Origin of the sequence: Streptomyces sp. NPDC058326 (assembly GCF_042879855.1) — a bacterium.
Lineage (GTDB): Bacteria > Actinomycetota > Actinomycetes > Streptomycetales > Streptomycetaceae > Streptomyces.
Genome location: NZ_JBHVZO010000002.1, coordinates 342,263 through 396,266 on the forward strand (window position 1 = coordinate 342,263; position 54,004 = coordinate 396,266).

A 54,004-nucleotide genomic window follows, 5' to 3' on the forward strand; every position below is an offset into this window, starting at 1 on the left:
CGCGTCGCGGCCGATCTCGGCGCGCACGCCGTGCACTGCTTCAGCGGCACCCTGCCCGTCGGCACCCCGTCCGACGAGGCCTGGAAACGGCTCGCCACCTCGCTCACCCCCGTCCTCGAGGCGGCCCGAGCCGCTCACATCCCCTTGGCCGTCGAACCCGAACCCGGCCACCTCCTCGCCACCCTCGACGACTTCCACCAGCTGCGTGGACTCCTCGGCGACCCCGACCCCGCCGTCCTCGGCATCACCCTCGACATCGGCCACTGCCAGTGCCTCGAACCCCTCCCTCCCGCCGACTGCGTACGCGCCGCCGCCCCCTGGGTGCACCACGTCCAGATCGAGGACATGCGCCGCGATGTCCACGAACACCTGCCGTTCGGCGACGGGGAGATCGACTTCCCGCCGGTACTCGCCGCCCTCGCCGAACTCACCGCCGCCGGCTATCCCGGACTGACCGTCGTCGAACTGCCCCGGCACTCCCACGCCGGACCCGAACTCGCCCGCACCTCCCTCTCCTTCCTCCGCCGGGAGACGCCGTCATGCTGACCGCCACCGCCCGCGCCTGGCTGGACTCCGCCCTCAGGGACGCCGCCGCCCGCGCCCCCGGGTGGGAGGAGCGCTTCGTCACCGCCGGACGGCACTGCGGCCGGACGGACACGGACGAGGCCCGCACCCTTCTCCTCCGCGCGGCCGCCGCCGGCCCCGACACGCTGACCCGCCTCTACCACCACGGCACCGCGGCCGAGCGTCGCGCCGTCCTCCTCTCCCTCCCCGCCCTCGTCACCGGCCCCGAGGCCCTGCCGCTCGTCGAGGACGCCCTCCGCACCCACGACACCACCCTGATCGCCGCCGCCCTCGGCCCCTACGCCGCCACCCATCTCACCCCCCACACCTGGCGGCACGCCCTCCTCAAATGTCTCTTCACCGGCGTCCCCGTCTCCGCCGTCGCCGGTCTCGCCGAGCGCGCCGCCGGTGACACCGAACTCGCCCGGATGCTCGCCGACCACGCCGCCGAACGCACCGCCGCCGGGCGCGCCGTCCCCGCCGATCTGGCCTTCGTCCTCGCCCTCACCGCCGCCGCCGAGGAGTCCTGATGCGCATCTTCGACCCGCACATCCATATGACCTCGCGCACCACGGACGACTACCGGGCGATGTACGACGCCGGTGTCCGCGCTGTCGTCGAGCCGTCGTTCTGGCTCGGCCAGCCGCGGACCTCGCCGGCCTCCTTCCTCGACTACTTCGACTCGCTCCTCGGCTGGGAGCCCTTCCGCGCGGCCCAGTACGGCATCGCCCATCACTGCACCCTCGCGCTCAACCCGAAGGAGGCCAACGACCCCCGCTGCGCCCCCGTCCTCGACGACCTGCCCCGCTATCTCGCCAAGGACGGTGTCGTCGCCGTCGGCGAGATCGGCTACGACTCTCTGACACCGGCCGAGGACACCGCTCTCGCCGCGCAGCTCCAGCTCGCCGCCGACCACGGACTGCCGGCGCTCGTGCACACCCCGCACCGCGACAAGCTCACCGGTCTGCGCCGCACGATCGACGTCGTCCGCGAGTCCGCGCTCGCCCCGGACCGGGTCCTCCTCGACCACCTCAACGAGACGACCGTCAAGGAGGCCGCCGACAGCGGCGCCTGGCTCGGCTTCTCCGTCTATCCCGACACCAAGATGGACGAGGACCGGACGGTCGCGATCCTCAAGGAGTACGGAACCGGGCGCGTCCTCGTGAACTCGGCCGCCGACTGGGGCAGGAGCGACCCTCTCAAGACCCGTGCGGTCGCCGAGGTCATGCTCGCCGCCGGATTCACGGACGACGACGTCGACCAGGTCCTCTGGCGCAACCCCGTCGCCTTCTACGGCCTCAGCGGACGCCTCCGCCTCGACGTCCCCGCCCCGCCGGAGCTCCACGAGGGCAACTCCGTGCGCCGTGGCGGGGAATGAGGCGCCCCGATGCGCTTCCGGCACCCCGACGGCTCCACCGTCCACCTGTCCTACTGCACCAACGTGCACCCGGCGGAGACCCTCGACGGCGTCCTCGCCCAGCTCCGCGACCACTGCGAGCCGGTCCGTCGCCGCCTCGGCCGCGACCGTCTCGGCATCGGGCTCTGGCTGGCCCGCGACGCCGCCCGCACCCTGACCACCGACCCCGCGTCGCTCCGCACCCTCCGCGCCGAACTCGACCGCCGCGGCCTCGAAGTCGTCACCCTGAACGGCTTCCCGTACGAAGGCTTCGGCGCCGACGAGGTCAAGTACCGCGTCTACCGGCCCGACTGGACCCGTCCCGAACGCCTCGCCCACACCACGGACCTGGCCCGGCTTCTCGCCGCGCTGCTCCCCGAGGACGTCACCGAAGGGTCCGTCTCCACCCTGCCCCTCGCCTGGCGGACCTCCTTCGACGCCGGGGCCGCCGCCCTCGCCCGTACCGCCCTGACCACCCTCGCCGGGCGTCTCGACGCCCTGGAGGACCTCACCGGGAGGAGCATCCGGATCGGGATCGAACCGGAGCCCGGCTGCACCGTCGAGACCGTCGCCGACGCCGTCACCGCGCTCGCCGCCGTACCGAGTCCCCGTATCGGCGTCTGCCTCGACACCTGTCATCTCGCGACCTCCTTCGAAGACCCCCGTACCGCCCTGGACGCCCTCGCCGCCGCCGGCATCCCGGTGCCCAAGGCCCAGCTCTCCGCCGCCCTCCACGCCGAGCGTCCGCACCGCCCCGAGGTCAGGGCGGCGCTCGCGGAGTTCGCCGAACCGCGCTTCCTCCACCAGACCCGCACCAGGACCGCCGCCGGCCTGCGCGGCACCGACGATCTCCCCGAGGCCCTCGGCAGCGCCGAACGCCCCGACCGGCCCGGCCTCCCCGACGCGACACCCTGGCGCGCCCACTTCCACGTACCGCTGCACGCTCCCCCCGCCCCTCCGCTCGCCTCCACGCTGCCCTTCCTCCAGGACGCCCTCGCCCTCCTCGTCGGCGGCCCGCACCCCCGCACCCACCACCTGGAGGTCGAGACGTACACCTGGCAGGCCCTTCCCGCCGACCGCCGGCCCCGCACCCGGGCGCGTCTCGCGGAGGGCATCGCCGCCGAACTGACCCTGGCCCGCGAACTGCTGACCGACCTCGGCCTCAAGGAACTGCCATGAGCGACACCACACCCGCACCCACCCCCCTCCTGGTCCTCGACGTCGTCGGCCTCACTCCGCGGCTCCTGCCGCACATGCCCCACCTCGCCGCTCTCGCCCGCAGCGGCTCCCAGGCCCCGCTCTCCACCGTCCTGCCCGCCGTCACCTGCACCGCCCAGACCACGTTCCTCACCGGCACCCTCCCCGCCGAGCACGGCATCGTCGGCAACGGCTGGTACTTCCGGGACCTCGGCGACGTGCTGCTGTGGCGCCAGCACAACGGCCTCGTCACCGGCGACCGCCTCTGGGACGCCGCCCGCCGCGCCCACCCCGGCTACACCGTCGCCAACATCTGCTGGTGGTACGCCATGGGCGCCGACACCGACATCACCGTCACCCCCCGCCCCGTGTACTACGCCGACGGACGCAAGGAACCCGACTGCTACACCCGGCCCCCCGCCCTGCACGACGAACTCACCGACAGACTCGGCACCTTCCCCCTCTTCCACTTCTGGGGCCCCGGCGCCGACCTTGTCTCCAGCCGCTGGATCGTCGACGCCACCCGTCACATCCTCCGCACCCGCCGCCCCGACCTCGCCCTCTGCTACGTCCCGCACCTCGACTACGACCTCCAGCGCCACGGCCCCGACGACCCGCGGTCCTTCCGCGCCGCGGCGGAGCTCGACACCGTCCTCGCCCCGCTCCTCGCCGAGGCGCGGGCCGAGGGCCGCACGGTCGTCGTCCTCTCCGAGTACGGCATCACCCGCGTCGACCGCCCCGTCGACATCAACCGCGCCCTGCGCCGGGCCGGCCTCCTGGAGGTCCACACCCAGGACGGCATGGAGTATCTGGACCCCATGACGTCGCGGGCCTTCGCCGTCGCCGACCACCAGATCGCCCACGTGTACGTGCGGCGCCCCGCGGATCTGCCCGCCGCCCGGGAAGCCCTCGCGGACCTGCCCGGTCTCGAACGGCTCCTCGACGACGACGGCAAGAGGGAGCACGGCCTCGACCATCCGCGCTCGGGGGAGCTGGTCGCCGTCGCCGAGCCCGACGCGTGGTTCACGTACTACTACTGGCTCGACGACGCCCGCGCCCCCGACTTCGCCCGGCTCGTCGAGATCCACCGCAAGCCCGGCTACGACCCCGCCGAACTCCTCATGGACCCGCTGGACCCCTACGTACGGGTCAAGGCAGCCAGGGAGATCGCCCGCAAGAAGCTGGGTATGCGGTACCGGCTCGCGGTCGTCCCTCTCGACCCCTCACCTCTTCGCGGCAGCCATGGCCGCCTCCCCACGAGCGACGACAGTGCCAACGGGCCGCTCATCCTGTGCTCCACCCCCCGCGCTCTGGACGGCCGCGTCGCGGCCACCGATGTGAAGAACCTGCTGCTGAGGCTGGCCGGAGTCGCCTGAGCTGCCCGACCGGATTCCAGTGAAGCAGGCCCCTACGACAGCCAAGGAGTTATCCACAGATGAGTCGTTCCCGTCGGACCGAATCCGCCACCGACCCTGAACTCGTCCACAGGCTCAGCAGGCGAAACATGCTGGGCGTCGCCGCCGGCGCGACCGCCGCCGCCCTCCTGGGATCGGCGGCCACCCCCGCCGCCGCGGCCGACGCCGCCGCGTCCCCCGAGACGCAGGGGCACGGGCACGGCCGCCCCGTCCTGCCGCCCGGCCGCCTCGGCATCCAGCTCTACTCGCTGCGGGACAAGGTCGCGACCCTCGGCTTCGCCGCCGTCTTCGCCGAACTGCAGAGGTACGGCTACGACGAGGTCGAGTACGCCGGCTACGGTCAGGGAGCCGCGGGCCCCCTCACCCTCCCCGAGCTCAGGCGCCTCACCCGTGACCACGGACTGCGCCCCATCGGCAGCCACGTCGGCTACTACTCGGACGACCCCACCGCGTACACCTTCGCCCAGAACCTCGACCGCGTCCTCGACGACGCCGCGGCGCTCGGCCTGCCCCACATCGGCACCGCCTCAGGGCCCTGGCGCTACGGTTCGACCGTCGACGGCTGGAAGCGCTGCGCCGAGGAGTTCAACCGGTTCGGCGCCGAGGCGAAGAAGCGCGGCATGAAGTTCTACCAGCACAACCACTCGGAGGAGTTCTCCTTCGCCTCCGACCGCCCCGACGTGCGCCTCTACGACGTCCTCCTCGCGGAGACCGACCCCGACCTGGTGTTCCTGGAGATGGACATCTTCTGGGCGTACGTCGGCCGGCACCGCTACTCCACGCGCCCGGACGGCACGCCCGCCCCCTTCGACCCCCTCGGCTACGTCCTCGCCCAGCCCCACCGGTTCCCGCTCTTCCACGTCAAGGACGGTGACCGCGACGACTCCGTCGTGCCCTACGGATACCGCATGACGGACGTGGGGGACGGTGACATCGACTACCGGCGCTTCATCTCGGCGGTCAACCGCACCCACCACGGCAGGCACGCCCACCACTGGCAGGCCGAGCGGGACAACCCCGTCGACTCCCTGAGCTTCGCCCGCAGGTCCAGCGCCCACCTGCACTCCCTGCGCGAGAAGGGCCGCTGAGTCACCGGCGCGGCGCGCACACGGTCCGCGACGGTCCGTGCACGGGGCGGGGCGGCTCGGACTTGATCAAGGAGAAGGAGGCCGCCCCACCCCACTGACCACGGAAAACGCTGGTGAAAGCCACCTCGAACCCCTGGTAGAGTTACATCTGTCGCCGCGAGGGAAACCCGAAGCGACAGACACCTTGTCCGGGTGGCGGAATGGCAGACGCGCTAGCTTGAGGTGCTAGTGCCCTTTATCGGGCGTGGGGGTTCAAGTCCCCCCTCGGACACCAGCGGAAATGCCGGTCGATCTTCGAATCGACCGGCATTTTCCGTTCTGCGCGGGGCTGCTTGCCAGGCCGGGACATGGCCCGCCGAGGGGTGCGGTGGACCCCTCGGCGTGGTCGCCGCTCAGCCCTAGGGTGGGCGGATGTGCGCACACCAAATTGACCGCCCCGTCGATCTCGATGTCGTCCGCGAGTCCTATGACCGGGTGGCTGACAACTACGCCGACATGGTGGTGACGACGGGCATCGGTGACATCCGTCGTCATCCCTGGCTCAAGGCGTCCATCGACGCGTTCGCCGACACCGTGGGCGAGCTCGGGCCCGTCCTCGACGTCGGCTGCGGGCCCGGGACGGTGACCGCGTACCTCGCCGAGCGCGGCCTCGACGTGTCCGGGGTCGATCTCTCGCCCCGCATGATCGAGAACGCGCGCCGTCTCCACCCGCAGTGCCGCTTCAGCGTCGGCTCCGCCACCGATCTCCGCCTGGCGGAGGCGTCCCTCGGCGGCGTCCTCGGGTGGTGGTCCCTCTTCAACCTCCCCCGCGAGGTCCTGCCTCAGGTCCTCGCCCTGTTCGCGCGGGCCCTCAAGCCGGGCGGGCAGTTCATCACCGCCACCCACGTCGGCGACGAGGACGCGGTGCGCACGGAGGCCTACGGAGGGGTACCGGTTCGCTGGACGACGCACCAGTGGCGGCCGGAACAGCTCGTGGCTCTGATCGAGGAGGCCGGACTGCGGCCGGTCGCCGAACTCCGGCTGCCTCCCGAGGAGTACAGCGGTCCGGGTGTGGTCGTCATGGCGGAGCGCCCGGCCTGAGGTCGGCGCGGGCGAGCGCGGTGCCGGCTTCTACGTCTTCCGTGCCCTCACCAGCCGGCACCGCGGGCTTCCGTCCTTCCTGCGCCCCAGGGTCTCGACCGGGACGAGGGACACCTCGAAGCCGGTGCTCTCCAGGCGGCTCCGGACGTCCGCGAGGCGGAAGGTGCGGTAGTACATCACGAACGGCGGCCGCCAGACGGCGTTGCGGACGCGCATCGCGGCGTCGAAGCCCCACAGGGTCCAGTAGAGGCGGGACCCGACCGGGGGCGGGGCCGGGAGCGGGAAGGCGAAGGTGCCGCCGGGGCGGAGGGCGGCGTGGACCTGCGCGAACAGGGTGCGCTGGGCGTCGGGGAGGAAGTGGCCGAAGGCGCCGAAGCTGACCGCCAGGTCGAAGACCGGGGCGAAGGGCAGGGCGAGCGCGTCGGCGCGGACCAGGTCGGCGGTGGGGTGGGCGGTGCGGGCCCGGTCCAGCATGCCCGTGCTGAAGTCGACGCCCGTGATCCGGCCCGTACAGAGGGAGCGGAGGACGCCGAGCCCGGCGCCGGTGCCGCAGCAGACGTCGAGGCCCGAGTCGAAGGGGCCGAAGGGCTCCAGCGTGCGGGTGACGGCGGCCAGGAGGCGGTCGGAGGTACGGAAGGGGGTGGCGTCGAAGGTGTCCGCGAGCAGGTCGTAGCCGTGCTCGACCGAGGACAGGGCCTGGACGGTCAGCTCGCGGAGGGTGGGACCCTGCGGGGTGAACATGTCCCCGACCCTATGCCGTCCGTGCCGTGCGCCAGAGACGCCCGTGCGAAAGAGACGCCCGTGTGCGCGAGAGACGCCCGTGCGAAAGAGACGCCCGTGTGCGCGAGAGACGCCCGTGCGCCAGAGACGCCCGTGTGCGCGAGAGACGCCCGTGCGAAAGAGACGCCCGTGTGCGCGAGAGACGCCCGTGCGCGCGAGCGAGCCGCGCACCGGGGGTACCAAGGCAGGGGTGCCCGCGGTCAGAGCGCGCTGCGTACGGGTGGTGCGGTCCAGGACGGTGCGATCCCCGTCAGCTGGCAGATCAGCAGGTAGAGGGGGATCGGCGGGGTGTACGGCGAGGTGCCGTCGGGGTGGTGGATGAGGCGCGGCCCGCGGTCCGGGATCTCGGCGCCCGGTGCGTAGCAGGCGGGCAGGGGCCAGGTCAGGTCGTGGTCGGAGCCGGCCGGGACGAGCCACCACCACCAGTCGGAGTCGGCGTAGACGCAGCCCTTGGCGGGGAGCCGGGAGAGGATCTTGAAGCCGAAGCGGGCGGGGACGCCGACGGCGTCGCAGCCGAGTCCGGTGTGCAGTCCGACGGGGACGGCGAGGCGGGTGGCGCGCAGCTCGCGGGGGCGGGCGGAGTCCGAGGTCCCGGGGCGGAGTCCGGTGGACACGCGGGGTTCCGGCGCACGGCCGGGGGACCTGCGGGTCCTGGGAAGCAGCGGGATCATGCGGGTGGCCATCGACCTCAGCACGGTTCCCCCATGCCGTGGGCCAGCTCCGCCCAGACGACCTGGGCCGTGCCGTGTCCGGTGCGGTCGGCGCCCCAGGCGGTGCACAGCGCGTCGACGATGAGGAGTCCGCGGCCGCGTTCCTCCTCGCCACAGTCGCGTATCCGCGGTCCCGCCGGGCCGCCCTCGTCGCGCACGGCTATCCGCAGTGTCTCCTCGTCCTCGCGGATCTCGCAGATCACCCGGTCGCTCGCGGTGTGCACCACGGCGTTGGTGACGAGTTCCGAGACGACGAGGGCGACCGTGTCACGTATGTCGGGGCCGCAGCCCCAGAGGATGAGCCGCTCCTCGGCGAGCCGGCGGGCCCGTGCGACGGACGCGGTGAGGGCCGGGAGCTCGAAGGCGAAGCGGCGGACGGTATCGGTGTGCGGCTGTGGGCGCTGGGCCATGACCCGAGGGGCTCGAGGGCTCATGAGACCTGAGGGCTGCGCGTTACCAGAAGCCACGACCGGTTCCTCACAACAGTGGGCAGGACTGCCGTACGGCGCTGTCGCCGTGGCGCGGGGGCGCACGGCGGCAGCGTGTACTGGTTCACCGGAACACTGTCCTCCTGAGTCGGACACTTGGCAAGTGGCACTCTGGAAATTGCAGAGTGCTGTGTTCTCTCTGGCCCGGCTTCGTGGCACACTCGTCGAAACAGTGCGTCGGGGAGGTCTGAGAGTGAGCGAGCCGCGGTCCGCCCCCACGGTGGGACAGGTCGTTCTCGGGAGGCGCCTGCAGGATCTGCGGGAGCGTGCCGGCCTGAAGAGGGAAGAGGCCGCGAAGATTCTCCGGGTGGCCCCGGCCACCGTCCGGCGGATGGAGACCGCCGAGGTCGCGCTGAAGATTCCGTACGTGCAGCTCCTGTTGAAGGAGTACGGGATCACGGACTCCGAGGCGGAGGGCTTCATCGCCCTCGCGGAGGAGGCCAACCTCCCCGGCTGGTGGCAGCGGTTCCATGATGTGCTGCCCGGCTGGTTCTCCATGTACGTGAGCCTGGAGGGGGCGGCGAGCCTCATCCGGGCGTACGAACCCCAGTTCATCCCCGGTCTGCTCCAGACCGCGGACTATGCCCGCGCCATTCTGCGCAGCGGGGCGGTCGGTGGCGGCAGCGATGCCGACAGGGATGAGGAGACCGAGCGGCATGTAGCCCTGCGGATGGAGCGCCAGTCCCTGTTGACCAGGGAGGACGCCCCGAAGTTCTGGGTGATCATGGACGAGACGGTGTTCCGCCGACCGGTCGGCGCCGGGCCCGAAGTGATGCGCGACCAGCTCGACCGGCTGCTCGAAGTGTCCGAGCTGCCGAACGTCACCCTGCAGATCGCGGAGTTCGCGTCCGGCCACCACCCCGGCACCTACGGACCGTTCGTCCTCTTCCGCTTCGCCATGCCGGAACTCCCGGACATGGTCTACAGCGAGTACCTGACCGGCGCCGTCTATCTCGACGCGCGCCCCGAGGTGGCGTCCCACCTGGAGGTCATGGACCGCATGGCGGCTCAGGCCGCGACTGCACAACGCACGAAGGAGATCCTTCGGGATCTCCGCAAGGAGCTGTGAATGGATCGCATATACAACGGCATGCCCGCCGCTGAGCTCGGTGCCGAGGGCTGGCACAAGCCGTGGAGCGGCGGGAACGGGGGCAACTGCGTGGAGGCCATGAAGCTGGCCGACGGCAGGGTCGCCGTGCGACAGTCCGCAGACCCTGAAGGACCCGCGCTCATCTACACCCACGGGGAGATCGCCGCATTCATCCAGGGGGCCAAATCCGGTCAGGCTGACTTTCTGCTCACCTGAACCCTTCCGTCCCACCCGTACCGTCGCGTAACTCTTGCTGTAGTGCCGCTCGTTCATCCCGACCAGGAGAGCCGATGACCCAGGACCCCGCAGCTCCGCGGAGTGAGATACGGATCGACACCAGCACGCCGCACCCGGCGCGCATGTACGACTGGTTCCTGGGCGGCAAGGACAACTACCCGGTCGACGAGGCGATGGCCCGTCAGCTGCTCACCGTCGACGCCCGGGGCCGGGACATGGCCCGCGTCAACCGGGCCTTCATGCACCGCGCCATCCGCTGGCTCAGCGCCCACGGCGTCCGCCAGTACCTGGACGTCGGTACGGGCATCCCGACCGAGCCCAACCTGCACCAGATCGCGCAGGAGGCCGCGCCGGACTCCCGCATCGTCTACTGCGACAACGACCCGATCGTGCTCGCGCACGCGGCCGCCCTGCTGCGCTCGACCCCGGAAGGGGCCACCGAGTACATCCAGGCGGACGCCCGCCAGCCCGAGATCATCCTCGAAAGGGCCGGAAAGGTCCTTGATTTCGACCAGCCCATCGCGCTCTCGATGCTCGCCCTGCTGCACTTCGTCGGCGACGAGGACGGCGCGTACGAACTGGTCTCCAAGATCGTCGAGAAGCTCGCGCCGGGCAGTTACCTGGTCCTCTCCCATGTCACCGGGGACTTCGACCCGGAGGGCGCGGCGAAGGCGGCCGCCATGTACAAGGCGCGCGGGCTGACCCTGCGGCCCCGCTCGCGGGACGAGCTGGCGGCGTTCTTCGACGGTCTGGAGTTCGTCGAGCCCGGGGTCTCGCTCACCGCCGAGTGGCACCCGGAGCTGGGCGAGCCCGTTCCGGTCCAGGGCGACGACCCGATCCCGGGATGGGCCGGGGTGGCCCGCAAGCCCTGACCCGATCCGTACGGATACGCGAGGAGGCCCGCCGACCTGCCGGCGGGCCTCCTCGCGTTCCTCAGGACGCCCTACGGCTCGCAGGCGGGCCTCCTCGCGTTCCGCAGCACGCCCTGCGGCACGCCCTACGGCTCCACCAGCGTCACCAGGAAGCTCCGCGCCGGGCCGACGTTGCCGGCCGCGTCGATCGTGCGGTACTCGATCCGGTGCGTGCCGTAGTCGGGGGTCGCGTCGTCCCACGGCACCACCCGGCTGCGGCCCAGCTTCCCGTACACGAGGTCGTCGATCACCGTGCCGCCCGGCGTGAACCGGAACGGCGCGTCGGCGTCCGTCGGCCAGCCGTAGTACGTGTACCAGCCGTCGCCGTCCACCCGGAACTGGCTGACGACGGCGCCCTCCTGGTCGTCCCTGGCGGTCAGCCTCATCGTGAACGGGCCGTCGTAGACGTACTCCACAGGACGTCCGGGGCGCCGCACGGTACGCAGCGGTTCGGACAGTCCGTACGCGGCCGTGGCCGGCCGTGCGTCCACCGTCCAGCTCAACTCCTCGTCGGTGCCCGCGAGACGGGCGGTCAGGGTGTGGGTCCCGGGAGCGAGCCGGAGCGGACGCAGGTCCAGATCGCGGTCGTTGGGGCCGGTCGCGACGGGACGGCCGTCGAGATGCCACCGCACGGCCGGTGTGCGGTCCACCGGATGGGTGGTGTCCGCGTGGACCACGGTCCGGGCCCCGACGGGCGCACCGGTGGGGGTGTGGCCGGTGAACGCGGCCCGGGTCCCGTCCGGCACGGTGGTCAGGGACGGGTCGACCGTCCAGCTCACGGTCCGGGTGAGGGCGGCGGAGGCGCGGACCGCCGGGTCGCGGACGAAGGGCGTCGGGTCGGTGACCGTCGCCGTGAGGCTGTGCGGCCCGGGGGAGAGCCGCAGCTTCCGCAGGTCGACCGTGCGGGCGCCGTACGTGGGAAGCGTCCGTCCGTCGAGGCGCCAGGTCACGGTGAGCGCACCGCCCACCGGGTGCATGGTGTCCACCCACACCGTCCGGTCCGCCCCGAGGGGCGCCGCACGCGGCGTGTGGTCCTGGACCAGGTTCACCTTCGCGGAGATCGCCCGGACCATGACCTCGCGCTCCACCTGGTCGAAGGAGTAGCCGAGGGTCTTCATGAGCGAGTGCCGGCTCGGGCGCCAGACACCCTTCGTGCTGTACAGGCCGCCCTCGTGGCGTCCGATGACCCCGCCCGACTCGCTCTCCTCGCCGAGCCACCGCCACCACTTGGCCCGCTGCTCCCGCATCCGGGCCTCGGTCATCAGTGTGTGGTGGGCGGAGGAGGGCTCCGGGCCGGAGTACTCCCCGCCGGGGACGCCCCGCGCGTAGTAGTCGTACTCGTCCTGGAGACCGCCGAGCGAATGGCCTATCTCGTGCGGGGTGATGAGCGAGGAGAGGGCGTTCCCGCCGGAAGCGGTGGCGTAGCCGCCGCCCGCGCCGCCGTAGGTGGAGCTGTGCGCGAGGGCGACGACCTGCCGGTTGGCGCGGTTCGTGCCGGGGACGAGGTCGGCGAGCGCGGCCGCCTTCCCGCTGTCGACGGTCAGCAGGCGCTGCACGCTGTCCGGGTCGCAGCCGCCCCAGAAGCCCATGTCGAGCACGGTGTCGCGGGCGGGGGCGTCAAGGCCGGGGTCGCAGTCGACACCCGACTCGGCCGAAGGAGCCTCCACCGCCCACACGTTGATGTACGAGCGGTAGGAGGCGAAGGGCTCGATGCTCCACAAGGTGTTCAGATGCCGTTCGAGGTCGGCCCGGAAGGCCGGCATCTCCGCCGCGGTGTAGCCGTCGCCCATGAACACCAGGTTGAACCGCCGGTCCGCCGGCCCGGTGGTCTGGACGGGAACGACGACCGGACCGTCCCCCCGCGTCGGTGTCTCCGCGGCCGCCGGTACGGTGCCCACCAGGCCGACGGCCAGCAGAGAGGCCGTGACGAGGCGGGCCACCTCTCGCCGAACTCCCTTGTTCTGTGAGGTCATGGGGCGCGAGCCTAGGCCGCGCCCCCGGCGCCGTAAAGATGTTCGTCAGCCGTACGGTTCCGCGACGACTCCCGGGAACGCGGGAGCCGGCTCAGTGCCGTAGGTACGCCAGTCCCGCGTGCTCCGCCGTGTAGCCGTCCACGAGCCTGCGGGCCACCGTCACCGAGTCGACCAGCGGATGCAGGGCGAAGGCCTTGACCGCGGTCGCCCGCGAGCCGCTCTCCGCCGCCGCGAGGACCTCCCGCTCCACCGCCTTCACCGCCGTCACGAGACCCACCGCGTGGTACGGCAGCGGGGAGACCGACACCGGGTGGGCGCCGTTCGCGTCCACGACGCAGGGCACCTCGATCACCGCGTCCGCGTCGAGCGCGGCGAGCGTCGTGCCGTTGCGCACGTTGAGGATCAGCGTGGCCCGCTCGTCGCGTGCCACCGCCCGCATGAGAGCGAGCGCCACCTTCTCGTAGCCGCCCGACTCCAGGTCCTCCTCGTCGCGGTCCCCGGTCCCGGCGGCCTCCCGGTTCGCCGCCATGTAGGTGGCCTCGCGGTCGGCGAGCGTACGGTGCCAGGCGGCCAGGGCAGGTGTGTCCGGCTTCGCCATCTCCTCGTAGAAGGCCCCCTGCTGGTCGCGGAGGTAGGCGCCGCGGGTCCGCTCGGCGGTCCGGTAGGCGTGCACCGCCTCCCGGTTGAAGTAGTAGTAGTGCAGGTACTCGTTGGGGATGGCGCCGAGCGTGCGCAGCCACTCCGGGCCGAAGAGCCTGCCCTCCTCGAAGGAGCCGAGGGCCTTCTCGTCGGCGAGCAGCCGCGGCAGTTCGTCGCGGCCGCCGATCCGCAGCCCCCGCAGCCAGCCCAGGTGGTTGAGGCCCACGTAGTCGATCCAGGCCTCGTCCGGGTCGGCGCCCAGGACGCGGGCGACCCGCCGGCCCAGGCCCACGGGGGAGTCGCAGATGCCGACGACCCGGTCGCCGAGGATCCGGGACATCGCCTCCGTGACCAGGCCCGCCGGGTTGGTGAAGTTGATGACCCAGGCGTCCGGGGCGAGCACGGCGATCCTGCGCGCCACGTCCACCGCGACGGGTACGGTCCGCAGCCCGTACGCGATGCCGCCGGCCCCCACCGTCTCCTGGCCGAGCACCCCTTCGGCGAGCGCGATCCGCTCGTCGGCGGCCCGGCCCTCGAGACCGCCGACCCGGATCGCGGAGAACACGAAGTCCGCCCCGCGCAGCGCCTCGTCCAGGTCTGTCGTCGCCGTCACCGCGGGCGCGTCCGGCACCCCCGCACCCTGTTCCGCGAGGACCCTGGCGATGGCCGAGAGCCGCCCCTCGTCGAGGTCGTACAGGGTGACCTGGGTGACCCGTCCCTCGGCGTGGTCGCCGAGCAGAGCCCCGTACACCAGCGGCACCCGGAACCCGCCGCCTCCGAGAATCGTCAGTTTCATGTTCGTACGCTACTCGGGAGCCTCCTCCGAGCAGCGGGATTCCGGACCGGCGTCCACGGAGGCGTCCACATGCCGGGCGCCGCCCCGCGTTCCCGGTGGGGGAGAATGGCGGCATGTCCCGACGCAAGACCCGCCCCCGCACGACCTCCGTCGCGGCCCCCGCCGTGACCGCGGCCTCGCCCTGCCCCTGCGGCCTCGACGCCCCGTACGGCGCGTGCTGCGGCCGGTTCCACGCGGGAACGGCCGGCACGGCGCCCACCGCCGAACTGCTCATGCGCTCCCGCTACAGCGCCTTCGTCGTCCGCGACGAGGCCTATCTGCTCCGCACCTGGGCGCCGGAGACCCGGCCGGGCGAGGTCGACTTCGACCCGGGCACGCGCTGGACCGGCCTGGAGATCGAGGAGGCCACCGAGGGCACGGCCTTCCACCAGCACGGCACCGTGAGCTTCACCGCGCGGTACGTCCACGACGGCGAGCCCGGCGCGATGAGCGAACGCAGCCGCTTCGCCCGCCACGAGGGCGCCTGGGTGTACGTGGACGGCGACGTCACCCCGTAGGCGTAGGACGGCGACGTCACTCCGGAGGACGGACCGGTCCTCTCAGCGGACGCCCGCCGGGACCGTCGGCCGTCGGGACGGGATGCCGCTCGCGAGGTCCTCGGCGACGATCTTCTTCGCGATGGCGTCCGTGGCCACCCGCAGTTCGGGACCGCTGGGCCGGCCTCGTTCCTGTTCGAGCCGGCCGGCGAGCCAGTCGCCCCACGCGTGGGTGATGATGTCCGCCTCGCGCTTGCCGGCCGGAGTGTGGGAGAGCAGGTTCCCGTCGCGGGTCAGGAAGCCCTCGTCGACCATCCGGTCGAAGACCGGCAGCAGCACCTCCGGTGGGATCCGCCGCCCGGCGGAGACCAGACCGAGGCTCGCGTGTCCGACGGTCCGGGTGAAGAGCTCGACCTGCATCACCGCCCAGGCCCCCGCGGTGTCGAGCCGGGTGTCGGAGGAGGCGACGATCCGCCGGACGGTGTCGAGGTCGGTGCGGCGCAGGATCCGGCCGACGGCCAGTTCGAGGAGCTTCGCCGAGTCGCCCGCCGTGGTGGGGGAGGCGAAGCCCTCACCCATGTCGGGCGCGGCGGCCCGGGCCGAGTCGTGGAGCGTCACCTGTTTGAGGAAGAGCGCGACGAGGAAGCCGACGGCGGCGACCGGCACGGTCCACAGGAAGACGGTGTGGAGGGTGTCGGCGTAGGCGTGGACGATCGGCTCCGCGACCGCGTCGGGCAGGGCGTGCACTCCGGTGGGATTCTGCGCGGCCTGGGCGAGTCCGGCCGGGTCCACGCCGAGGCCTCCCGCGACGGCCGAGGCCTCGCCGACGCCCGCCGCGAGGTTGGGCGTGAGGGAGTTGACGTAGATCGTGCCGAAGACGGCGGTGCCGAACGAGCTGCCGAGCGTACGGAAGAAGGTGACGCCGGAGGTGGCGGTGCCGAGGTCGGCGTAGTCGACGGTGTTCTGCACGGCGATGGTGAGGACCTGCATGCACAGGCCGATGCCGAGGCCGAGGACGAACATGTACAGCGAGGCGAGCCACGTGCTGGTCCCCGGCCCCATGAGGGACAGCAGATAGAGGCCGAGCCCCATCACCAGGCAGCCGACGATCGGGAAGACGCGGTAGCGGCCCGTCTTGCTGACGACGTTGCCGCTGAAGATCGAGGCGATGAGCAGGCCGACGACCATGGGGAGGGTGCGGATGCCGGAGACGGTGGCCGAGTCACCGTCGACGTACTGGAGGTAGGTCGGCAGGAAGGTCATGGCGCCGAGCATGGCGAAGCCGACGACGAAGCTCAGTACGGAGCAGACGGTGAAGACGGGATTCGCGAACAGCCGCATGGGCAGCATGGGTTCGGCGGCCCGGGTCTCCACCAGGCAGAAGAGGCCGAGGGCGAGAAGGCCGCCGACGAAGAGCCCGATGATGACGCCGGAACTCCAGGCGTACTCGTTCCCGCCCCAACTCGTGGCCAGGATCAGGGCGCTGGATCCGGCGGCGACGAGCCCGATGCCCGCGTAGTCGATGACGGGCCGGCTCGCCGAGCGTACGGAGGGGATCGTGCGGGCGGCGGCGATGACGACGAGGATCGCGATGGGCACGTTGACGTAGAACGCCCAGCGCCAGCTGAGATGGTCGGTGAACAGGCCGCCGAGGAGCGGCCCGATGACGGTGGAGACGCCGAACACGGCCCCGATCGCCCCCTGGTACTTCCCGCGTTCGCGCAGCGGGATCACATCGGCGATGAGAGCCATGGAGGTGACCATGAGGCCGCCCGCGCCGATGCCCTGGAGGCCGCGCCAGACGATGAGCAGCGTCATGTTCGTGGCGAGTCCGCAGAGGAACGAACCGGTGATGAACACGACCGCCGAGATCTGGAAGATCACCTTGCGGCCGAAGAGATCGCCGAACTTGCCGACGAGGACGGTCGCGACCGTCTCGGCGAGCAGATAGGCGGTGACCACCCACGACATGTGGGCGGCGCCGCCCAGGTCCGAGACGATCGTGGGCAGCGCCGTGCCGACGATCGTCTGGTCGAGGGCGGCGAGGAGGACACCCAGCATGATCGTGCCGAAGACGATGTTGCGGCGGCGGCTGTCGAGCACGGGTGGCTCTGTGGCCGCCGGGGGCGCGGGCGCTGCGTCGCTGGTCGTGGTCACTCTCGCAGCGTCACACCGGCCCCGACCGGGTGCATGCGGGGGACGGCCGAACGGGCGGGCCGTCAGGGGGTGACGGGCAGCTTCGGGTGGTGCTTGGCGAGGATCTTGTTGGCCCGCGCGAGCGCGGCGAGGGCGTGCTCGCGGTCGGCCCGGTCCTCCGCGCAGAGCGGCCCCCGGAACCGGTAGACCTCGCGGGCCGCGCAGTCCGCGTCGACCTCGGCCTGGAGGACGTGCAGCGGCAGGCAGGAACCGATCAGCGCTGCCACACGGTCGGGGATCGGGACGGGGACGAGGCGCGAGGGCGAGGTGATCACGGGTCAGTCCTAGTGGGTCAGGGTCGGGTACGGAAGGGTCTCCTCTCCATACGTACCGGATCGCCGTACGGGTTCCGGCACGGTGATGTCGCGGCAGGGCAACGGCGCGACGGCCCGGAGGAGGGCCGCGCGAGGGCCGGGGCCGGGGAGCGGGCGCGGACGCCGGACGGCTGCGGGGGCGTTGTCGCAGGTACGGGGGCGGGCGGCCGTCACGGCAGCGCGCACCGTCCCCGCGAATCGCCCGTCCGTGCGGCGAACGCCTGGCCGACTGGGGGGAGTCGGGCTCCATGGGAAGACCGCGGAATGTGAAGCATCTCACTCGACGGATCGGCGCCTTGCGGCCATCCGCCGGCGCGCACGCGTCCGACGGTCGCCATGCTCCTGAAGTCCGCCGGCCCGCGTGCCCCCGGTGTCTGCCGGCACCCATGCTCCGGTGTCCGCCGCCTCTCCTGCTCCCGGTGTCCGCCGCCTCCCGTGCTCCCGGTGGGCGGCGCCCGCACGTTCCCGGTGGACGGCCGGCGTCCCTCGCCGCTTCCGTGCGGCGGCCGGTCCCGCTAGACCAGGATCTCCGACAGGTCGTACGAGGCGGGCTCCTCCAGCTGTCCGTAACCGCAGGACTCCGGGGTGCGGTCCGGCCGCCACCGCTTGAACTGCGCCGTGTGGCGGAAGCGGTCGCCCTCCATGTGGTCGTACCCGACCTCGCAGACCCACTCGGGCCGCAGCGCCACCCACGACAGGTCCTTCTTCCCCGACCAGCGGCTCGGCGCACCCGGCAGCCGCGCTCCCTCGTGCGCGGCCTCGTCCGTCCACGCCGCCCACGGGTGCCCGTCCGGCGGGTCCATCCGGAGCGGCTCCAGCTCCTCCACCAGCTCGGCGCGCCGCTTCGCGGTGAACGCCGCGCACACGCCGACGTGCTGGAGGGCGCCCTTGTCGTCGTACAGGCCGAGCAGCAGCGAGCCGACCACCGGTCCGCTCTTGTGGAAGCGGTAGCCGGCCACCACCACATCGGCCGTCCGCTCGTGCTTGATCTTGTACATGAGCCGGGCGTCCGGCCGGTACGGCAGGTCGAGGGGCTTGGCGATCACCCCGTCGAGGCCCGCCCCCTCGTACTGCTGGAACCAGCGGCCGGCCAGCTCGGCGTCCCGGGTCGCCGGGGCCAGATGGACCGGCGCGTCCACCCCGGCGAGCATCCGTTCCAGGGCCTCCCGGCGCTCGCTCAGGGGAGTGTCGAGGAGGGAGACGTCCCCGAGGGCCAGCAGGTCGAAGACCACGAACCGCGCCGGGGTCGTCCCGGCGAGCATGCGGACCCGGGAGTCGGCCGGATGGATCCGCTCGCTGAGCCGGTCGAAGTCGAGACGGCCCTGGTGCTCGATGACGATCTCCCCGTCGACCACGCACCGCTCCGGCAGTCGGGTCGCGAGCGCCTCGACCAGCTCGGGGAAGTAGCGGGTGAGGGGCTTGCCGGTACGGCTGCCGATGACGAGCTCCGGCCCGTCCCGGTGCACGATCGCACGGAAGCCGTCCCACTTCGCCTCGTACTGCATCCCTGGCGGGATCCGCTTCACGGACTTGGCGAGCATCGGTTTCACGGGCGGCATCACCGGAAGATCCATGAGGCGATTGTCCGGTATGCGGGAGTTGTCGGCGAGTCCTAGGCTGACCGGCATGGCAGGCAAGGCGGCAGCGGTGGAAGTGGAAGTCGGCGACCGGACCGTGCGCGTGTCCAATCCGGACAAGGTGTACTTCCCTGAAACGGGTTACACCAAGCTCGACATGGTCCACTACTACCTCGCCGTCGGTGACGGCATCACCCGCGCCCTGCGCGACCGCCCCACCACCCTGGAGCGCTACCCCGACGGGGTGACCGGCGAGTCCTTCTTCCAGAAGCGTGCCCCCAAGTACCTGCCCGACTGGATCCCGACGGCGCACATCACCTTCCCCAGCGGCCGGTCGGCCGACGAGATGTGCCCCACGGAGCCGGCGGCCGTGCTCTGGGCCGCCAATCTGGGCGCTGTCACCTTCCATCCCTGGCCGGTGCGGCGGGACGACACCGACCACCCCGACGAACTCCGCATCGACCTCGACCCGCAGCCCGGCACGGACTACGCGGACGCCGTCCGCGCCGCCCACGAACTGCGCTCCGTCCTCGACGAGCACGGGCTGCGCGGCTGGCCCAAGACCTCCGGCGGGCGCGGGCTCCATGTCTTCGTGCCCATCCTGCCCGAGTGGACCTTCACGCAGGTCCGGCGGGCGGCCATCGCCTGCGGTCGGGAGCTGGAGCGGCGGATGCCGGAGCGGGTCACCACGAAGTGGTGGAAGGAGGAGCGCGGCGAGCGGATCTTCGTCGACTACAACCAGACGGCCCGGGACCGCACGATCGCCTCCGCCTACTCCGTACGGCCGCGACCGCACGCCCCTGTCTCGGCGCCCTTGCGGTGGGAGGAGGTCGACGACGCGGTGCCTCGGGACTTCGACATCAAGAAGATGCCGGTCCGGTACGCCGAGGTCGGCGACGTCCACGCCGACATGGACGATCAGCGGTTCAGTCTGGAGTCCCTGCTCGAACTGGCGCGGCGGGACGAGGCGGAGCACGGCCTCGGTGATCTGCCGTACCCGCCGGAGTATCCGAAGATGCCGGGCGAGCCGAAGCGGGTCCAGCCGAGCCGGGCGAAGAAGGAGAGCGGCTGACCTGGTTCTGAAGGCGGGCCGGTGCGTTCCGGGTGGGCGCCGGCCCGCCTCTTTCTCGACTCTAAAACAACACGAACGATCGTGCTAGCATTTTTTCCCTGCAGAGGACGACCGAGGAGAACCGGCATGTACCCGATGGCCCCGCTCATCCGCACCGCCCTGAACGCCACCGCCCGTGTCGCCCCCGGACCGGCCGGCCGCTGGGCCTTCCACCTCTTCGTCCGCCCCCTCGGCCGGGCGCGGGTCAAGCCCGAGGAGCAGAACCTGCTCGCCGCGGCACGCACCGGACATCTCCGCGTACGAGGCAAGGACGTCGTCACCTACGCCTGGGGCGACGGCCGCCGGCCCGTCCTGCTCGTCCACGGCTGGTCCTCACGCGCCTCGCGCCTCACCGCCTTCGCCGAGGCGCTCCTCGCGCGCGGCTACAGCCCGGTCACCTTCGACGCCCCCGGCCACGGCGACTCCTCGGGGAGTGCCGGCAACATCGTGGAATACCGGGAGATCATCCGGGAACTGCACGCCCGGCACGGCGACTTCGACGCCGTCGTCGCCCACTCCTTCGGTGTCCTCGCCGCCCTCTTCGCGCTCCGGGACGGCGTCCGTACGGCACGGTTCGTCGGCCTCGGCGGAGTCGGCTCCTTCGACCTGCTGCTCGCGGGATTCCGCACGGGCCTCGGCCTCGACGAGCGGGTGCTCCGCTGTATGCGGAACCATGTGGAGCGGCGGATCGCGCCGGACGAGCCCGGCATCTGGGACCGCTTCGGTGCCGACCGGGACCCCGGCGAACTCGGCGCGCCCGTGCTGCTGTTCCACGACGAGAGCGACGACATGGTGCCCCTCGCCCAGTCGCGGCTGCTCGCGCGGTCCCACGGCGACCGGGCCCGGCTCGTCGTCACCCGGGGCCTCGGCCATCGCCGCATCCTGAAGGACCCGGACGTCGTGGCCGAAGCGGTGGAGTTCCTGACGGCTCCCGCGGGCGAACCGTCCGGGGAACGGGTGACGACGGGCTGAGCCGGGGAAGGCCTATCCGTCGTCGTCCATGGCGGCCAGGCCCCGGCCTGTCGCCGACGCCCACAGCCGGGGAAGGCCTATCTGTCGTCGTCCATGGCGGCCAGGCCCCGGTCCGTCGCCGAGGCCCGCAGACGGGAGACGACGCCCCGCTCGGCACGGGCGTACGGCCCCGTGTCGCCGAGCAGGACGGACTGCGCGTTCGCCGCCTCCATGAGGGCGATCACCTCGAACGCCACCTGCTCCACGTCCAGGTCCTCGGCGAAGTCCCCGACGGCCTGAGCCTCCGACAGGGCCCGTTCCATGTAGGCGTTCCAGTCCTGGCGGGTCCGGGCGACGGCGTCATGGACCGGGCCCGTACGGGCGTCGAACTCGGCCGAGACGGCGTAGAAGAAGCAGCCGCCCGCGAACACCCGGTCCGAGGAGTACGTCAGCCAGTTCCGGCACAGTCCGCGCACCCGTCGCGCGCCCGGAGGCACGTCCTTCAGGGGGGTGACCACGCGGTCGGCGAAGACGGCGACGGCCGCCCTGATCGTGGCGAGCTGGAGCTCCTCCTTGGAGCCGAACAGGGCGAAGACACCGCTCTTGCTGAGCCGCAGCTCGGTCGCGATCCGTCCCAGGGACAGGCCTTCGAGGCCCTCGACCGAGGCGATGTCCATGGTCCGGCCGAGCACGAGGCGCCGGGTCTGGTTCCCGCGCTCGACGCGCCCGTCAGTCTTCGTCCCGGTGGCGCTTCCGGTGCTGCCGCTCATACGCCCATGGTACTGACCGCACGACCGTACGGAAATCTCCGCGGCTGCCGCCGCTCTGTTCGTGCGCCGCGTCCCCACGGTGGGGTGGGGGAGGGGAGTGCCGAGACGCTCCCCGCCCCCGGGCGTCACCCGCTGAGGTCGAACACGCCCCACGCGTGGAACGGCTCGACCTGGACGCAGATCCTGGCTCCCCGGCCGGACGACCCGGCGGCGGCCGAGGGGGCCGCCGCCGGGCAGGGTGAGCAGGGCGGCGTCCGCAGGTTCGACGGACGTCTCGGTGAGCTCTCCGCAGGCGATCCGGTCCTGCTCCGCGCCGTAGCCGCCGAAGAACGCGACCCGCTTGTCGTGGACGGCCACCGCGTGGGCGCTTCGGGCATGGGGGACGAGGGCGGTCTTCTGCATGGGTGGGCTCTCCTGGGGCGGGCGGTCGCGGATCCGGGCGCTGCGGCGAGCGGTACCCGGGTGGTGCGCGACCTGCGGAGAGCGGGGCGGGGCGCCTAGGCGGCATGGCCCTTTCTGGTCGTCATGCGGCGATCCTCGCCGATGACCGACCGCGTGACAAACCCTTTCGGCGCGCCGCATTGATCGAACGTTGATGGCTCGTTTAGGACCCTGCGGCAGCGTGTACGGCATGCAGACCGACACGAGCGTACTGACCGCACCGGAGCCCGACATGACCTGGCAGGAGAACGCGCTGTGCGCCCAGGCCGGCCCGGAGTTCTTCTTTCCGGCGCCCGGATCCTCGACCCGTGAGGCGAAGCAGCTCTGCGGGGCCTGTGAGGGGCGCGTGGCCTGTTTGGAGTACGCGCTCACGCATGACGAGCGCTTCGGCGTGTGGGGCGGGCTCTCGGAGAAGGAGCGGTTCCGGCTGAGGCGGCAGCGCGGCTGAGCGCGCGACGGGCCGCCCGCCCGCCGCGCGGTGTCCGGCCGGTCAGCCCGCCGCGCGGGCGGCCATCCGGGCCTTGCGGGCCGCGAGCCTCTCGTCGAACTTGCTGGCCTCGCTGTCGAGCCCGTTCATGTAGAGCCCCAGCTCCTCCTGGGCGCGCAGGCCGTCCGGGCCGAGACCCTCGATCTGGAGGACCTTGAGGAAGCGCAGGACCGGCTGGAGGACGTCGTCGTGGTGGATGCGCATGTTGTAGATCTCGCCGATCGCCATCTGCGCCGCCGCCCGCTCGAAGCCGGGCATGCCGTGTCCGGGCATTCGGAAGCCGACCACGACGTCCCGCACGGCCTGCATGGTCAGGTCGGGGGCGAGCTCGAAGGCCGCGCCCAGCAGGTTGCGGTAGAAGACCATGTGCAGGTTCTCGTCGGTGGCGATGCGGGCGAGCATCCGGTCGCAGACCGGGTCGCCGGACTGGTGGCCGGTGTTGCGGTGCGAGATGCGGGTCGCGAGCTCCTGGAAGGCGACGTACGCGACCGAGTGCAGCATCGAGTGCCGGTTGTCGGACTCGAAGCCCTCGCTCATGTGGGCCATCCGGAACTGCTCCAGCTTGTCCGGGTCGACGGCGCGGGAGGCGAGCAGGTAGTCGCGCATCACGATGCCGTGGCGGCCCTCCTCGGCGGTCCAGCGGTGCACCCAGGTGCCCCAGGCGCCGTCGCGGCCGAAGAGGCTGGCGATCTCGTGGTGGTAGCTCGGGAGGTTGTCCTCGGTGAGCAGGTTGACGACGAGGGCGATCTTGCCGATGTCGGTCACCTTCGACTGGGACGGGTCCCAGGCCTCGCCGTCCTCGAAGAAGCCGGGGAAGTTCCGGCCGTCGGACCATGGCACGTACTCGTGCGGCATCCAGTCCTTGGTGACCTTGAGGTGCCGGTTGAGTTCCTGCTCCACGACCTCTTCGAGCGCGTAGAGCAGGCGCGCGTCGGTCCACTCCGCGGAGCTGCCGAGGTGGGGAGAGGTGAGTGTCACGAGGACTCCTGGGGACGGAGAGAAGGGCATACGGAAATACCTACGGATTCGTAGGTTACGAGACCGTAGGTTAAGGCTCCGTAAGGCGTCGGCCAAGCCCGTTCGGGCGATGTCCGATTACGTTCCGTTATGTGTGCTGCTCGGTCCGGGTGACGGAGACGCAGGTCACGTCCCGGGCGTCCGTGTACTGGACCTCCCGCCGGCTACGCAGCGCAGATGCCCGGCGGCGCGGAGCGAGTGCGCCGCGCCGCCCTCCACGCCTGGATCGGCGACCCGGCGGCGCCCGGCCGGCCGACGGTCTTCCGGGCCGCCTCCCGCCGGCCCCGAGGCAACCGCGTCGGCCCGCCCCCGCCGTCGGTCTAACGCCCGGTCGTCGCCGTCTCCCGCACCTCCTCCGCCGTCGTCGGCCGTAGCTCACCGTCGAGCAGCAGCCAGCGGGTGATCCCCAGCGACTCCAGGAACGTCACGTCGTGGCTCGCCACGATCAGCGCCCCCTCGTACGCGTCGAGGGCCGCCGTCAGCTTCCGTACCGACGCGATGTCCAGGTTGTTCGTCGGCTCGTCCAGCATCAGCAACTGCGGCGCCGGCTCCGCGAGGAGCAGGGCCGCGAGCGTCGCCCGGAACCGTTCACCGCCCGACAGGGTGCCGAAGAGCTGATCGGCCCGCGCCCCGCGGAACAGGAACCGTGCCAGACGTGCCCTGATCGCGTTCCCCGTCGCGGTGGGCGCGAACCGGGCCACGTTCTCCACCACGGTCAACCCGTCGTCGAGGACGTCGAGCCGCTGCGGCAGGAAACGGAGCGGCACCCGCGCCTCCGCCTCTCCCGAAAGCGCCGGCAGCTCGCCGGCGATCGTCCGGAGGAGCGTCGTCTTCCCGGCGCCGTTCCGGCCGACCAGCGCGATCCGCTCCGGCCCGCGCAGCTCGAACCCGCCGTCCACCCGAGCCCCGTACCGCAGTTCCAGGTCCCGCAGGAGCAGCACCTCGCGGCCCGGCGGCACCGAGGTGCGCGGGAGTTCGACGCGGATCTCGTCGTCGTCGCGCACGGCCTCCACGGCCGCGTCGAGCCGCTCCCGGGCCTCCGAGAGGCGCTCCGCGTGCAGCGTCCGGTGCTTGCCGGCCGATACCTGCGCCTCGCTCTTCCGGTTGTTCGCCACGATCTTCGGGACGACCTTGTTCTCGAAGCTCTTCTGCGCGTACCGCTTGCGTCGGGCCAACTTCTGCTGTGCGTCGCCGAGTTCGCGCTTCTGCCGCTGCACGTCGGCCTCGGCGACCCGTACCATCCGCTCCGCCGCCTCCTGTTCGGCCGCGAGCGCCTCCTCGTACGCGGACCAGGCGCCGCCGTACCACGTGACGGCGCCGTCCCGCAGATCGGCGATCTGGTCGACCCGCTCCAGGAGTTCGCGGTCATGGCTGACCACGACGAGGACCCCGGACCAGCTCTCCACCGCCTCGTACAGCCGTGTCCTGGCGTGCAGGTCCAGGTTGTTCGTCGGCTCGTCGAGCAGCAGGACGTCCGGACGGGCGAGCAGTAGCGCGGCGAGGCGCAGCAGCACGGACTCACCGCCCGAGACCTCGCCGACGGTCCGGTCGAGACCGACGCCGCCGAGACCGAGCTGGTCGAGGGTGGCGCGGGCCCGCTCCTCCACGTCCCAGTCGTCGGCGAGAGCGGTGAAGTGCTCCTCCGCCGGGTCGCCCGCCTCGATGGCGTGCAGGGCGGCCCGCTTCGCGGCGATGCCGAGGATCTCGTCGACCCGCCGTGAGGTGTCCAGGACGAGGTTCTGCGGGAGGTAGCCGAGTTCGCCGGTGACCCGGACGGTGCCGGAGACCGGGGTCAGCTCGCCCGCGATCAGCTTCAGGAGCGTGGACTTGCCGGAGCCGTTGAGCCCGACGAGCCCGGTGCGGCCGGGGCCGACCGCGAGGCGGAAGTCGTCGAGGACCTCGGTGCCGTCGGGCCAGGAGAAGGAGAGGGACGTGCAGGTGATGAAGGTGGGGTGATGCGCCATGGGGGCCTCCCGATGCGAGCGCGAGCGTGACTGGATGCGACGCGTGGAGACACCGGGGCGCGGGCTGTGGGAAGTACGGCTCGTACGCCGAGGTCGAGAACGGCACACGCGGCACAGGGGGCACGCGCGGCACGGTGTCTCGCAACCTCAGACGAGCAACGTCCTTCTCCGATCAGGTGACGATAGGTCGGTAAGGACCGTACGCCGGGGCACGGGAGGGCGCAAACGATTTACGGGGAGAGACAGACCCCCTGGCCCCGGGCCTCGTCAGGGACGGTCGCGCAGCAGCTCCGTCAGACCCCGGTCCCAGTCCAGGTACTGGTTCTCGCGGCCCGCCGGCACCAGGTGCTCCGAGCGCTCCAGGAAAAGGCGCAGCTCCGAAGTCCTGACGTGGACCATGGCAACCCCCTCCGGGGCGTGGAACTCGACCACCGTGCGGTCGTACCCGTACGGACGCAGGCGTACGTCCCCGTCCCCGGCCGGGCGCTCGACGCCCTGGACGAGGAGCTCGCGCGAGAACGCCCAGGAGACCTCGACGCCTTCCAGGGTCGCGGGCGGCGGGAAGGCCATGCTCACGGCGTACGGGTCCTCGCGGTCGTACCGCAGGGTGGCGGGGACCGTCTCCATCCGCGGGGTGGACGCGACCATTCGTGCCTGTACGGCTTGCTCGATGACGGCGGACATGGCCGGCTCCTCTCGCGCGGGCTTCGGATCCTGTGCGTCTCCCCGACACCAGGGCACCTGACACCTGCCAAGACGAGTGAAGCGGCCGGAACGTGCACTCGGGACCCACGTGAGCTGTGTCACCGCACCCGCCCGAGCGGGCGCGTCGGGACGGGGTGCACAGGTCAGCGCCGCTCGGAGGCCTCGTCGTCGTGCCCGGAGCGATCCCGGTCCGGCTGATTTCGCCGGGCTCCGGTGTCATGACGGCCGCGCGACTGCCCGTGCGGACGGTCATGTCACCGCCGCGGGACGGGTGTTGGGGGTACGCACCCTGGACGGGGAGCGGCTCGGGGCACTAGCTTCCGGCGCCATGACGTCCATGGGCAAGACGAGACGAATGATGTCGGTGGGGCTGATCGGGGCGGCGCTGGCGCTGACCCTGACCGCCCCGGCGCGCGCCGGGGAGACCCCCACGGCCGCGACCGACCGGCAGCAGGCACCGACTGGCGCCGACACGGCGGCCGCCGCCCGGCACCAGGGGGCGACCGACACGGCCGCGAGCGGTGGGCGGCCGACACCGGCCGACGGGGCGACGGCCGGCTGGCAGCTGACGCCGACCGGCACCGACGCCCGCTTCCGCGGCCTCGCGGCGGTCGACCGCCGCACCGCCTGGGCGGCCGGCTCCCGGGGCACGGTGCTGCGCACCACCGACGGCGGCCGGAGTTGGCAGGACGTCTCGCCGCCGGGCGCGGCCGGGCTGGAGTTCCGCGACATGGAGGCCTTCGACGCCCACCGGGCCGTCGTCCTCGCCATCGGGGAGGGCGAGGCCTCGCGTGTGCTGCGCACCGAGGACGGCGGCGCCACCTGGACCGAGTCCTTCCGCAACACCGACCCGCGCGCCTTCTACGACTGCATGACCTTCTTCGACCGCCGGCACGGACTCGCCATGAGCGACCCGGTCGACGGGAAGTACCGCATTCTCTCCACCCGCGACGGCGGCCGCTCCTGGCACGTCCTGCCCGACGCCGGGATGCCGGACGCGCTCCCCGGCGAGGCGGGCTTCGCGGCGAGCGGCCAGTGCCTGGTGTCGGCCGGACCCCGCGACGTGTGGCTGGCGACGGGCGGCGGCGCCACCGCGCGCGTGCTCCACTCCGCCGACCGGGGGCTGACCTGGACCGCCACCGTCTCACCCGTACCGGCGGGCGACCCGGCCCGTGGCGTCTTCGGGCTCGCGTTCCGCGACCGCGCGCACGGCATCGCCGTCGGCGGCGACTACCGCAAGGACCAGCCGTCCCCGCGGGCCGCCGCGGTCACCGGCGACGGCGGCCGCGGCTGGCGGGCCTCGGCCACACCGCCGCCCGCCTACCGTTCCGGCGTCACCTGGCTCCCGCACAGCAGGAGCGCGGCGCTCGCCGTCGGCCCGACGGGCACGGACCTGACCACCGACGGCGGCCGGACCTGGCGCACGGTCGACACCGGCTCGTACGACACGGTGGACTGCACGTCCGACGGCTCCTGCTGGGCCTCCGGCGAGAAGGGCCGGATCGCCCGGCTCGCCGGTCACTGACGGAGGAGGGCCGGAGTGCCCGGTCCGCCGGTCACCGGCGAGGGAGGGTCGTGGCGCCCGGCCCGCCGGTCACCGGGCGAGGAGGGTCAGGAGGGCAGCTGCTCCCGGTACGCGGCGAGGCCCTCGGCCGTCTTGGTCGCGTAGAACTCGGTGATCCGGTACGCGCACACGCCCTCGGTGCTGAACGGGTCGGCCGCCGTGATCTTCTCGATCTCCGCGCGGTCGACCCCGGCGGCCAGGATCACGCCGCCGTCGCGCGGGTTCTTCCGCCCCGAGGCGACGAACACACCGGCGGCGTACTGCGCGTCGAGCCATTCGACGTGCGCGTCGAGCAGCGCGTCGACCCGCTCGACGGGCGCGGTGTAGGTCAATTCCAGTACGAACATGATCGCCAGGCTACCCGGTGCTCTCCCGGCCCCGCCGGGACGTCCCGGCCCCCGGACGCACCGCTCCACGGCCGGCCATAGGGTGGCCCGCATCATGACGATCATCGAGATTCCGGCGGGCTGGCCCGCCGACGAGACCGCCGCCCGAGCCGTCCAGCAGCAGCTGCGCGGGAGTCTCGTACACGACGAGGAGGGGCCGGAGCCCGGCGAGGGACATGTCACGGGGCTCGACGTGGCCTACGACGACGAGCGCGACCTCGTCGCCGCGGCGGCCGTCGTCCTCGACGCGCGGACCCTGGAGGTCGTCGAGGAGGCCACGGCGGTCGGCCGGGTCTCGTTCCCGTACGTCCCCGGGCTCCTCGCCTTCCGCGAGATCCCGACCGTCCTCGCCGCGCTCGGCGGCCTCACCGCCGACCCCGGCCTCCTCGTCTGCGACGGCTACGGCCTCGCCCACCCCCGCCGCTTCGGGCTCGCCAGCCACCTTGGGGTACTCACCGGCCGCCCCTCCATCGGCGTCGCGAAGAACCCCTTCACCTTCACGTACGAGCGACCCGGCTCCGCGCGCGGCGACTTCGCCCCCCTCCTGGCCGACGGCGAGGAGGTGGGGCGGGCCCTGCGTACCCAGGCCGGGGTGAAGCCCGTGTTCGTCTCCGTCGGCCACCGGGTCTCCCTCGCCAACGCCTGCGCACACACCCTCCGGCTCACCCCGCGCTACCGCATCCCGGAAACCACCCGCCACGCCGACTCCCTCTGCCGCCGCGCGCTGAAGGAGGCGCTGGGGACGTCTGAGCCGCGGAGGGACGGGGACGTCTGAGCTTGTTCCTCAAGGCCGGACCGGGTCGGTGGCGACACGCGGCAGCGGGTCACCAACCGCCCCGAGCAAATCCGATGGCACCGACAGCCTCCCGACGGCAGGACTCCCCACCGCGACCTGACCACCGGGTGAAACAGACTCCGGCGAGCCGAGCGGGTGCCCGGGGCCGCGCCAGTCGGGTTTCGGCGCACGGGCCGGACCGTTTCCAGGCGTGAGGACCGCTCAGTCGGGCAGCGCGACGGTGAGGTCCACCTCGACCAGCTGCCCTGCGAAGCCCAGCTGCGCGATCCCCAAGAGCGTGCTGGCGGACGTGAAGGCCGGACCGAGGGGGGAAGCAGTGAGCCGGTGCCAGGCGAGGCCCAGGTCCTCCCTGTCGTCGCTCCGCACGTAGATCACCGAACGCACCACGTGCTGCGGCTGAGCATCCACCGCCGCGAGGGCGGCGAGTGCGTTCACGACGACCTGATCGACCTGCGCGTCGAGGGAGCCCGCCCCGACGAGAGAGCCGTCCTGGTCGAGGGGACACTGCCCCGCCAGATAAGCCGTTCGGCCGGCCTCCACCACGGTGATGTGGTGGTAGCCCGGCGTCTCATGCAACTGATCGGGGTTGATACGGCTGATCTTCGCTGTCATGCCGCGAGTCTGACCAGTCTCCCCCGGACGCACCACTGAAATTCGCCCCGCCGCGCGGCCGTCCGACACGGCGCGAGGTAAGGAACAAGCTGAGTACCTGTACGGATACCGGGCCGTGGCACGGCCCCGGCAGAGTGCTGCCCATGACAACACCCCTTTCCGCTCCGCCGCGTTCCGCCGGACGCGGCCTGAACCTCGTCCTCGCCGGTGCCGGCCTCGTCGCCCTGGCCTGGGTCTGCGCCATGCTGTACGTCCTCGGCGCCTGGATCCTGACGTGATCGGGCGGCTCCGCTGCCTCGTCCTCGACTGCCCGGACGCCCGGGGACTCGCCGAGTTCTACCGGAAGCTGATTGGGGGTCAGGTCGAGAGCCCGGATCCCCGGTGGGCCGTCGGCGAGGGCTCCGCCGTGCTGCGCGGCGACAGCGGGCAGGCCCTCGCCTTCCAGGGCGTGGCCGACCACCGCCCGCCCGTGTGGGGCGCGCCCGAGCAGCAGTTCCACCTCGACGTGCGGGTCGACGACCTGGACGCCGCCCACGACGCCGTCCTCGCGCTCGGGGCCGTACCGCTCGGCGGGGGAGGGCTGGACGACGGGGGAGGCGACCCGGCCTGGCGCGTCTACGCCGACCCGGCCGGGCACCCCTTCCGTCTCGTACGCCCCTGAGCCCTCGCGGGACGCGGGTACGCCCCTTCCCCGGGCACTTCCATCCGTCGGCGGGTGCGCTCAGCCGCGGTGCGCCACCCGGAACCGGATCCCCGCCGCCCTCAGTCGCGCGGTGAGCGCGTCGCCCATCGCCGCCGCCGTCGTCACCTGGCCCGCCGTCTTCGGGAGCGGGTCGAAGGCGAGGCAGAGGGCCGACTCGGCAAGCATCTTCGCGGTCTCGTCGTACCCCGGATCGCCGCCCGACACCTCGGTGAAGACCCGGCGTCCGCCACCCTCGCCGACGAAACGCACCGAGAACCAGCTGCGGGCGCGCCGTTCCGCGGACGGCCCCTGACCGGCCTGGTAACGCTCCATCAGCCACGCGCGGAGCGGCGGCAGTTGGGCCGCCGTCACGCTCGCGCCGACCGCTGCGGCGCCGCCGAGCGCCATGGGGAGCGTCTTCACGGAGGCGTAGTGCCGGTAGCGGAAGTCCGGCCCGTACCGGTCGAGGGCCGCGGCCGAACGCGCCACCACCTGCGGGTCGAGCGTCGGCAGCGGCAGCGCCCAGGTCCCCGTCTCCCGGCTGAAGCGCGGCCCGCCCAGTGGCGCCCGGGCCCGGCGGCCCACCAACCGCGGTTCGTGAAGCCGTCGTTCGTGCGCGGCCCGCAGGATCTCCCGGCCTCGGCCGAACGCGGTCAGCGCGGACGCGAACGTACCCCCGGAGAAGGTCGCCCCGGCGCGGACGAAGCCGTCGACTCGGAGGGGTACGCCTTCCGGGAGCTGCTGGACGGTGAAGTACACCCCCAGGTCGTGCGGGACGGAGTCGAATCCGCAGGCGTGCACGATCCGGGCGCCGGTCTCCCGGGCGCGCGCGTCGTGCCGCACGTACGTCAGGTCGACGAACTCGGCCTCGCCGGTGAGGTCCACACAGTCCGTTCCGGCCTCCGCGCAGGCGGCCACGAGCCCGTCGCCGTACCAGACATAGGGGCCGACGGTGGTCGCCACCACCCGGGCGGACTCGGCGAGTTCGCGCAGGGAGCCGGGATCGGCGGCGTCGGCGACGACGAGCGGCAGGTCGGCGCAGTGCGGCCACCGGGCGGCGAGGCGCTCGCGCAGGGCGGTCAGCCCGGTCCTGTCGCGGCCCGCGAGCGCCCATCGGCACTCCGTGGGAGCGTGCTCGGCCAGATACGCGGCGGTGAGCTCGCCCACGAACCCGGTCGCGCCGAAGAGGACCACGTCGTACGGCCTCGCCCCGCGCTCCCGCCCCGCAGGCCCCGTCTCGGGCGCTGGATCCGTCCCGGCCCCGCCCTCGGGTGCGCTCGCGGCCTCCGCGACCGCATCCGTCCCGGCCCGGTCCTCGCGTCCCACGCCCGCCCCTGTCTCCATACAGCCCCTCGTTTCGGCCGTGCCGCGCCGCCGCGCGCGGTTGTCGTCGTCGGCGGAGGATAGCGGGTCCCCGCCGGAGCCCGGCCCGCGCCCCGGCCCTCCTCATTTCCAAGCGCTTGCTCGGCCGGGGGGCTTGTGCCGAGTGGAACACGTTCCTAGCATCTCCGGTGTTACATCATTGGTGTCACACACGTCTGGGGGCTCGATGAGCACGACGCACACCGCCGGGAACGGCCCGCTCACCGGGGTACGCGTGGTCGAACTCGCCGGCATCGGCCCCGGCCCGTTCGCCGCGATGCTCCTGGCCGACCTCGGCGCCGACGTCGTCCGCGTCGACCGACCCGGTGGTCCCGGCCTCGGTATCGACCCGGCCCGCGACCTCACCAACCGCAACAAGCGCTCCGTCCTCGTCGACCTCAAGGCCGACGGCGGCCCGGCCACCGTGCTCGATCTGGTCGAGCGCGCCGACATCCTGATCGAGGGCTACCGGCCCGGCGTCGCCGAGCGGCTCGGCGTCGGCCCCGACACCTGCCTCGCCCGCAACCCGCGCCTCGTCTACGGGCGGATGACCGGCTGGGGCCAGGACGGGCCGCTCGCGGCGACCGCGGGCCACGACATCGGCTACATCGCGATCACCGGCGCGCTCGGCATGATCGGCCCCGACCCGGACGGCCCGCCCACCGTCCCCGCCAACCTCGTCGGCGACTACGCCGGCGGCTCCCTCTACCTCGTCATCGGCGTCCTCGCCGCGCTCCAGCACGCCCGCGCCCACGGCGAGGGCCAGGTCGTCGACGCCGCCATCGTGGACGGCACCGCACACCTCACCACCATGATCCACGGCATGCTCGCGGCCGGCGGCTGGCAGGACCGGCGGGGCGTCAACCTCCTCGACGGCGGCTGCCCCTTCTACGGCGTCTACGAGACCTCCGACGGCGGCCACATGGCGGTCGGCGCGCTGGAGGAGCAGTTCTACGCGGAGTTCGTCCGCCTCCTCGGCGTCGAGGAGGCCGCACCGGCGCGCCGGGACCTCTCCCGCTGGCCCGAACTGCGCGAGGCCGTCGCCGAGCGTTTCCGGAGCCGTACCCGCGAGGAGTGGAGCTCCGTCTTCGAGGGTTCCGACGCCTGCGTCGCTCCGGTCCTCTCCCTCCGCGAGGCACCCGCGCACCCACACCTCGCGGCCCGCGCCACCTTCGTCGAACGGGACGGAACCGCCCAGCCCGCCCCCGCCCCGCGATTCTCCGCCACTCCCGGCACGCTCCGTACAGGCCCCGCCCTGCCCGGTGCCGACACCGCCGCCGTCGCCCGTGACTGGGCCGTACCCGCCTTGAAGACCCAGGAGACCGAAGCATGAAGCGTCAGCTCTACACCGCCGACCACGAGGCCTTCCGCTCCACGGTCCGCACCTTCCTGGAGAAGGAGGTGCTGCCCCACTACGCGCAGTGGGAGAAGGACGGCATCGTCTCCCGCGAGGTCTGGCTCGCCGCGGGACGGCAGGGGCTGCTCGGCCTCGCCGTCGACGAGGAGTACGGAGGCGGCGGCAACCCCGACTTCCGTTACGGCGCCGTCCTCGCCGAGGAGTTCACCCGGGCCGGCGCCCCCGGCCTCGCCATCGGCCTCCACAACGACATCATCGGCCCCTATCTCACCTCTCTCGGCACCGAGGAGCAGAAGCGGCGCTGGCTGCCCGGGTTCTGCTCGGGCGAGATCGTCACGGCCATCGCCATGACCGAACCCGGCGCGGGTTCCGACCTCCAGGGAATCCGTACCACCGCCGAGGACCACGGCGACCACTGGATCCTCAACGGCTCCAAGACCTTCATCTCCAACGGCATCCTCGCCGACCTCGTGGTCGTCGTCGCCCGCACCACCCCCGAGGGCGGGGCGCACGGACTCTCCCTCCTCGTCGTCGAGCGCGGCGCCGAGGGCTTCGAACGCGGCCGGAACCTGGACAAGATCGGCCAGAAGTCCCAGGACACCGCCGAGCTGTTCTTCCACGACGTCCGCGTCCCCAAGGAGAACCTCCTCGGCGAACTCAACGGCGCCTTCGTCCACCTCATGACCAACCTCGCCCAGGAACGCCTCGCCATCGCCGTCGCGGGCATCGCGGGCGCCGAGCACCTCCTGGAGATCACCACCCGGTACGTCAAGGAGCGGGAGGCCTTCGGCCGGCCCCTCGCCAAGCTCCAGCACATCCGCTTCGAGATCGCCGAGATGGCCACCGAGTGCGCCGTCACCCGGACCTTCGTCGACAGGTGCGTCACCGAGCACAACGAAGGGGGACTCGACGCCGTCCACGCCTCCATGGCCAAGTGGTGGGCGACGGAACTCCAGAAGCGGGTGGCCGACCGCTGCCTGCAACTGCACGGCGGATACGGCTACATGAGCGAATTCCCGGTCGCCCGCGCCTACACCGACGGCCGGATCCAGACCATCTACGGCGGCACCACCGAGATCATGAAGGAGATCATCGGCCGTTCCCTCCTCGGCTGACCTCCCCGCCCCACGCACACCACCCTCACCCCTCGCGAAAGGCTTTCCGTGAGCACCGAAGCGTATGTGTACGACGCGATCCGCACCCCGCGCGGACGCGGCAAGGCCAACGGCTCCCTGCACGGCACCAAGCCCATCGACCTGGTCGTCGGCCTGATCCGGGAGATCCAGACCCGCAACCCCGGCCTCGACCCGGCCACCATCGACGACATCGTCCTCGGAGTCGTCGGCCCCGTCGGCGACCAGGGCTCCGACATCGCCCGCATCGCGGCCATCGCCGCCGGACTCCCCGACACCGTCGCCGGAGTCCAGGAGAACCGCTTCTGTGCCTCCGGCCTCGAAGCGGTCAACATGGCCGCGATGAAGGTCCGCTCCGGCTGGGAGGACCTCGTCCTCGCCGGCGGCGTCGAGTCCATGTCCCGCGTGCCGATGGCCTCCGACGGCGGCGCCTGGTTCTCCGACCCGATGACGAACCTCGACACCAACTTCGTCCCGCAGGGCATCGGCGCCGACCTCATCGCCACTATCGAGGGCTTCACCCGCCGCGACGTCGACGAGTACGCGGAGCTCTCCCAGGAGCGGGCCGCCACGGCCGTGAAGGACGGGCGGTTCGCCCGCTCGCTCGTCCCCGTGAAGGACCGCAGCGGCCTCGTCGTCCTCGACCACGACGAGCACCTGCGCCCCGGCACCACCGCCGACTCCCTCGCCCGGCTCAAGCCGTCCTTCGCCGACATCGGCGAGCTCGGCGGCTTCGACGCCGTCGCCCTGCAGAAGTACCACTGGATCGAGGAGATCGACCACGTCCACCACGCGGGCAACTCCTCGGGCATCGTCGACGGCGCCTCCCTCGTCGCCATCGGCTCCAGGGAGGCCGGCGAGCGGAACGGACTGACCCCGCGCGCCCGTATCGTCTCGGCCGCCGTCTCCGGATCCGAGCCGACCATCATGCTCACCGGCCCCGCCCCCGCGACCCGCAAGGCGCTCGCCAAGGCCGGCCTCACCATCGACGACATCGACCTGGTCGAGATCAACGAGGCCTTCGCGGCCGTCGTCCTGCGCTTCGTCAAGGACATGGGGATCTCCCTGGACAAGGTCAACGTCAACGGCGGAGCCATCGCGCTCGGCCACCCGCTCGGCGCCACCGGCGCGATGATCCTCGGCACCCTCGTCGACGAGCTGGAGCGGCAGGACAAGCGCTACGGCCTCGCCACCCTCTGCGTGGGCGGCGGCATGGGCATCGCCACCGTTGTCGAGCGCGTCTGACCGTCCCGTCCGAACCCCTCAAACGGAGAAGCATCAGTCATGAGCGAGCGCACCACCATCCGCTGGGAGCAGGACGCGACCGGGATCGTCACCCTCGTCCTGGACGACCCCGACCAGTCCGCCAACACCATGAACCAGGCCTTCCGGGCCTCCATCACCGCCGTCGCCGACCGCCTGGAGGCCGAGAAGGACTCCATCCGCGGCGTCATCTACACCTCCGCCAAGAAGACCTTCTTCGCCGGCGGCGACCTCAAGGACATGGTCAAGGCGGGCCCCGAGCACGCCGAGTCCATCTTCGACGCCGCCATGGAGATGAAGAAGGCGCTGCGCCGCATCGAGACCCTCGGCAAGCCGGTCGTCGCCGCGATCAACGGCGCGGCGCTCGGCGGCGGTTACGAGATCGCGCTCGCCTCCCACCACCGCGTCGCGCTCGACGCGCCCGGCTCCAAGATCGGCCTGCCCGAGGTCACCCTCGGTCTGCTGCCGGGCGGCGGTGGCATCGCCCGTACCGTACGCCTCATGGGCATCACCGACGCCCTGCTCAAGGTGCTGCTCCAGGGCACCCAGTACACCCCGAAGCGCGCCCTCGACAACGGCCTCGTCCACGAGGTGGCCGCCACCCCCGAGGAGATGATGGACAAGGCCATCGCCTTCATCGACGCGCACCCCGAGTCCCGCCAGCCCTGGGACGTCCCGGGCCACCGGATCCCGGGCGGCACCCCGTCGAACCCGAAGTTCGCCGCCAACCTGCCGGCCTTCCCGGCCAACCTGCGCAAGCAGCTGGGCGGAGCCCCCTACCCGGCGCCCCGCGCCATCATGGCCGCCGCCGTCGAGGGCTCCCAGGTCGACTTCGAGACCGCGGCCGTCATCGAGTCCCGCTACTTCACCGAGCTCGTCATCGGCCAGACCGCGAAGAACATGATCCAGGCGTTCTTCTTCGACCTCCAGGCCGTCAACTCCGGCGCCAGCCGTCCCAAGGGCGTCGAGGCCCGCCAGGTCCGCAAGGTCGCCGTCCTCGGCGCCGGCATGATGGGCGCCGGCATCGCGTACTCCTGCGCCCGCGCCGGCATCGAGGTCGTCCTCAAGGACGTCTCCGCCGAGTCCGCCGCGAAGGGCAAGGCCTACTCGGAGGCGCTCTGCGCCAAGGCCGTCTCCCGTGGCCGGACCACCCAGGCGAAGGCCGACGCGCTCCTCGCCCGCATCACCCCGACCTCCGACGTCCAGGCCCTGGCCGGCTGTGACGCGGTGATCGAGGCGGTCTTCGAGGACACCGCGCTCAAGCACAAGGTCTTCCAGGAGATCCAGGGCGTCGTCGCACCCGACGCGCTGCTCTGCTCCAACACCTCCACCCTGCCGATCTCCGTCCTCGCCGAGGGCGTGGAGCGCCAGGCCGACTTCATCGGCCTCCACTTCTTCTCGCCCGTCGACAAGATGCCGCTCGTCGAGATCATCAAGGGCGAGCGGACCGGCGACGAGGCCCTGGCCCGCGCGTTCGACCTGGTCCGGCAGATCAACAAGACGCCCATCGTCGTCAACGACTCGCGCGGCTTCTTCACCTCGCGTGTGATCGGCCACTTCATCAACGAGGGCGTCGCCATGCTCGGCGAGGGCATCGAGCCCGCCTCGATCGAGCAGGCCGCCGCCCAGGCCGGCTACCCCGCCAAGGTCCTCTCCCTGATGGACGAGCTGACCCTGACCCTGCCCCGCAAGATCCGCAACGAGACGAAGCGGGCGGTCGAGGAGGCCGGCGGCACCTGGACCACCCACCCCGGCGAGGCCGTGATCGACCGCATGGTCGACGAGTTCGGACGGCCCGGACGGAGCGGCGGCGCGGGCTTCTACGAGTACGGCCAGGACGGCAAGCGGGCCGGGCTGTGGCCGGGCCTCCGCGAGCACTTCACCAAGCCCGGGTACGAGATCCCGTTCCGCGACATGCAGGAGAGGATGCTCTTCGCCGAGGCCCTGGACACCGTCCGGCTCCTCGAAGAGGGCGTCCTGACCTCGGTCGCCGACGCCAACATCGGCTCCATCATGGGCATCGGCTTCCCGGCCTGGACCGGCGGCGTCCTCCAGTACGTCAACGGCTACGAGGGCGGGGTCGCCGGCTTCACGGCCCGCGCGCGCGAGCTGGCCGAGACGTACGGCGAGCGGTTCACCCCGCCCGCCCTCCTGGTGGAGAAGGCCGAGCGCGGCGAGGTGTTCAGCGACTCCTGAACGCGGCCCGCAGCTCCTCGCTCAGTGAGCGCTGGAAGGCGGTGACGAGGGCCTGGACCACGATCGGCTGCATATGTGCCGAGAGCGACCGCATGGCGCTCAGGTGGTCCGGGTCCTCCCCGCTCTCCCGGTACGGGCTCCACACCCGCTCCTGGAAGAGCCGTGACAGCTCCTGGGCGGCGGCGCGCGCGTGCTCCAGGAGCACGGTCCGGGAGGCGAGGATCGTCTCGTGCTCGATCGGCACGTCGAGCATCTCCACACCGAGCCGCAGCAGCGCCCCGTCCAGCCGGAAGGTGTCGGTGTCCCCGGCGTCCTCGGCGCGTTCGAGGACGCCCATCGCGGCCAGCCGGTCGATGTCCTGCTCCGTCAGCGCCCGCCCGGCGCGCCGTTCCAGGTCGCGCCGGCTGATGTCCTCGGCGGACTCGGGGGCCCAGGAGGCCACCAGGGCCCGGTGGATGGCGAGGTCCTGGGCGCTGAGGTCCGGCGGCAGCTGCTCCACGTACCGCTCGATCGCCGCGAGCGTCATGCCCTGCCGCTGGAGCTCCTCGATGAGCGCGAGCCGCGACAGATGCGCCGGCCCGTAGTGCCCGACCCGCCGCGGACCGATGACGGGGGGCGGCAGCAGTCCCCGGGTCCCGTAGAACCGCACGGTCCGCACGGTGACCCCGGCCCGCGCGGCGAGCTCGTCGACGGTATAACTCGGCACGTCCGCGTCCGGAGGGCTCGTACGCGCCACGTGCCCGTCCTCGCCCGGCCCATCCGTCCCGCCGCTCCCGACGCCCATCCGAGGTGCCCTCACTTCCCGTGCGGTCGACCCGCCGGTCCGGGTCTCTTGAACAGTATTGCTGTCTCACCATCGCTGTAAAAGAGCGCGGGCCGACGGCTCCCCAGAGCTCCGCGCGAGCCGTGCCGTCGACGAGCCGGCGGAGCCACAGGTGGGCCGGGTGGCCGGCGAAGCTTCCGTGCCAGATGGCGCTGACGGTGTACGACGGCCTCGGAATCGGCGGCTCGGCCGGGGTCGGATCCAGCGGGCCGGCGTAGACCGCGCCCGCGTGACTCGACACGGTCGCCAGGGCCGGCAGGCTCGCGAGCGGCTCCGGCGAAGTGGGTGATCGGGGCGATCACCCGGCGGCGGATCCGTCCTCGCCCTGCGCATCGACGAGACCCCGCGCACCACCGTCACCGGCGGCTGAGGGTACGGCGCGCCCCGGGCCGGCAGTAAACTCCACTTCCGTGGCGGATACACAGTACGAAGACCTGTTGAAACTGGTGCTCACCTCCGGGACGGCCAAGGCCGACCGGACGGGAACGGGGACCCGGAGCGTCTTCGGACACCAGCTCCGCTACGACCTCTCGCAGGGGTTCCCGCTGGTCACCACCAAGAAGGTGCACCTCAAGTCCATCGTCTATGAGCTCCTGTGGTTCCTGCGCGGAGACTCGAACGTCGGCTGGCTGCGGGAGCACGGCGTCAGCATCTGGGACGAGTGGGCCGACGCGGACGGCGAGCTCGGTCCGGTCTACGGCGTGCAGTGGCGGTCCTGGCCGACCCCCGACGGCCGGCACATCGACCAGATCAGCCAGGTCCTCGACACCCTGCGCGACGACCCCGACTCCCGCCGGATGATCGTCTCCGCGTGGAACGTCGCCGAACTGGACCGGATGGCGCTCGCCCCCTGCCACGCCTTCTTCCAGTTCTACGTCGCCGACGGCAGGCTCTCCTGCCAGCTGTACCAGCGCAGCGCGGACCTCTTCCTCGGCGTGCCGTTCAACATCGCCAGCTACGCCCTCCTCACCCACATGGTGGCGCAGCAGACGGGGCTCGAACCGGGTGACTTCATCTGGACCGGCGGCGACTGCCACATCTACGACAACCACGTCGAGCAGGTCACCGAGCAGCTCTCGCGCACCCCGTACGACTTCCCCGAGCTGCGCCTCCACAAGGCCGACTCGATCTTCGACTACACCTTCGCGGACGTGGAGATCGTGGACTACCGGCACCACCCGGCGATCAAGGCCCCGGTCGCGGTATGAGCGACGGCGGCATGGACATCGGACTGATCTGGGCGCAGAGCTCCGACGGGGTGATCGGGGCGGACAACGCGATCCCGTGGCGCCTCCCCGAGGACATGGCCCACTTCAAGGCCACCACCCTCGGCCACCCCGTGATCATGGGACGCAAGACCTGGGACTCGCTGCCCGCGCGCTTCCGTCCGCTCACCGGCAGGCGGAACATCGTGGTGACGCGCGACCCGCGGTGGACGGCCGAGGGCGCGGAGCGCGCCGGATCCGTCGACGCGGCCCTCGCCCTCGCGGCGGACTCCCCGGAGCCGACGGGCGCGGCCTGGGTGATCGGCGGCGGCGAGATCTACCGCGCCGCCCTGCCGTACGCGAGGACCCTCTCGGTGACGGAGGTCGACACCCCGGTGACGGGCGACACCTACGCCCCGCCCCTCGACCCGGCCTGGCACCTCACGTCGGACACCGACTGGCACCACTCCACCACCACCCTCCGCTACCGCATCCGCCGCTACACCCGCCCGTAACCGCCGCTCCGCGCCCCGCCGGTGAACCTTCCGGCGGGGCCGCGTTGTCAGTGGCGCCGCGTAGCGTGATCGACATGACCGGCATCACGTACGTCCAGGGGGACGCCACCGCGCCGCAGGGCAAGGGCGTCAAGATCGTCGCTCATGTCTGCAACGACATCGGCGGCTGGGGCAAGGGCTTCGTCGCGGCGGTCTCGCGCCGCTGGAGGAAGCCGGAGGCCGCCTACCGGCGGTGGCACCGCGAGCGCTCGCGGAACGACTTCGGCCTCGGAGCCGTCCAGCTCGTCCAGGTCGAGCAGTACGTCTGGGTGGCCAATCTGGTGGGCCAGCGGGGGATACGCACCGGTCGCAGCACCGGTGTGCCCGTGCGGTACGAAGCGATCGACGCGGCACTCGGGCTGCTCGCCGACAGGGCGGCAGAGCTGGGGGCCTCTGTTCATATGCCGCGTATCGGTTGTGGACTCGCCGGAGGGTCCTGGGAGCGGATCGAGCCCCTGGTCACGCGTCGGCTTGTGGCGCGCGGGATACCGGTCAGCGTGTACGACTTCGGTGCGTAAGGGGCGCGGGGCCGGGGTGTGATCGGGGGTTCGGCGGGTGGCGGCTAGAGTCTGCGGCTGTTCGGACCGGGGGACTGGGAACAGGGGAGTCAGATGTACACGCAACTCAGGGAGACGGCCCACGAATTGGCCGGAGTCCTGTGGCGGGAGCACACCGTCTACCGGGAGCGGGGCGGCGGTGTGGTGATACGGGGCGAGCATGTGGGGCGCTGGATCAGCCTCGGTCCGACCGGGGGCAAGGACCAGGCGCTGCTGCGCGCGGGGCGGCTCCTCGACGGCGGGACCACCGCCCCCGCCAGGACCGAGGTGGTCGTCGATCTGACGGCGGGGACGGCGGAGCTCGCGACGGTGTGCCGCCGGCTGCTCGCCGACGTCGCCGCGGACGCCGAGCCGGCCTCCGCCCCGCGAGCGGGGACGTCCGGGAAGCGGAGCAAGCCGGGTCGGGCGGCGCGGGCCGCCCGCCCCGGCCGCCCCCGCAGGCAGCGGCACACGAGCCTAGGTTCCTTCGTCGTGCTGCTCTGTGTCGCCGGGGTGCTCGGTGCCTGGCTCTACAGCCTCTTCGGCGGCTACGGGTTCTGATCCGGCCCCGCCGCCGGCCGGGTCAGAACCCGGTGACCGGGTAGTGGTCGGAGAGGTTGGTGTACGTGTACCGCGTGCCCCAGCTGGAGACCGTCCAGGGGGCGCTCTGCTCCAGGATCACGTGGTTGGTCCAGCCGGCGGGGCGGGCGTTCCCGGCCCGGTGGAGGACGTAGTCGAGGTCCTCGCGCGGGTCGTCCGGGTAGCGCTCGGAGGCGATCGAGTTCAGGTCGGTGTCGAAGGAGTACGGGTGACCCGTGCGCGCGTCGGCACCGGCCAGGCCCGCGTCGGCGAGCATCGTGCCGTACTCGGGCGTGTGTGAGTCGACGTTCATGTCGCCCGCGACGATCACCTGCTCGTTCGCCGGGATGTTCTTGGCGTCGAGGAAGGCGTCCATGGCCTTGAACTGGCGGCTGCGCATCTGCGCCGCCTCACCCGCCGAGCAGCCCGGGTCGGTGGACTGGGCGTGGGTGCCGACCACGTGGACCCGGCTGCCGTTCACATCGAGGACGGCGTACGCGAAGCCCTTGTTCGAGTACCAGTCGGCGCCGCAGGCGTCCTTGTAGACGTACTGCTCCTTGCGGACGATCGGCCACTTGCTGAGGATCGTCACCCCGCCGTCCTCGGGCGTGGTCGTGGAGTAGGCGCCGCCGGTGGCGTCCCAGCCGCTCTTGCTCCGGCCCACGACGGGCGTCTGGTGCGGGTACTGCGCGGCGGCGTTCGCCTTGAGCGCGTCCGACGCGGAGTTGTCGAAGGCCTCCTGGAGGACGACGACGTCCTGCCCCTGGAAGAAGGAGGCGGCGGGGATCGCCTTGGCCCGGTGGTCCTGGCCCCAGTTCGGGTACAGCGTCTTCGAGAACAGGAACGCGTTATAGGAAAGTACCTTCAGGCGCGGGGTCTCGGCGGCCGTCGCGGAGGCGGCGGTCGCGCCCGGCGCGGTCGCCGCCAGGGTGGCCGCGGCGAGCGCGAGGGAAAGGGCGGCGCCGGGGGTGCGGCGGAACGCGGCGAACGACACGTGAACTCCCATGAGGGTGTGGGGGGTTGACCTGGCGCCGCACATACAATCAGCCGTGGTTACCTTCCGGTAGCCTCTGGGTGCCGGGAATCTTGCCGGGCTCGCACAAGCACGCCAACTCTCCAGCCCTTGTCTGATTTGTGGTGTTTCTGTCCAGGTAGAATGCGCGCATGACCCTCGCGAGCAACTCAACGATCTTCAAGATGGACCTCGGTCCGCTCAACCCCGTCTGGGCCGAGCTCATCCTCGGCCTGGTGCTGTTCGGACTCACCTTCCTCATCCTGGCGAAGGGCATCCTGCCGAAGATCCGTCGGACCCTCGACGAGCGCGAGGACGCCATCGACGGCGGCACCGAGCGCGCCGACGACCTGCGCTCCGAGGCCACGCAGATCCGTGAGCAGTACGAGGCGGAGCTCGCCGACGCCCGCCACGAGGCCGCCCGTATCCGCTCCAAGGCCGTCGAGGAGGGCTCGGTCGCCATCGCCGCCGCCCGCGCCGAGGGCAACGCCGAGCGTGAGGCGATTCTCGCGGCCGGTGCGGAGAAGATCGCCGCCGAGCGCGCCGCCGCCGAGCGCGAGCTCACCGCGGACGTCGACGCCTGGGCCCACGCCCTCGCCGCCCGTATCGTCGGCGAGCCGGTCGGCGCCGACCGCGCCTGATCCGTCCTCCTCGCAAGGGGCCGTCACCGGGACCACAGGACCCGGGTGCCGGCCCCTTCGTCGTGGGTGGCAGCCTTGAGGGTGAGGAGAACCCCATGGAACGTGTGCGTCCCGACCGCCCCGCCGCCGACCCCGCCCCGCCTCCCGTCGGCGGGGTGCTGTGGAGCGTCGCCGGCGACATCCGGGCGCTCCTGATGCTGCCCGCCGCCCTCACGATGCAGGTCGCGCACCCCGCGATCGGCGCCGGAGTGGACGCGCACTCCGTCTTCCGGACGGACCCCTGGGGCCGGGGCGAGCGCTCCCTGCGCTCCGTCCAGCTGTGGATCTACGGAGGCGAGGACGCCGCACGGGAAGGGCGCCGCCTGCGGGAGCTGCACCGCACCATCCAGGGCACCGACGCCCACGGGCGCCGTTACCACGCACTCACCCCCGCCTACTACTCCTGGGTGCACGCGACCGGCTTCCCCGTCTACGCCTGGGGGCTCCGTCTCCTCGCCCGCCCCCTCACCGAGGCGCAGGAGCGGCAGCTGTACGCCGAGTGGCTCCAGGTCGGCCGGATCCTCGGCATCCACGACCGTGACATGCCGCAGACGATCGAGGAGTTCTGGCCGTACTACCGGAAGGTCCTGGCGGAGGAGCTGGAGGCGACCGTCGTCGTCCGGGAGCTGCTCGACCCCGACCAGCCGGTCCCCGCCCCCGACCGGGGCCCGCTGCCGCTCCGGATCGCCCTGCGGCTGCTCTGGCCCGTCCTGCGCCGACCCTTCCTGCGGCTGCGGGCCTTCCTCACCGTCGGCCTGATGCCGCCGGACGCCCGGGAGGCCATCGGACTGGAGTGGACGGAGGGACAGGAGCGCGCCCTGCGCCGGTTCGCCCTGGTCGTCCGGACCGTCGTTCCGGTCCTTCCGGAGCGGCTGCGCTATCTGCCACTGGCCAGGAAGGCACGCGAGACCGCCCGCCGCGCACCGCGCTGACGGACGGCCCGGGCGACCGTGCGGCCTGGGTGACCGTACGGCCCGGGTGACCGTACAGCCTGGGTGATCGCACGGTCACCCGGGTGACCGTGCACCCCGGTGACCGCACGGCCCCGGTGACCGCCCGGCCCCGGTGACCGTGCCCCCCAGTCGTCCTGCCGGTCAGTGCGTGTGGGGCTCCCCGGTCTCGTGGATCGTGTTCGTCTCCGCGATCTTCTTCCACGACTTCGGCCGCACGGGCTCCGGCCGCACCGTCGCTCGCGCGGCCGGCCCCGCCGCCGGAGCGGACAGACCCGCCGCGGCCGCCGTCGACGCGGACGGCTTCGACGGCGTGTACAGCCAGGTGTCGAAGAGCCCGGCCAGCGGCTTCCCGGAGATCCGCTCGGCGTACCGGACAAAGTCGGAGACCCGCGCGTTGCCGTAGGCGAACTCCTGCGGCCAGCCCTTCAGGATCGCGAAGAAGTCATCGTCGCCGATCTCGTTGCGCAGGGCCTGGAGCGCCAGCGCGCCCCGGTCGTAGACGGCGATGTGGAACTGGTTCTCCGCACCCGGGTCACCCGGCTTCACCGTCCAGAACGGGTCCTCGGCCGTGCGGATGGCGTACACGTAGTCCGCCAGTTCCTGGGCCGTGCCCTCGCCCTCCTTCTCCGACCACAGCCACTGGCTGTACCGGGCGAAGCCCTCGTTGACCCAGATGTCCTTCCAGTCGCGGACGGACACGCTGTCGCCGTACCACTGGTGGGCCAGTTCGTGGACGACCACCGACACGTTCGCGCCATTGGCGAACTGCCGCGGGCTGTAGAACGGCCGGGTCTGCGTCTCCAGGGCGAAACCACTGGTCACGTTCGGCACGTACCCGCCGAGGGAGTTGAAGGGATACGGCCCGAAGAGCGACTCCAGCCACTCCGCGACCTCCGTGGTGCGCTCGATGGAGGCGCGTGCCGCCCCGTCGTTGCCGCCGAGGTCCTTGCTGTACGCGTTGAGGACCGGCAGTCCGTTCGCCGTCCTGTCCGTCGTGATGTCGAACCTGCCGACGGCGAGCGTGGCGAGATACGTCGCCTGCGGCTTGTCGGAGCGCCAGTTGAAGCGGGTCCAGCCGAGCCGCGAGGACTGCGACTGCAGCACGCCGTTGCTGATGGCCTGGTGGCCGTCCGGCACCGAGACGGAGACGTCGAAGGTGGCCTTGTCGAGCGGGTGGTCGTTGGACGGGAACCACCAGACGGCCGAGTCCGGCTCCTGGGCGGCGACTGCGCCGTCCGGGGTGCGGGCCCAGGCCGTCCAGCCGTCGATCTTCACCTCGGAGGGCTTGCCCGCGTAGCGGACGACGACCGAGATCGGCTTGTTCTTCTCCAGCGGGACGGCCGGGGTGACCTCCAGCTCGTGGGCGCCCGAGGCGGTGAACCTCGCGAGGCGGCCGTTGACCCGGACCTCACTGACCCTCAGGCCGAGGTCGAGGTTGAACCGGGACAGGTTCTGCTTCGTCGTGGCGAGGATCGTCGCCGTGCCTTCGAGCAGGTCGGTCGCGGGCTGGTACTTCAGCCGCAGGTCGTAGTGGGAGACGTCGTAGCCGCCGTTGCCACTGGCGGGGTAGTAGGAGTCGCCGATGCCGGCCGCCCCAGGCACGAAGTCGGCCGCCGATGCCGGGATCGCCAGCAGCAGGGAGGCGGCGAGGGCGCTCGGAACGATGATTCTGCGGTGCACAGGTGCTCCCCAAGTCATAAGAAACGTAAGACGCACGGGTGGTCGTCGGTCCTTAGTCCGAGCCTATTGAGCGCCCCGACGCACCGTCACGTCCAGAGGACCCCCTGTCACACGATCGCCATTCGGCCGACATGAACCCCTCCGCGTCGGAAGCCACTCCGCCCCCCCGTGGCCCCCGGCGCCCTGTGTCCCCCGGGCCCGAGCCGGCAGGGCCACGGCGTGATCGCGCCGTGGCCCCTCGGCCGGGTCCCCGATCAGCAGGGGCGGTTGCCGGTGCTCATGGCGTAGCTGACCGAGCCGCCGTAGCCGGAGAGCGTCAGCGTGTTGTAGCCGGAGGTGGGAACGAGGTAGTAGACCGGCTGCAGAGTGACCGTGGTCGCCGCCGGGACGCCGCTCGGAGCCGACAGGTTCACCTGCACGGTGCTGCCCGAAGCACTCGGCACGTACGCCGAGTCGGAGAGGACCTGGAGCCCCTGGTAACCGGCCTTGCTGACGGTGAACCGCCAGGTGCTGCCGGCCGGAACCCCGGTCGTCGAATTGACGGTGAAGGCGAACTTGCGGTTGTAGGACGGGCCGACGCAGGTCCAGCCGAGCGTCGCGTCCTGGATTCCCACGGACGCGGTCGCGGAATCGGTGGCGGCGCCGGCCGCCCCGCCGCCGGCCAGCAGAGCCGTCACCGACAGCGCGAGCGTGCCCGCGACCGAGAGAAAGCGTCTGCCGCTCCGCCGTGTGGTGGTGCGCATGTGTGATCCTCCCCTTCCGCCCGTACGGGCGGTGATCCCGCCTCTCGATCCCGCTCCGGGACCGAGCCGAACGCAGGCCGACCCCGCCATCAGGTCGTATGCGCGGGGGGCACGCCCTGCCGGACACGCCCCCCGGTCGCGCCCGGAGCAAGATAGCGGCAACAACATGCTCCGGGGGAGTGCGTCGCGGGAATGGCCGAACCGGCCCCCGGGCCTGACCGGAGATCAGACCGTCCGCCCGCCCCCGGCCTTCCCGGAGGTGACGCGCTCTTTTGCCCGGGAGTCGACCGGAGTACGTTCCCGCCCATGCCGATGCCAACGCGGAGAACCCGCGGAGCCCGACTGCCGTACCGAACCCTCGTGGCCGCGACCACCGCCGCCCTGCTCGCGACCCTGGTCACACCCGCCGTCGCGCAGCCGGAGCCGTCCGGGCCCTCGGTGACCGCCGCTCCCGCCGCGCCTTCCACCGCCTCCGTGCGGGAGTCGAGGCCCGTCCACTCGTTCGCCGACGCCATCCGCGAGTCCGTCTGGGTCGACACCGGACTCGACGGCGACGGTGACGGGCGCGCGGACCGGGTCGCCGTCGACATCGTCCGCCCCCGGGAGACCGCCGCGGCCGGCCGGAAGATCCCGGTCATCATGGACGCCAGCCCGTACTACGCCTGCTGCGGGCGCGGCAACGAGGGACAGAAGAAGACGTACGACGCCGACGGGAACCCCGTCCAGTTCCCCCTCTTCTACGACAACTTCTTCGTCCCCCGGGGCTACGCGTTCGCCGCCGTCGACCTCGCCGGCACCAACCGCTCCGACGGCTGCGACGACGTCGGCGGGCGCTCCGACGTCCAGTCGGCCAAGGCCGTCGTCGACTGGCTGAACGGCCGGGCACGCGGCTACACCTCCCGTACGGGCGACACCCGCGCCCGCGCCACCACCTGGACCACCGGGAACGTCGGCATGATCGGCAAGAGCTGGGACGGCACCGTCGCCAACGGCGTCGCCGCCACCGGCGTCGAAGGGCTGAAGACGATCGTCCCGATCGGAGCCATCTCCTCCTGGTACGACTACTTCCACTCCCAGGGGGCCCCTCTCTACAACGCCAACCCGAGCTGGCTCTCCGAGTACGTCAACGGCCCGGAGGCGCAGGCCCGTTGCGGCGCCGTCCAGGACCGTGTCGCCGCCGGCACCCCCTACAGCGGCGACTGGACCACCGCCTGGACCGAGCGCGACCACGTGCGGAACGCGGGGAAGGTCAGGGCCAGCGTCTTCGTCGTGCACGGGCAGCAGGACCTCAACGTGCGGGCCGGACAGTTCGGCCGGTGGTGGGACGCGCTCGCCGCCCACGGGGTCGAGCGGAAGATCTGGCTCTCCCAGACCGGCCACGTCGACCCCTTCGACTTCCGGCGCGCCGACTGGGTCCGGACCCTGCACCGCTGGTTCGACCACTACCTCCTCGGCCACGACAACGGCATCGACCGTGAACCGGTCGCCGACATCGAGCGTGCCCCCGACCGCTGGACCACCGACCGGCACTGGCCGCCGCGCACCACCGCCGCCACCACCCTGCGCCCCGCCCCCGGCGCCGAGGCGGGACCCGGCGTTCTCGGCCGAGCCCCCGCCGTCCCCGGTTCCACCGTGACCTTCACCGACGACCCGGCCCTCGGCGAGCTCGACTGGGCGGCCCGGATCGACAGTGCCACCCCCGAGAAGGCCGGGTTCGTCACCCGTCCCCTCTCCCGTGAGCTGAGGATCTCCGGCTCCTCGAAGGTGACGGTCACCGCCACCCCGACGACCGCCACCGCACACCTCTCCGCCGTCCTCGTCGACCTCGGACCCGACACCATCCGCGACTACGGCGCACCCGGCGAGGGCATCACCACCCTCGCCGACCGCAGCTGCTGGGGCGCGAGCACCCTCGGAGACAGCGCCTGCTTCAAGGAGACGGAGGCCCGTACGGCCGACGTCGGATACACGGTCGTCAGCCGGGGCTGGGCCGATCTCGGCACCTGGGCCGACCCGGGCAAGGAGCGGCCGCTGACCCCCGGCAGGGCGTACACGATGACCCTGGACCTCGCCTCCACCGACCATGTCGTCCCGGCGGGACACCGGCTCGCGCTGATCGTCGGCGGTACCGACAAGGATCTGCTCGACCCCCCGTCGACCATCCCGACCCTGACCCTCGACCTCGCCCGCACCTGGGCGAAGGTGCCGCTGGTCGGCGGTGCCCCGGCCTTCGCGCGGGCCACGTCGGGCCCGCACCCGGCCGTGCCCTCGCCCACCGCCCTGCCGTCCCTGAGCGGGGCCGAACCGCCGGCCGCCGTCGTGGGGCCGCGCCTTCCCGGAGCGGGAGCCGCCCGATGACGCCTCGTACCGCGCACCGCAGTTCGCGGCGCGCCCTCGGACTCGTGGCGGCCGCCGCCGCCCTCGCCCTGCCGCTCGTCACCGTCCCCGCCGAGGCGGCGGACAGCGCTCCCGCGAAACCGCTCCCGCGCACGGGGTTCGAGGCGAGCGGGGGCGCCCGGTGGACCACCGAGGCGGAGGAGCGGGACTTCCTCGCGGCCGTCGACCGGGCGAGCGAGCGGGTGTCGCTGCGCCGGATCGGCACCACCGCCGAGGGCCGCCCCATCCGGCTCGCCACCCTCGGTACGGGCCGCACCACCGTGCTGCTCGTCTGCAGCCAGCACGGCGACGAGCCCGCGGGCCGCGAGGCCTGTCTGAGCACCGTGCGGGACCTCGCCCATGCCCGGGACCGGGAGACCCGGCGCTTCCTCGCCCGTACGACCCTTCTCGTCGTTCCGACCGCCAATCCCGACGGGCGGGAGGCCGACACCCGGGGCAACGGCGACGGGGTCGACGTCAACCGCGACCACATCGCGCTGCGGACCGCCGAGGCGCGGGCCGTCGCCGCCGTGATCCGCGACCGGCGCCCCGAACTCGTCTACGACCTGCACGAGTACGGGGCCACCCCCCGGTACTACGACAAGGACCTGCTCGCTCTCTGGCCGCGGAGCCTCGACGCCGATCCGCACGTCCACGACGAGTCCCGGACCCTCTCCGAGAGCTACGTCAGGCCCGCCGCCGGGCTCGCCGGATACAGCAGCGGCGTCTACGGCATCTGGACCGACCCCCTCACCGGCAAGCCGCTCAAGCAGGTCGCCGGAGACGGCCAGGAGCGGATCCTGCGCAACACGGCCGGCATCAAGCACGCGGCCGGTCTGCTCGTCGAGACCCGGGTGGACGCGTTCGACGAGGCCGAGCAGAGCGATCCGGCGCGCAACCACCGGCGTCGCGTCGCCACTCAACGCGTGGCCCTTGAGGGCGCCTTCGCCTATGTCGAGGAGCGGCGAGGCCCGCTCACGGCCGCCACCGCCGCCGCCCGGCGTGCCGGATTCGCCGACCGGGGACCGGTCTTCCTCGGTGGCGCGGACAACGATCCGCCGGAGCCGGCGGAGATCATCGCCGACCCGCCGTGCGGTTACCGGCTGGACGCCGCGCAGTACGCGGAGGCGGGTGACGAGCTCGCCCTGCACGGCGTCACCGTCCGGCCGGACGGGGCGGGGGTGTTCGTGCCGTTGAGCCAGTCGCAGCGCGCGCTCGTCCCGCTGCTCCTGGACGCGCGGGCCACCTATCACCTCGTCAGTGGGAGTCCTGTGGAGGAGTGTTGACGGTGAGGTGCCGCCGGGCCGGAAGTGCGGGATCCCATGGTTTGCCGGTGTAAAGTTACCCACTGGTACTGACCATGCCTCGAACAGGTCCCCACGGCCTGGAAGTTGGAGAACCACCATGCGTTTCACGAAGCCCGCGCGCCGCGTCCTGCCGGCCCTGATCGCCACGACGCTGCTCGCCGGAAGCGTGCTGATCGGCCAGACGGTGACCGCCGAACCGGCGTCCGCCGCCACCACCTGCAATGTCAACGAGCTGCGCACCGAAGCCCGCAAGGAGCGCGACCGGGCCGCCCAGCTCAAGCGCCTCGGCGCCACGACGGAGGCCCGCAAGGCCCTCGCCCGCTCCGACGCACTGGAGCGGCGCGCCCGTCAGTGCGCCGACGCGGAGAACGACAACCGCCCGCCGCTCTGGAAGTAGCGAAACACGCGGGGCGGGTCCGGTCCGAAAGGACCGTGCCCGCCCCGCGGCCGTTCCCACCCGCATCCGCATCCGCATCCGCACCCGCCGCATGGCCATTCCCGGCCGCACCCGCCCCGCCGCCTGCACGCCACCCGGCCGTCCCCGGGCCGTACCCGTCACAGGGCCGCGCCCGGTCACCACGATCGCGTCGCCATCCGGGGCGGACCGTACCGGGACCGGGACATTTCCGGGACGGCTCAGCCATGGAACAGGCCCCCTGACCGGGGAATGCTTGCAGCATGCCGGCCGCGTACACGACCCTCGCCCTCGCCCCCGCCGTCCTTCCGGACGGTGTCCCTCCGGGCGGCTTCCCCCGTCCCCGGCCCGACGACGTCGATCTCGTCGTCGACGGCAGAGCACTGCTGCACCGGCTCCACGAGGCCGGCGACGGCGACGCGGTCTCGCCCCTGGCGGCCGACCTCCCGCCCGCCCTTCGCGCCGAGCACGTCCGCCGGCTTCTCGACCCCGCGACCCCGCTCGCGGACGGCCGCCGGGTGATCTACTCCTGCCCCGACTGCGAGGACCTCGGCTGCGGAGCGGTCACGGCCGTGGTCGAGCGCGCGGGCGAGTGCGGCGAGGACGTCATCTGGCGCGACTTCGCCTGGCAGACCGGCCCGCTCGCGGACCCGGCCGGCGAGGGCTACCCCGGCGTCGGCCCGTACCGCTTCCACGGAGCCCGCTACCGGGCCGTCCTGCTGGGCCTGGGGAAGGAGCCCCACGCCCCGCGCCCCGGGGCCGGTACTCCCGTCGCCTAGGATTCGTTCCCTGATGACTGCAACCCTCGTCGCCAAGGACCTCGCCGCCGGCCACGGCGAACGCACCCTCTTCGCCGCCCTCGACCTCGTCGTCGCGCCCGGCGACGTGATCGGCCTCGTCGGCGTCAACGGCGCCGGCAAGTCGACCCTGCTGCGGCTGCTCGCCGGGATCGACACCCCGGAGGAGGGCGAGCTCCGGCTCTCCCCGCCCACCGCCGCCGTCGGCCACCTCCCGCAGGAGCCGGAGCGGCGCGCGGGGGAGACCGTGCGCGAGTTCCTCGCCCGGCGGACCGGCGTCGCCGCCGCCCAGGCGGCCATGGACGAGGCCACCCAGGGCCTCGTCGACGGCACGCCCGGCGCCGACGACGCGTACGCCGTCACCCTGGAGAGCTGGCTGAACCTCGGCGGCGCCGACCTCGACGAGCGCGCCGAGGAGGTCGCCGACTCCCTCGGCCTCACCGTCGGCCTCGACCAGCCGATGACCGCCCTCTCCGGCGGCCAGGCCGCCCGCGCCGGTCTCGCCTCGCTCCTCCTCTCCCGCTACGACGTCTTCCTGCTCGACGAACCCACGAACGACCTGGACCTCGAAGGCCTGGAGCGCCTGGAGTCCTTCGTGAAGGGGCTGCGGGCCGGGACGGTCGTCATCAGCCACGACCGCGAGTTCCTCACCCGTACCGTCACCAAGGTCCTCGAACTGGATCTCGCCCAGCAGCAGATCACGCTGTACGGCGGCGGTTACGAGGCGTACCTGGAGGAGCGGGACAGGGCCAGGCGGCACGCCCGCGAGGACTTCGAGGAGTACGCCGGCAAGAAGGCGGCCCTCGAAGCGCGCGGCCACATGCAGCGGTCCTGGATGGACAAGGGCGTCAGGAACGCCCGCCGCAAGGCCACCGACGGTGACAAGCTCGGACGCAACGCGCGCAGCGAGGCCAGCGAGAAGCAGGCGGCCAAGGCCCGCCAGACGCAGCGCATGATCGAACGCCTCGACGTCGTCGACGAGCCCCGCAAGGAGTGGGAGCTGCGCATGGAGATCGCGGCCGCGCCGCGCTCCGGCTCGGTCGTCGCGACCCTGCGCGAGGCCGAGGTGCGCCGCGGCGACTTCTCCTTCGGCCCGGTCACCCTTCAGATCGACTGGGCCGACCGGGTCGCCGTGACCGGGGCCAACGGCGCCGGGAAGTCGACCCTGCTCGCCGCCCTCCTCGGCCGGCTGCCGCTGGACGAGGGAGACGCGGTCCTCGGCTCGGGCGTCGTCGTCGGAGAGGTCGACCAGGCGCGGAAGCTCTTCCACGGTACGGAGACGCTCCTGGAGGCCTTCTGCGCGGCAGTGCCCGACACGGAGCCCGCGGAGGTCCGTACCCTGCTCGCCAAGTTCGGCCTCAAGGCCGTCCATGTGATGCGGCCCGCCACCACGCTCTCCCCCGGGGAGCGGACCCGCGCCGCGCTCGCCCTGCTCCAGGGGCGCGGCGTGAACCTGCTCGTCCTCGACGAGCCGACCAACCACCTGGACCTGCCGGCCATCGAGCAGCTGGAGTCCGCACTCGACTCGTACACCGGCACCCTGCTGCTCGTCACCCACGACCGGCGGATGCTCGACGCGGTCCGCACCACCCGGCGCATCGAGGTCGCCGACGGCAAGGTGACCGAACTCCGATGACGGTCTCCTTCGGCTGGGGGCCCGTCGAAGCACGGGTCCTCGCCGCCTCGGCCGCCTGCGTGGTCGTCGTGGACGTGCTGTCCTTCACCACGGCCGTGGGCGTCGCCGTCGAGGGCGGCACCGCCGTCCATCCGTACCCCTGGCGGGACGCCACGGCCGTCGCGTACGCCCGGGAGCGGGACGCCGTCCTCGCCGTCGGCCGGAGCGAGGCCACCCCGGCGCACCCGTGGACGCTCTCCCCGGCCGCTCTGCGCGCGGCGCCCGTACCCATGCCCGACCGTCTTGTCCTGCCGTCCCCGAACGGCTCCACGATCGCGGCCGACGCGGCCTCGTGCGGCGCGACCGTCATCGCCGCCTCGCTGCGCAACCACTCGGCCGTCGCCCGCCGGCTCACCGACCGGGGCTACGGCACGGCGGACCGCCCGCTCGCGGTCATCGCCTCCGGCGAGCGGTGGCCCGACGGCTCGCTGCGCCCGGCCCTCGAAGACCTGCTCGGCGCGGGAGCGGTGCTCTCCGCCCTCGCGGGGACGCACACCCTGACCCCGGAGGCGACCGCGGCGGCCACGCTGTGGTCGGCCACCGAGGACCCGGTCGCCGCCTTGCACGGCTGCGACTCGGGCCGTGAACTGTACGCGTACGGCTTTCCGCAGGACGTGGCCGTGGCCGCGGAGGTCGACGGCTCGACGGCCGTCCCCGTCCTCGTGGACGGCGCTTTCCAGGAGGCACCATGACCGACCTACTGACCCGGCTGACCGAGATGCTGGACGATCTGGACGCGGACGTCGACGAGACGATCGACCTCGCCGACGAGATCGCGGCCTCGGGCGACGCCGGCCTCCTGCCGCGCCTCCAGGCGGAGCTGGACCGTGCCCTGGCCGACCGGAACGCCTACGCCCGGGAACTCCTCGGTGGTGTCCTCGCCGC

At 72.3% G+C, this 54,004-nt stretch carries 55 protein-coding genes, 1 tRNA gene and 1 pseudogene (2 of these 57 cut by a window edge); 38 read left to right on the top strand and 19 right to left on the bottom strand.

Features of this window, described 5'->3' with window-relative positions:
- The 8 genes and pseudogenes from ACFVYX_RS04315 to ACFVYX_RS04350 all read left to right on the top strand — a co-directional run.
- Positions 1 to 543: pseudogene (locus tag ACFVYX_RS04315) on the top strand (sugar phosphate isomerase/epimerase family protein); its annotated part reaches 435 nt to the left of the window's first position; the annotation flags it as partial.
- Positions 540 to 1,094, top strand: a complete 555-nt coding sequence (locus ACFVYX_RS04320) for an EboA domain-containing protein (protein WP_389679775.1) — start codon at positions 540 to 542, stop codon at positions 1,092 to 1,094. The pseudogene ACFVYX_RS04315 and the gene ACFVYX_RS04320, both read left to right, overlap by 4 nt.
- Entirely contained in the window at positions 1,094 to 1,942 is an 849-nt protein-coding gene (locus tag ACFVYX_RS04325) for a TatD family hydrolase (RefSeq protein WP_389679776.1), read from the top strand. Before ACFVYX_RS04320 ends, ACFVYX_RS04325 begins: the two co-directional genes overlap by 1 nt.
- Before the next feature lie 9 nt (positions 1,943 to 1,951).
- On the top strand, positions 1,952 to 3,139 hold the full coding sequence (gene eboE, locus ACFVYX_RS04330; protein WP_389679777.1) for a metabolite traffic protein EboE: 1,188 nt from the start codon (positions 1,952 to 1,954) through the stop codon (positions 3,137 to 3,139).
- On the top strand, positions 3,136 to 4,533 hold the full coding sequence (locus ACFVYX_RS04335) for an alkaline phosphatase family protein (protein WP_389679778.1): 1,398 nt from the start codon (positions 3,136 to 3,138) through the stop codon (positions 4,531 to 4,533). The genes eboE and ACFVYX_RS04335 overlap by 4 nt, the downstream gene beginning before the upstream one ends.
- 59 nt (positions 4,534 to 4,592) lie before the next feature.
- Positions 4,593 to 5,660 carry a sugar phosphate isomerase/epimerase family protein gene (locus ACFVYX_RS04340; RefSeq protein ID WP_389679779.1) on the top strand — a complete coding sequence of 356 codons (1,068 nt, stop codon included), beginning with the start codon at positions 4,593 to 4,595 and terminating at the stop codon, positions 5,658 to 5,660.
- Between the two features lie 186 nt (positions 5,661 to 5,846).
- Positions 5,847 to 5,934: transfer RNA gene (locus tag ACFVYX_RS04345), tRNA-Leu, on the top strand.
- A 137-nt stretch (positions 5,935 to 6,071) separates the two neighbouring features.
- A complete protein-coding gene (locus tag ACFVYX_RS04350; protein ID WP_389679780.1) occupies positions 6,072 to 6,740 on the top strand; it encodes a methyltransferase domain-containing protein in 669 nt (222 codons plus the stop codon).
- Positions 6,741 to 6,770: 30 nt separating this feature from the next.
- Here the strand turns inward: ACFVYX_RS04350 and ACFVYX_RS04355 are convergent, their stop codons facing one another.
- From ACFVYX_RS04355 to ACFVYX_RS04365, 3 genes are all read right to left on the bottom strand, one after another.
- On the bottom strand, positions 6,771 to 7,481 hold the full coding sequence (locus ACFVYX_RS04355) for a class I SAM-dependent methyltransferase (RefSeq protein WP_389679781.1): 711 nt from the start codon (positions 7,479 to 7,481) through the stop codon (positions 6,771 to 6,773).
- A gap of 239 nt (positions 7,482 to 7,720) precedes the next feature.
- On the bottom strand, positions 7,721 to 8,191 hold the full coding sequence (locus ACFVYX_RS04360) for a hypothetical protein (protein WP_389680044.1): 471 nt from the start codon (positions 8,189 to 8,191) through the stop codon (positions 7,721 to 7,723).
- Between the two features lie 17 nt (positions 8,192 to 8,208).
- Positions 8,209 to 8,640, bottom strand: a complete 432-nt coding sequence (locus ACFVYX_RS04365) for an ATP-binding protein (RefSeq protein ID WP_389679782.1) — start codon at positions 8,638 to 8,640, stop codon at positions 8,209 to 8,211.
- Between the two features lie 271 nt (positions 8,641 to 8,911).
- Here ACFVYX_RS04365 and ACFVYX_RS04370 point away from each other — a divergent pair, with 271 nt between their 5' ends.
- The 3 genes from ACFVYX_RS04370 to ACFVYX_RS04380 all read left to right on the top strand — a co-directional run bounded on the left by ACFVYX_RS04370 (position 8,912) and on the right by ACFVYX_RS04380 (position 10,917).
- Positions 8,912 to 9,787, top strand: coding sequence for a helix-turn-helix transcriptional regulator (locus tag ACFVYX_RS04370; protein WP_389679783.1), 876 nt, complete (start codon positions 8,912 to 8,914; stop codon positions 9,785 to 9,787).
- A complete protein-coding gene (locus ACFVYX_RS04375) occupies positions 9,788 to 10,024 on the top strand; it encodes a DUF397 domain-containing protein (protein WP_015037566.1) in 237 nt (78 codons plus the stop codon). It abuts the gene before it with no gap.
- 74 nt (positions 10,025 to 10,098) lie between these two features.
- Complete coding sequence (locus ACFVYX_RS04380) at positions 10,099 to 10,917, top strand: SAM-dependent methyltransferase (RefSeq protein ID WP_389679784.1); 819 nt, start codon at positions 10,099 to 10,101, stop codon at positions 10,915 to 10,917.
- Positions 10,918 to 11,042: 125 nt separating this feature from the next.
- On the opposite strand, the gene ACFVYX_RS04385 is transcribed toward ACFVYX_RS04380, so the two are convergent.
- Both ACFVYX_RS04385 and ACFVYX_RS04390 read right to left on the bottom strand, forming a co-directional pair.
- Positions 11,043 to 12,929, bottom strand: a complete 1,887-nt coding sequence (locus ACFVYX_RS04385; protein ID WP_389679785.1) for a M64 family metallopeptidase — start codon at positions 12,927 to 12,929, stop codon at positions 11,043 to 11,045.
- 91 nt (positions 12,930 to 13,020) lie between these two features.
- Positions 13,021 to 14,364 (bottom strand): 6-phospho-beta-glucosidase, encoded by a 1,344-nt coding sequence (locus tag ACFVYX_RS04390; RefSeq protein WP_389679786.1) that lies wholly within the window; start codon positions 14,362 to 14,364, stop codon positions 13,021 to 13,023.
- A gap of 113 nt (positions 14,365 to 14,477) precedes the next feature.
- Between ACFVYX_RS04390 and ACFVYX_RS04395 the strand changes: the two genes are divergently transcribed.
- Positions 14,478 to 14,921 (top strand): YchJ family protein, encoded by a 444-nt coding sequence (locus tag ACFVYX_RS04395; RefSeq protein WP_389679787.1) that lies wholly within the window; start codon positions 14,478 to 14,480, stop codon positions 14,919 to 14,921.
- 42 nt (positions 14,922 to 14,963) lie between these two features.
- Here the strand turns inward: ACFVYX_RS04395 and ACFVYX_RS04400 are convergent, their stop codons facing one another.
- From ACFVYX_RS04400 to ACFVYX_RS04410, 3 genes are all read right to left on the bottom strand, one after another.
- Positions 14,964 to 17,057, bottom strand: coding sequence for an MDR family MFS transporter (locus ACFVYX_RS04400; protein WP_389679788.1), 2,094 nt, complete (start codon positions 17,055 to 17,057; stop codon positions 14,964 to 14,966).
- 62 nt (positions 17,058 to 17,119) lie between these two features.
- Positions 17,120 to 17,371 (bottom strand): hypothetical protein, encoded by a 252-nt coding sequence (locus ACFVYX_RS04405; protein WP_371635200.1) that lies wholly within the window; start codon positions 17,369 to 17,371, stop codon positions 17,120 to 17,122.
- A gap of 554 nt (positions 17,372 to 17,925) precedes the next feature.
- A complete protein-coding gene (locus ACFVYX_RS04410) occupies positions 17,926 to 18,984 on the bottom strand; it encodes an ATP-dependent DNA ligase (protein WP_389679789.1) in 1,059 nt (352 codons plus the stop codon).
- A gap of 52 nt (positions 18,985 to 19,036) precedes the next feature.
- Between ACFVYX_RS04410 and ligD the strand changes: the two genes are divergently transcribed.
- Positions 19,037 to 20,059, top strand: coding sequence for a non-homologous end-joining DNA ligase (ligD, locus tag ACFVYX_RS04415; protein WP_389679790.1), 1,023 nt, complete (start codon positions 19,037 to 19,039; stop codon positions 20,057 to 20,059).
- A gap of 126 nt (positions 20,060 to 20,185) precedes the next feature.
- The gene (locus ACFVYX_RS04420) at positions 20,186 to 21,070 is read left to right on the top strand and encodes an alpha/beta fold hydrolase (RefSeq protein WP_389679791.1); all 885 of its coding nucleotides are present in this window, start codon (positions 20,186 to 20,188) and stop codon (positions 21,068 to 21,070) included.
- Positions 21,071 to 21,147: 77 nt separating this feature from the next.
- Here the strand turns inward: ACFVYX_RS04420 and ACFVYX_RS04425 are convergent, their stop codons facing one another.
- Positions 21,148 to 21,819 carry a TetR/AcrR family transcriptional regulator gene (locus tag ACFVYX_RS04425; RefSeq protein WP_389679792.1) on the bottom strand — a complete coding sequence of 224 codons (672 nt, stop codon included), beginning with the start codon at positions 21,817 to 21,819 and terminating at the stop codon, positions 21,148 to 21,150.
- An 84-nt stretch (positions 21,820 to 21,903) separates the two neighbouring features.
- Here ACFVYX_RS04425 and ACFVYX_RS04430 point away from each other — a divergent pair, with 84 nt between their 5' ends.
- Positions 21,904 to 22,320 carry a hypothetical protein gene (locus tag ACFVYX_RS04430; RefSeq protein ID WP_389679793.1) on the top strand — a complete coding sequence of 139 codons (417 nt, stop codon included), beginning with the start codon at positions 21,904 to 21,906 and terminating at the stop codon, positions 22,318 to 22,320.
- Between the two features lie 130 nt (positions 22,321 to 22,450).
- On the top strand, positions 22,451 to 22,708 hold the full coding sequence (locus ACFVYX_RS04435; protein ID WP_389679794.1) for a WhiB family transcriptional regulator: 258 nt from the start codon (positions 22,451 to 22,453) through the stop codon (positions 22,706 to 22,708).
- Between the two features lie 42 nt (positions 22,709 to 22,750).
- Here the strand turns inward: ACFVYX_RS04435 and ACFVYX_RS04440 are convergent, their stop codons facing one another.
- On the bottom strand, positions 22,751 to 23,725 hold the full coding sequence (locus tag ACFVYX_RS04440) for an acyl-ACP desaturase (protein ID WP_389679795.1): 975 nt from the start codon (positions 23,723 to 23,725) through the stop codon (positions 22,751 to 22,753).
- Positions 23,726 to 23,941: 216 nt separating this feature from the next.
- Between ACFVYX_RS04440 and ACFVYX_RS04445 the strand changes: the two genes are divergently transcribed.
- Positions 23,942 to 24,088, top strand: coding sequence for a hypothetical protein (locus ACFVYX_RS04445; protein ID WP_389679796.1), 147 nt, complete (start codon positions 23,942 to 23,944; stop codon positions 24,086 to 24,088).
- On the opposite strand, the gene ACFVYX_RS04450 is transcribed toward ACFVYX_RS04445, so the two are convergent.
- Together ACFVYX_RS04450 and ACFVYX_RS04455 are read right to left on the bottom strand one after the other, a co-directional pair.
- The gene (locus tag ACFVYX_RS04450; RefSeq protein ID WP_389679797.1) at positions 24,085 to 25,728 is read right to left on the bottom strand and encodes an ABC-F family ATP-binding cassette domain-containing protein; all 1,644 of its coding nucleotides are present in this window, start codon (positions 25,726 to 25,728) and stop codon (positions 24,085 to 24,087) included. The genes ACFVYX_RS04445 and ACFVYX_RS04450 overlap by 4 nt on opposite strands.
- A gap of 267 nt (positions 25,729 to 25,995) precedes the next feature.
- Positions 25,996 to 26,412 (bottom strand): SsgA family sporulation/cell division regulator, encoded by a 417-nt coding sequence (locus tag ACFVYX_RS04455; RefSeq protein WP_389679798.1) that lies wholly within the window; start codon positions 26,410 to 26,412, stop codon positions 25,996 to 25,998.
- Between the two features lie 349 nt (positions 26,413 to 26,761).
- Here ACFVYX_RS04455 and ACFVYX_RS04460 point away from each other — a divergent pair, with 349 nt between their 5' ends.
- Complete coding sequence (locus ACFVYX_RS04460) at positions 26,762 to 27,958, top strand: WD40/YVTN/BNR-like repeat-containing protein (protein WP_389679799.1); 1,197 nt, start codon at positions 26,762 to 26,764, stop codon at positions 27,956 to 27,958.
- A gap of 86 nt (positions 27,959 to 28,044) precedes the next feature.
- Here the strand turns inward: ACFVYX_RS04460 and ACFVYX_RS04465 are convergent, their stop codons facing one another.
- Positions 28,045 to 28,344: a YciI family protein gene (locus tag ACFVYX_RS04465; protein ID WP_389679800.1), complete on the bottom strand. Its 300-nt coding sequence runs from the start codon at positions 28,342 to 28,344 to the stop codon at positions 28,045 to 28,047.
- Between the two features lie 94 nt (positions 28,345 to 28,438).
- On the opposite strand from ACFVYX_RS04465, the gene ACFVYX_RS04470 reads away from it, so the two are divergent.
- Positions 28,439 to 29,158, top strand: a complete 720-nt coding sequence (locus tag ACFVYX_RS04470; protein WP_389679801.1) for an endonuclease V — start codon at positions 28,439 to 28,441, stop codon at positions 29,156 to 29,158.
- A 222-nt stretch (positions 29,159 to 29,380) separates the two neighbouring features.
- Here the strand turns inward: ACFVYX_RS04470 and ACFVYX_RS04475 are convergent, their stop codons facing one another.
- Entirely contained in the window at positions 29,381 to 29,791 is a 411-nt protein-coding gene (locus tag ACFVYX_RS04475; RefSeq protein WP_389679802.1) for a RidA family protein, read from the bottom strand.
- 143 nt (positions 29,792 to 29,934) lie between these two features.
- Here ACFVYX_RS04475 and mmpA point away from each other — a divergent pair, with 143 nt between their 5' ends.
- Both mmpA and ACFVYX_RS04485 read left to right on the top strand, forming a co-directional pair.
- On the top strand, positions 29,935 to 30,069 hold the full coding sequence (gene mmpA / locus ACFVYX_RS04480) for a morphogenic membrane protein MmpA (RefSeq protein ID WP_389679803.1): 135 nt from the start codon (positions 29,935 to 29,937) through the stop codon (positions 30,067 to 30,069).
- Positions 30,066 to 30,452 (top strand): VOC family protein, encoded by a 387-nt coding sequence (locus tag ACFVYX_RS04485; RefSeq protein ID WP_389679804.1) that lies wholly within the window; start codon positions 30,066 to 30,068, stop codon positions 30,450 to 30,452. The genes mmpA and ACFVYX_RS04485 overlap by 4 nt, the downstream gene beginning before the upstream one ends.
- Positions 30,453 to 30,512: 60 nt before the next feature.
- Here the strand turns inward: ACFVYX_RS04485 and ACFVYX_RS04490 are convergent, their stop codons facing one another.
- Positions 30,513 to 31,817 (bottom strand): saccharopine dehydrogenase family protein, encoded by a 1,305-nt coding sequence (locus ACFVYX_RS04490; protein ID WP_389679805.1) that lies wholly within the window; start codon positions 31,815 to 31,817, stop codon positions 30,513 to 30,515.
- Between the two features lie 205 nt (positions 31,818 to 32,022).
- Here ACFVYX_RS04490 and ACFVYX_RS04495 point away from each other — a divergent pair, with 205 nt between their 5' ends.
- From ACFVYX_RS04495 to ACFVYX_RS04510, 4 genes are read left to right on the top strand one after another with little or no spacing between them, the layout of a single operon-like run.
- The gene (locus tag ACFVYX_RS04495; protein ID WP_389679806.1) at positions 32,023 to 33,168 is read left to right on the top strand and encodes a CaiB/BaiF CoA transferase family protein; all 1,146 of its coding nucleotides are present in this window, start codon (positions 32,023 to 32,025) and stop codon (positions 33,166 to 33,168) included.
- On the top strand, positions 33,165 to 34,307 hold the full coding sequence (locus ACFVYX_RS04500; protein WP_389679807.1) for an acyl-CoA dehydrogenase family protein: 1,143 nt from the start codon (positions 33,165 to 33,167) through the stop codon (positions 34,305 to 34,307). Before ACFVYX_RS04495 ends, ACFVYX_RS04500 begins: the two co-directional genes overlap by 4 nt.
- 48 nt (positions 34,308 to 34,355) lie before the next feature.
- Positions 34,356 to 35,570, top strand: coding sequence for an acetyl-CoA C-acetyltransferase (locus tag ACFVYX_RS04505; RefSeq protein WP_389679808.1), 1,215 nt, complete (start codon positions 34,356 to 34,358; stop codon positions 35,568 to 35,570).
- 39 nt (positions 35,571 to 35,609) lie between these two features.
- Complete coding sequence (locus ACFVYX_RS04510; protein WP_389679809.1) at positions 35,610 to 37,784, top strand: 3-hydroxyacyl-CoA dehydrogenase NAD-binding domain-containing protein; 2,175 nt, start codon at positions 35,610 to 35,612, stop codon at positions 37,782 to 37,784.
- On the opposite strand, the gene ACFVYX_RS04515 is transcribed toward ACFVYX_RS04510, so the two are convergent.
- On the bottom strand, positions 37,771 to 38,520 hold the full coding sequence (locus ACFVYX_RS04515) for a MerR family transcriptional regulator (protein WP_389679810.1): 750 nt from the start codon (positions 38,518 to 38,520) through the stop codon (positions 37,771 to 37,773). The two genes, ACFVYX_RS04510 and ACFVYX_RS04515, sit on opposite strands and share 14 nt — an antisense overlap.
- A gap of 497 nt (positions 38,521 to 39,017) precedes the next feature.
- Between ACFVYX_RS04515 and ACFVYX_RS04520 the strand changes: the two genes are divergently transcribed.
- The 4 genes from ACFVYX_RS04520 to ACFVYX_RS04535 all read left to right on the top strand — a co-directional run bounded on the left by ACFVYX_RS04520 (position 39,018) and on the right by ACFVYX_RS04535 (position 41,463).
- Positions 39,018 to 39,815 carry a thymidylate synthase gene (locus ACFVYX_RS04520; protein WP_389679811.1) on the top strand — a complete coding sequence of 266 codons (798 nt, stop codon included), beginning with the start codon at positions 39,018 to 39,020 and terminating at the stop codon, positions 39,813 to 39,815.
- An 11-nt stretch (positions 39,816 to 39,826) separates the two neighbouring features.
- A complete protein-coding gene (locus tag ACFVYX_RS04525) occupies positions 39,827 to 40,327 on the top strand; it encodes a dihydrofolate reductase (protein ID WP_389680045.1) in 501 nt (166 codons plus the stop codon).
- 74 nt (positions 40,328 to 40,401) lie between these two features.
- The gene (locus ACFVYX_RS04530; RefSeq protein WP_389679812.1) at positions 40,402 to 40,884 is read left to right on the top strand and encodes a macro domain-containing protein; all 483 of its coding nucleotides are present in this window, start codon (positions 40,402 to 40,404) and stop codon (positions 40,882 to 40,884) included.
- Between the two features lie 93 nt (positions 40,885 to 40,977).
- A complete protein-coding gene (locus tag ACFVYX_RS04535; protein ID WP_389679813.1) occupies positions 40,978 to 41,463 on the top strand; it encodes a hypothetical protein in 486 nt (161 codons plus the stop codon).
- A gap of 22 nt (positions 41,464 to 41,485) precedes the next feature.
- On the opposite strand, the gene sph is transcribed toward ACFVYX_RS04535, so the two are convergent.
- On the bottom strand, positions 41,486 to 42,487 hold the full coding sequence (gene sph / locus ACFVYX_RS04540; protein ID WP_389679814.1) for a sphingomyelin phosphodiesterase: 1,002 nt from the start codon (positions 42,485 to 42,487) through the stop codon (positions 41,486 to 41,488).
- Between the two features lie 158 nt (positions 42,488 to 42,645).
- Here sph and ACFVYX_RS04545 point away from each other — a divergent pair, with 158 nt between their 5' ends.
- Both ACFVYX_RS04545 and ACFVYX_RS04550 read left to right on the top strand, forming a co-directional pair.
- Complete coding sequence (locus ACFVYX_RS04545) at positions 42,646 to 43,134, top strand: hypothetical protein (RefSeq protein WP_389679815.1); 489 nt, start codon at positions 42,646 to 42,648, stop codon at positions 43,132 to 43,134.
- Positions 43,135 to 43,229: 95 nt separating this feature from the next.
- A complete protein-coding gene (locus ACFVYX_RS04550; RefSeq protein ID WP_389679816.1) occupies positions 43,230 to 44,105 on the top strand; it encodes an oxygenase MpaB family protein in 876 nt (291 codons plus the stop codon).
- Positions 44,106 to 44,267: 162 nt separating this feature from the next.
- Here ACFVYX_RS04550 and ACFVYX_RS04555 read toward each other — a convergent pair whose 3' ends face one another.
- Positions 44,268 to 45,806, bottom strand: a complete 1,539-nt coding sequence (locus ACFVYX_RS04555) for a M1 family metallopeptidase (protein ID WP_389679817.1) — start codon at positions 45,804 to 45,806, stop codon at positions 44,268 to 44,270.
- A 254-nt stretch (positions 45,807 to 46,060) separates the two neighbouring features.
- Complete coding sequence (locus tag ACFVYX_RS04560) at positions 46,061 to 46,549, bottom strand: hypothetical protein (RefSeq protein ID WP_389679818.1); 489 nt, start codon at positions 46,547 to 46,549, stop codon at positions 46,061 to 46,063.
- Positions 46,550 to 46,855: 306 nt separating this feature from the next.
- Between ACFVYX_RS04560 and ACFVYX_RS04565 the strand changes: the two genes are divergently transcribed.
- The 7 genes from ACFVYX_RS04565 to ACFVYX_RS04595 form a co-directional block, all read left to right on the top strand.
- Positions 46,856 to 48,907 (top strand): Xaa-Pro dipeptidyl-peptidase, encoded by a 2,052-nt coding sequence (locus tag ACFVYX_RS04565; protein WP_389679819.1) that lies wholly within the window; start codon positions 46,856 to 46,858, stop codon positions 48,905 to 48,907.
- Positions 48,904 to 50,211 (top strand): M14 family metallocarboxypeptidase, encoded by a 1,308-nt coding sequence (locus tag ACFVYX_RS04570; RefSeq protein WP_389679820.1) that lies wholly within the window; start codon positions 48,904 to 48,906, stop codon positions 50,209 to 50,211. The genes ACFVYX_RS04565 and ACFVYX_RS04570 overlap by 4 nt, the downstream gene beginning before the upstream one ends.
- Positions 50,212 to 50,329: 118 nt before the next feature.
- Entirely contained in the window at positions 50,330 to 50,629 is a 300-nt protein-coding gene (locus tag ACFVYX_RS04575) for a hypothetical protein (protein WP_389679821.1), read from the top strand.
- A 281-nt stretch (positions 50,630 to 50,910) separates the two neighbouring features.
- Positions 50,911 to 51,426 carry a hypothetical protein gene (locus ACFVYX_RS04580; protein WP_389679822.1) on the top strand — a complete coding sequence of 172 codons (516 nt, stop codon included), beginning with the start codon at positions 50,911 to 50,913 and terminating at the stop codon, positions 51,424 to 51,426.
- Between the two features lie 13 nt (positions 51,427 to 51,439).
- Complete coding sequence (locus tag ACFVYX_RS04585; RefSeq protein WP_389679823.1) at positions 51,440 to 53,080, top strand: ABC-F family ATP-binding cassette domain-containing protein; 1,641 nt, start codon at positions 51,440 to 51,442, stop codon at positions 53,078 to 53,080.
- Positions 53,077 to 53,811 (top strand): 2-phosphosulfolactate phosphatase, encoded by a 735-nt coding sequence (locus ACFVYX_RS04590; protein ID WP_389679824.1) that lies wholly within the window; start codon positions 53,077 to 53,079, stop codon positions 53,809 to 53,811. The genes ACFVYX_RS04585 and ACFVYX_RS04590 overlap by 4 nt, the downstream gene beginning before the upstream one ends.
- A protein-coding gene (locus ACFVYX_RS04595; RefSeq protein WP_389679825.1) for a hypothetical protein crosses the window boundary here: on the top strand, positions 53,808 to 54,004 show its beginning. It continues 205 nt past the right edge of the window; the window shows 197 of its 402 coding nt (coding positions 1-197); its start codon is at positions 53,808 to 53,810; its stop codon lies beyond the right edge, outside the window. The genes ACFVYX_RS04590 and ACFVYX_RS04595 overlap by 4 nt, the downstream gene beginning before the upstream one ends.

Excerpts from the sequence above, each read along its gene's own strand:
- ACFVYX_RS04410 (WP_389679789.1), bottom strand. The coding sequence starts at position 18,984 with ATGGATCTTCCGGTGATGCCGCCCGTGAAACCGATGCTCGCCAAGTCC.
- ACFVYX_RS04455 (WP_389679798.1), bottom strand. The coding sequence starts at position 26,412 with ATGTCCGCCGTCATCGAGCAAGCCGTACAGGCACGAATGGTCGCGTCC.
- ACFVYX_RS04395 (WP_389679787.1), top strand. The coding sequence starts at position 14,478 with ATGTCCCGACGCAAGACCCGCCCCCGCACGACCTCCGTCGCGGCCCCC.
- ACFVYX_RS04390 (WP_389679786.1), bottom strand. The coding sequence starts at position 14,364 with ATGAAACTGACGATTCTCGGAGGCGGCGGGTTCCGGGTGCCGCTGGTG.
- ACFVYX_RS04510 (WP_389679809.1), top strand. The coding sequence starts at position 35,610 with ATGAGCGAGCGCACCACCATCCGCTGGGAGCAGGACGCGACCGGGATC.
- ACFVYX_RS04375 (WP_015037566.1), top strand. The coding sequence starts at position 9,788 with ATGGATCGCATATACAACGGCATGCCCGCCGCTGAGCTCGGTGCCGAG.
- ACFVYX_RS04475 (WP_389679802.1), bottom strand. The coding sequence starts at position 29,791 with ATGACAGCGAAGATCAGCCGTATCAACCCCGATCAGTTGCATGAGACG.
- ACFVYX_RS04560 (WP_389679818.1), bottom strand. The coding sequence starts at position 46,549 with ATGCGCACCACCACACGGCGGAGCGGCAGACGCTTTCTCTCGGTCGCG.
- ACFVYX_RS04350 (WP_389679780.1), top strand. The coding sequence starts at position 6,072 with ATGTGCGCACACCAAATTGACCGCCCCGTCGATCTCGATGTCGTCCGC.
- eboE (WP_389679777.1), top strand. The coding sequence starts at position 1,952 with ATGCGCTTCCGGCACCCCGACGGCTCCACCGTCCACCTGTCCTACTGC.
- ACFVYX_RS04460 (WP_389679799.1), top strand. The coding sequence starts at position 26,762 with ATGACGTCCATGGGCAAGACGAGACGAATGATGTCGGTGGGGCTGATC.
- ACFVYX_RS04490 (WP_389679805.1), bottom strand. The coding sequence starts at position 31,817 with ATGGAGACAGGGGCGGGCGTGGGACGCGAGGACCGGGCCGGGACGGAT.
- ACFVYX_RS04355 (WP_389679781.1), bottom strand. The coding sequence starts at position 7,481 with ATGTTCACCCCGCAGGGTCCCACCCTCCGCGAGCTGACCGTCCAGGCC.
- ACFVYX_RS04445 (WP_389679796.1), top strand. The coding sequence starts at position 23,942 with ATGCCCGGCGGCGCGGAGCGAGTGCGCCGCGCCGCCCTCCACGCCTGG.
- ACFVYX_RS04580 (WP_389679822.1), top strand. The coding sequence starts at position 50,911 with ATGCCGGCCGCGTACACGACCCTCGCCCTCGCCCCCGCCGTCCTTCCG.
- ACFVYX_RS04385 (WP_389679785.1), bottom strand. The coding sequence starts at position 12,929 with ATGACCTCACAGAACAAGGGAGTTCGGCGAGAGGTGGCCCGCCTCGTC.
- ACFVYX_RS04495 (WP_389679806.1), top strand. The coding sequence starts at position 32,023 with ATGAGCACGACGCACACCGCCGGGAACGGCCCGCTCACCGGGGTACGC.
- ACFVYX_RS04575 (WP_389679821.1), top strand. The coding sequence starts at position 50,330 with ATGCGTTTCACGAAGCCCGCGCGCCGCGTCCTGCCGGCCCTGATCGCC.
- ACFVYX_RS04365 (WP_389679782.1), bottom strand. The coding sequence starts at position 8,640 with ATGGCCCAGCGCCCACAGCCGCACACCGATACCGTCCGCCGCTTCGCC.
- ACFVYX_RS04470 (WP_389679801.1), top strand. The coding sequence starts at position 28,439 with ATGACGATCATCGAGATTCCGGCGGGCTGGCCCGCCGACGAGACCGCC.
- ACFVYX_RS04500 (WP_389679807.1), top strand. The coding sequence starts at position 33,165 with ATGAAGCGTCAGCTCTACACCGCCGACCACGAGGCCTTCCGCTCCACG.
- ACFVYX_RS04380 (WP_389679784.1), top strand. The coding sequence starts at position 10,099 with ATGACCCAGGACCCCGCAGCTCCGCGGAGTGAGATACGGATCGACACC.
- sph (WP_389679814.1), bottom strand. The coding sequence starts at position 42,487 with ATGGGAGTTCACGTGTCGTTCGCCGCGTTCCGCCGCACCCCCGGCGCC.
- ACFVYX_RS04335 (WP_389679778.1), top strand. The coding sequence starts at position 3,136 with ATGAGCGACACCACACCCGCACCCACCCCCCTCCTGGTCCTCGACGTC.
- ACFVYX_RS04590 (WP_389679824.1), top strand. The coding sequence starts at position 53,077 with ATGACGGTCTCCTTCGGCTGGGGGCCCGTCGAAGCACGGGTCCTCGCC.
- ACFVYX_RS04565 (WP_389679819.1), top strand. The coding sequence starts at position 46,856 with ATGCCGATGCCAACGCGGAGAACCCGCGGAGCCCGACTGCCGTACCGA.
- ligD (WP_389679790.1), top strand. The coding sequence starts at position 19,037 with ATGGCAGGCAAGGCGGCAGCGGTGGAAGTGGAAGTCGGCGACCGGACC.
- ACFVYX_RS04570 (WP_389679820.1), top strand. The coding sequence starts at position 48,904 with ATGACGCCTCGTACCGCGCACCGCAGTTCGCGGCGCGCCCTCGGACTC.
- ACFVYX_RS04435 (WP_389679794.1), top strand. The coding sequence starts at position 22,451 with ATGCAGACCGACACGAGCGTACTGACCGCACCGGAGCCCGACATGACC.
- ACFVYX_RS04360 (WP_389680044.1), bottom strand. The coding sequence starts at position 8,191 with ATGATCCCGCTGCTTCCCAGGACCCGCAGGTCCCCCGGCCGTGCGCCG.
- ACFVYX_RS04525 (WP_389680045.1), top strand. The coding sequence starts at position 39,827 with ATGGACATCGGACTGATCTGGGCGCAGAGCTCCGACGGGGTGATCGGG.
- ACFVYX_RS04530 (WP_389679812.1), top strand. The coding sequence starts at position 40,402 with ATGACCGGCATCACGTACGTCCAGGGGGACGCCACCGCGCCGCAGGGC.
- ACFVYX_RS04535 (WP_389679813.1), top strand. The coding sequence starts at position 40,978 with ATGTACACGCAACTCAGGGAGACGGCCCACGAATTGGCCGGAGTCCTG.
- ACFVYX_RS04550 (WP_389679816.1), top strand. The coding sequence starts at position 43,230 with ATGGAACGTGTGCGTCCCGACCGCCCCGCCGCCGACCCCGCCCCGCCT.
- ACFVYX_RS04465 (WP_389679800.1), bottom strand. The coding sequence starts at position 28,344 with ATGTTCGTACTGGAATTGACCTACACCGCGCCCGTCGAGCGGGTCGAC.
- ACFVYX_RS04545 (WP_389679815.1), top strand. The coding sequence starts at position 42,646 with ATGACCCTCGCGAGCAACTCAACGATCTTCAAGATGGACCTCGGTCCG.
- ACFVYX_RS04425 (WP_389679792.1), bottom strand. The coding sequence starts at position 21,819 with ATGAGCGGCAGCACCGGAAGCGCCACCGGGACGAAGACTGACGGGCGC.
- ACFVYX_RS04325 (WP_389679776.1), top strand. The coding sequence starts at position 1,094 with ATGCGCATCTTCGACCCGCACATCCATATGACCTCGCGCACCACGGAC.
- ACFVYX_RS04450 (WP_389679797.1), bottom strand. The coding sequence starts at position 25,728 with ATGGCGCATCACCCCACCTTCATCACCTGCACGTCCCTCTCCTTCTCC.
- ACFVYX_RS04340 (WP_389679779.1), top strand. The coding sequence starts at position 4,593 with ATGAGTCGTTCCCGTCGGACCGAATCCGCCACCGACCCTGAACTCGTC.
- ACFVYX_RS04420 (WP_389679791.1), top strand. The coding sequence starts at position 20,186 with ATGTACCCGATGGCCCCGCTCATCCGCACCGCCCTGAACGCCACCGCC.
- ACFVYX_RS04585 (WP_389679823.1), top strand. The coding sequence starts at position 51,440 with ATGACTGCAACCCTCGTCGCCAAGGACCTCGCCGCCGGCCACGGCGAA.
- mmpA (WP_389679803.1), top strand. The coding sequence starts at position 29,935 with ATGACAACACCCCTTTCCGCTCCGCCGCGTTCCGCCGGACGCGGCCTG.
- ACFVYX_RS04320 (WP_389679775.1), top strand. The coding sequence starts at position 540 with ATGCTGACCGCCACCGCCCGCGCCTGGCTGGACTCCGCCCTCAGGGAC.